Raw genomic sequence first — 54,311 nt, 5'->3', positions numbered from 1 at the left:
CGCCCCAGAAGGTCGCCAGACGCAGTGCGGTCGGGTACACGTCATTGGTGCTCTGCCCCATGTTCACGTGCTCGTTCGGGTGCAGGTGCTGATACTCGCCCTTGGCGTGACCCATGATCTCCAGCGCGCGGTTGGCGATCACTTCGTTGGCGTTCATGTTGGTGGAGGTGCCGGCACCGCCCTGGATCACGTCGACCACGAACTGGTCGTGCAGCTTGCCGGCACGGATTTCCTCGCACGCCAGCACGATGGCATCCTTGTGCTTGCCGTCCAGCAGACCCAGCTGGTGGTTGGCCAGCGCGGCAGCCTGCTTGATCACCGCCAGTGCGCGGATCAGGTCGCCGTAGCTGGCGATGGTCTGGCCGGTAATCGGGAAGTTCTCGATGGCGCGCAGGGTATGCACACCCCAGTAAACGTGGGCCGGGACCTCGCGGTCGCCAAGCAGATCGTGGTCAAGACGGGTCGACATGGTGTGGTTCTTGTGTGAGGAAGGATGGCCGCCACTGTAGCGCCGCCATGACAGCCCCGACCAATTCCGAATGGCGATGGGATGATGCAGGATTTGCATGATCATCCATCGTGCCGGCAACACACACCCAAAAGACAATAAAATGCGGCCAACCTTGCCACAAAGGTTGGCCGCAATAGCGGATTGCACCGCGCTACACCGCCGGATAGCGCGCCGCCAGCTGCTGCCACAGCGCGTCCAGCGCCGGCAGTTCGCGCCGCGCGTCGCGGTAGACGCGGATCTCCATCGGCAGCGTCCACTGCTCGCCGCCCGCGGCACACAACTGGCCGACCGCCAGCTCGCGCTGCACTGCGCTGTGCGGCAGGAAGGCGACACCGTGCCCTTCCAGCACCATCGCCTTCAGCCCCTCGGCCATGTCGGTCTCGAAGCACTGCCGCAGCGCGCACACCGCTGGCGCCCGCTCCAGGATCAGGTCGGTCATGCGCCGGAAGTAGGCATTCGGGCCGTAGCCGAGGAAAGGCAGCGGCGCGGCGCTGCTGCCGGGCAGCTGCCACTGCGGCTGGCCGTCGGGCATGGCGCGCGCGAACGGCCCCAGCGTCTCGCTACCCAAGCGCAGGCCGGGAAAGCGGCCGGCGCTCAGCTCCACCGGATGGCGCGGATGGTGGTAACACAGCAGCAGGTCGGCATTGCCCTCCACCAGCGCCACCACCGCGTCGTGCACGTTGTGCGCCAAGAGTCGCCACGACACCTCGCCCAGCGCCGCACGCTCGTCCGCCAGCCAGCGCGGCACGAAGCCGAACGACAGCGTGTGCGGCACCGCCAGCGTCAGCGTGGTGCCGTCCGCCGCGTGCAGCCCGCGCAGCAGGGTGCGGGTGCTGGACAGCTCGCCGACCAGCTGCCGCGCCTTGTCCAGCAGCAGCTCGCCGGCCGGCGTCAGCCGCGTCGGCCAGGTGGTGCGGTCGATCAGGTCGGCGCCCAGCCACTGCTCCAGCGCCTTGATGCGGCGCGAGAACGCCGGCTGCGTCAGGTGACGCAATTCGGCGGAGCGGGTAAAGCTGCCGGTCTCGGCCAATACCAGAAAGTCTTCCAGCCAGCGGGTTTCCATAGCACACCTCCTGCGATGGCTTGCAGCGTAAACGCTCTGCCGGCCGCACGCAAAAAAGGTTGGCCGCATGAGTGATCATGCGGCCAACCTTTTTCAAAACATCAACGAGCGCGGCTCAGTCGCGCTCCAGCTCCCACAGCGCCGACTGCAGCGATTCCATCCGTGCATCCAGCGCGCTGCGGGCGTCGGCCAGTGCGCGGTTGTAGATCGCCGGGCCGATGCGCGCGGCGACGAACAACAGCAGCGACTGCGCGTCGAACGCACCCAGCTCGACCCCGAACTCGTCATCCAGCTGGCGCTGCAGTGCCGGGGCCAGCTCGGCAAGCTGGGCGTGGCTGAGGAAACGTTCGTCGCGACTCATGGCAAGACTCCGGAATGACGCGCTGCCGCCGGACGGCGGCAGCGCAAAACGCGCAGTCTATCAGCCTTGCTTGGCCATTGCCGGTTGCAGCTCGACGTCACGGCCCTGCGGCTCGATATCGTCATCGTCGTCCAGTTGCGGCAGGGCGGCGGTCAGCTGCTTCTCGGTCTTGGCGACCACGCTGGCGGCGATGGCGTTACCCAGCACGTTGGTGGCGGAACGGCCCATGTCCAGGAAGTGGTCGACGCCCAGCAGCAGCAGCAGGCCGGCTTCCGGAATGTTGAACTGCGCCAGGGTGGCGGCAATCACCACCAGCGAGGCGCGCGGCACACCGGCCATGCCCTTGGACGTCACCATCAGGATCAGCAGCATGGTGATTTCCTGCGACAGCGTCAGGTCGATACCGTAGGCCTGGGCGATGAAGATGGTCGCGAAGGTGCAGTACATCATCGAGCCGTCGAGGTTGAACGAGTAGCCCATCGGCAGCACGAAGCTGGCAATGCGGTCGGAGCAGCCGAAGCGCTTCAGGCGATCCAGGGTTTTCGGATAGGCGGCCTCGGAGCTGGCAGTGGAGAACGCCAGCAGCGCCGGCTCGCGCACCGCGCGCAGCAGCTCGATGACACGGCCTTTCAGGAAGATCGCGCCCATGGCCAGCAGCGCCAGCCACAGCAGGCCCAGCGACATGTAGAACTGCGCCATGAAGCTGCCGTAGGTGGACAGGATGCCGAGGCCTTCCTTGGCCACCATGCCGGCGATGGCGGCAAATACCGCGAACGGTGCGAAGTTCATCACGTAGCCGGTGACCTTCAGCATGATGTGTGCCACGGCGTCGATGGCGTCGATCAGACCCTTGGCCTTGTCGCCGATGGCGGCGGCACCGGTGCCGAAGAACAGCGAGAACACCACGATGGCGAGGATCTCGTTCTTGGCCATCGCGTCGAACACGCTCTTCGGAATCAGGTGGCTGATGAAGTCCTTCAGCGTCAGCGCGCCCTTCTCGATGCCGGAGCTGGCGGTAATGTCCGGCAGCGGCAGGCTGAGGCCGACACCCGGCTTCAGCAGGTTGACCATCACCAGGCCCAGCATCAGCGATACCAGCGATGCGGTCACGAACCAGCCCATCGCCTTGGCGCCGATGCGGCCAACGGTAGCGGAGTCGCCCATGCGTGCAATGCCGACCACCAGGGTGGAGAACACCAGCGGCGCAATGATCATCTTGATCAGACGCAGGAAGATGTCGGTCAGAACGGACAGATTGTCGGCAAAGGATTTGATGGCTTCCGGGCTGCCGGCCATCTCGCGCCAGGCATAACCGGTGATGATGCCCAGAACCATTGCGGCCAGGATCATCGTTGTCAGTCGATTGAGTTTCACGGGGACTCCATGCATATGAGGGTCAATAACACTTTCGTGGTTCCGGCCAGGCCGGCGTACGGCATCTGGCGTGCCGTTTACTATTGGCAGCCCCTACAGCACAGACCGTGCCAGCCCGCATCACGGGCAAACCCTTGATTTACAAGGCATACACACGTCATGAAAAGCCGTACACTCGGCAAATCGAACAGCCACCCAAACGGCATCCGGATTTCCGAACACCCTACCCCCGCCGCGCGGCCATAGAAAAACCGCCCGTCATGGCCAGCATGACGGGCGGTGTGGGGCGTGGCCGCTTCAGTCGCCGCTGGCGGCCTGCGCCACCCAGTCGGCGGTATGCGCCGCCGCCTTGAATTCGTGCACCACCTGTTGCAGCTCGGCAAAGGCACGCGGCGCGTCCAGTGCGGCGCAGGCGTCGCGCAAGACCGCCAGGTGGCCGGCCAGCTCCGCCGGCGGCAGGTGGTATTCCTGCGCGCGCATGATGCGCGGATGGTCGGTGGCCAACACGCCGTCACCGATCAGCAGCTCCTCGTACAGCTTCTCGCCCGGACGCAGGCCGGTGCAGCGGATCTCGATGTCGCCGTGCGGATGGTAGTCGTCGCGCACCTCCAGCCCGGACAGGTGGATCATGCGCCGCGCCAGATCCATGATCTTCACCGGCTCGCCCATGTCCAGCACGAACACGTCGCCGCCCTCGCCCATCGCGCCGGCCTGGATCACCAGCTGCGCCGCCTCGGGGATGGTCATGAAGTAGCGAGTGATGTCCGGATGGGTCAGCGTCACCGGCCCGCCTGCGGCGATCTGCTGCTTGAACAGCGGCACCACCGAGCCGGAGCTGCCCAGCACGTTGCCGAAGCGCACCATCACGAAACGGGTGCGGCTGCCGGCGGCGTGGCGCGCCTGCAGTGTCAGCTCGGCCAGACGCTTGCTGGCGCCCATCACGTTGGTTGGCCGCACGGCTTTATCAGTGGAAATCAGCACGAAGGTGGCGACGCCGGCCTCCTGTGCCGCCTGCGCGCAGCTGTCGGTGCCGAAGGCGTTGTTGACGATGCCGGCCACCGGATTGTGCTCCACCATCGGCACATGTTTATAAGCCGCCGCGTGGTACACCGTCTCCACCGCGAACGCCTGCAGCACCGAGCCCAGCCGCGCGCCATCGGTGACGCTGCCCAGCACCGGCGTGCGCGCCACCGCCGGCGCCAGCCGCGCCAGCTCCTGGTCGATCGCGTACAGCGCGTATTCACTCAGCTCGAACAGCACGATGCGCGCCGGACGGTTCTTCACGATCTGGCGGCACAGTTCGGAACCGATGGAGCCACCGGCGCCGGTGACCATCACCACCTTGCCGCGGATATTGGCGGCCAGCAGCTCCGGCTGCGGCGGCACCTGGTCGCGGCCGAGCACGTCGTCGATCTCCACCTCGCGCAGTTCTTCCACCCGCACCTCGCCGGACACCAGATCGGCCATCCCCGGCAGGCGCTTGATCGGCACGTGCAGGGTTTCCAGCTGTTCCAGGATCTGGCGGTGGCGGCCGCGGCTGGCCGACGGCATCGCCAGCAGGATGGCCTCGGCCTCGGTGTCCTTCAGCAACTGCGGCAGGGTCAGCGGATCATGCACCGTCAGGCCGCGGAAGGTGCGGCGCCACAGCTGCGGGTTGTCATCGACAAAGGCCAGCGGCCGGTATTCGCGGCCCTCGTGCAGCGCCGCCATCAGCTGCAGCCCGGCACGGCCGGCGCCGTAGATGATCACCGGCCGCCGCGGCGCGTCCAGCGCGTCGATGCGACGCACGATGCCGCGCAGGAAAAAGCGGCTGCCGCCGATATAGGCCATCGCGAACACCCAGAAGATCACGATGGCGGTACGCGGAAACGGCGCGATGCCGGCCATCAGGATCACCGCCATCAGCAGCAGCACCGACAGCGACACGCCGACGAACACGGTGTACACGATGCGATCGTCGAGGAATTTCAGCACCGCGCGATACAGCCCCAGCTTGATGAAGATCGGCAGCACCCACAGCGGCGGCACCGCGAAAATCCACAGGTACGGATCCAGCTTCGGGTCCCAGTTGCCACCCAGGCGCAGCAGCACCGCGCTCCACAGCGCCAGCGGCAGCAGCAACGCATCCAGCAGCATCAACAGCGCCATCTTGTGGTGGCGCGAGAAGGACAGCAGTTTTTCCAGCATGTTGTTCCCAAGGTTGGCCGCAGACAGGGCCGAAAGCCTAGCGCGACACGATCTTCAGCAAGGTGGCAAGGATGATCTGCACATCGCCCCACAGCGTGTAGCTGCGCGCGTATTGCAGGTAGTAATCCAGCTTCTGCGGCAGGATCGATTCGATATACATCTTTTCCGCATCCGCCGCTTTGCCGAGCAGCTCGTTCTCGTCGATCATGCGGATCGACGCCCAGTCGGTAATGCCGGGGCGTACCGACAGCACGACCTCCTTCACCCGCGCCGGATAAAGCGCCACATACTTCGGCACCTCCGGGCGCGGGCCGACCAGGCTCATGTCGCCGAACAGCACGTCCAGCAGCTGCGGCAGCTCGTCCAGCTTGGTCTTGCGCAGCAGGCGACCGGCGCGGGTGACGCGGGCGTCGGCGCCCACCGTCAGCTGGCCGGCGGCTTCGGCATTGATCTGCATGGTGCGGAACTTGTGGATGCGGAACAGCTGGCCGCCGCGCCCTACCCGCACCTGGCGGAAGAACACCGGCCCCGGCGAATCCAGCTTCACCCACAGCGCGATCAGCAGCAGCAGCGGCCAGATCAGCCACAGCCCGGCCAGCACCGCGATCAGGTCGAACAGGCGCTTCAGCAGCGGCGAACCGTGTGTGGCGGCCAGGGTTGGCCGCAGGTTATCAGGCAGCTCGCTCATCACTGGCCCAGCAGCTGGCGCACGGCGGCAATGACACGGCTCTGGTCGTCGTCGCTCATGCGGGTATACAGCGGCAGCGTCACCTCGGCTTCGAACGCCGCATCGGCCACCGGAAAGTCCTCGCGCTTCAGGCCGTAGCCGTCGCGCCATACCGGCTGGCGGTGCAACGGAATGAAGTGCACCGAGCAGCCGATACCCAGCTCGGCCATGCGCACGATGAAATCGTCGCGGCTGATGCCGGCTTCCGGCTTGAGGCGCACCGGGTACAAATGCCAGGCGTGCGTGCTGCCGGCATCCACCGGCCGCGCCGGCAGGATCAGCGGCAGGTCGGCCAGCTCGCGGTCAAAGCGTGCGGCCAACGTTTCGCGCTTCTGCAGGAAGGCGTTGATCTTCTTCAGCTGGTGGATGCCCATCGCCGCGGCGGTGTCCGGCATGTTGTACTTGTAACCGGGCGCGACCACCTCGTAGTACCAGGCCGGGGTCTTGGAGGTGTAGCGGTCGAAGGCATCACGGCTGATGCCGTGCAGGCGCATCACCTTGCAGCGCGCAATGATGTCCTTGTTCTTGGACACCACCATGCCGCCTTCGCCGGTGGTCATGGTCTTGTTGGCGTAGAAGCTGAACACGGTGACATCGGAATCCAGCGTGCCGATCAGCTTGCCCTTGTAGCGGGTGGGCATCGCGTGGGCGGCGTCTTCGACGATCTTCAGCTTATGCTCGCGGGCGATGGCGATGATGGCGTCCATGTCGCAGGCGAGACCGGCAAAGTGCACCGGCATGATGGCGCGGGTCTTCGGCGTAATGGCGGCGCGGATCGCTTCCGGACGGATGTTGAAGGTCACCGGATCGACATCCACGATCACCGGATGCGCGCCCAGATAGCGCACCACCTCGGCGGTGGCGGTAAAGGTGTAGCTGGGCACGATCACCTCGTCGCCCTCGCCCACCCCCACCGCTTCCAGCGCCAGGTGCAGACCGGCGGTGGCGGAGTTGACGGCGATGGCTTCCACGCCGTCACCGATGAACGCCGCAAAATCCGCCTCGAATTGCTTGGTCTTGGGGCCGGTAGTCACCCAGCCGGAGCGCAGCGCATCGACCACTTCGTTGATTTCGTCTTCGCCGATGTCCGGCAGGGCGAAGGGGAGGAATTTTTGTTCAGTCATGATTTTCACTCTAAAATGATTTAGCGAGACTTACAGCTTTCTCCACCAATACATTCAGTCTTTTACCTATCTCGTCCCTCTCAAAATCAGTCGGCTTATAGACAACAAAGACTAATTCTGGCGGACGAACACCAGAGAAATACTCATCTAATGCAGTATGTAATTCACTCTGCAAAACAGAAAAATCGTTTAACAACTCATCTACTTCTTTACTTTTAAGCAGTAAGCCAGCTTTAGCATCAAATGATGCCCCCTTCATTTTCAACTTGGCCGAATCTAGCGCCTCCCACCTTTTGCCATAATCGGCTTTAGGCATGGGCACTGTATTAGCATCAGCAGGCATCTCTGAAGCCAACAAAGAAGGGTACCTAACATCATTAAACCGCTCTTGATATTCGTAGACACTCCTAATTAATTTGCCTGCCAATTCATGCTGTTTTGTACCTATCAATTGCTTTTTCCATGTTTGCAATCCCATATAAGCAACCACTACAGCACCTAGCCCCGCAAGCGAACCGATCAATGAAGTAACCAGCCCGATAATTTCTTTTGTTGTTTCCCAGTGAATACTCTGGATAGCCAAACATAACTCCACGCTTTATCCATCCTTGATCCAATGCAACTTATGTTCAATGTTGGCCGCAACGTCTGCGACGCGCCCATCCCGTCAGCCGCTCGCCGGACAAACCGTTCTCGCCAAGGGTAAACGCCGCCGCATGTCCGAGCGCAGCGAGTTCGGCGGCGCCTTGGCGCGGGCGGGCTTGGCCGGGGTTTCGCGCGGCGTCGGGTCGCCTTTTCTTTGCTTACTTTCTTTTGGCGAAGCAAAAGAAAGTGAGCCGCCGCCGCGCGGAAAGCGGCACTTCAAACAACGCCGCGCAGCGGCACATCAAACAAAACCCCCACTGCGGCCAACCTTGCCGGGTTACGCTGCGCTAAGCCGACCTACCTTAAAACCTGAAACCTTGGCCGCGTCACTTCAATTTGTCCGCCAGCCGCTTGCCGATCTTCTGCGTCGGCAACTCGACAAAGCGGTTGATCGCCACCGCCATATACCAGGTCGCTGCCAGCGCGATGGCCACCATCAGCCACCACGGGGTGCCGTATTGTGCCAGCGCGAACAGGATGGCGTAACCGGCGACCGAGTGGCAGACGTACCAGGCGTAGCTGACGCCGGCGACGCGCACCAGCAGCGGCGCGGCCACCAGCCGTGGCCACAGCGCGCCGGCGATGAACAGCGCGATGCCGATGCCGTAGCTGGCGTACAGCTCGGCGCTGTGCCAGTTGGTCACCCACACGAACAGGCCCAGCATGGCGAGGAAGTGCAGCACGGTTTCCCATTTGCCGGCCTGCCCGGTCTGGTAGAAGTACAGCCAGCAACCGGCAAACATCAGCGGGAAGTAGCAGACGATGGTCTGGAAAGGGTTGGGCGCGGCATAGCGGCACAGCCAGCCGATCAGCGGCAGCAGCAGCCAGATCGCCCACTTGATGCGCCGGCCGGTGAGCGCGAATGCCGTGCCGAGCATCGCGTAGAACCACAGCTCCACTTTCAGCGTCCACATCACCGGATCGATGTTTCGCCCGCCCAGCCAGTCCTGAAACGCGATGCTGGCGTGGCCCAGCACGTCGGTGCGGGTCACGTCGAATTCGCCGCCCGGCAGCCAGGACGCCAGCCACAGCGCGGCAACGCTCAGCGCCAGCCCGGCCCAGTAGGTGGGATAGATGCGGAACAGCCGCGATACCGCGAAGCGTGCCGCGCCCATGCGGGTGAGCGACAGCGGGATCAGCAGGCCGGAGATCAGCAGGAACAGCCCCACCCCCACCGCGCCGAGGTTGAACGGCAGCACGAAGGCGGCGTCGTGGTAACCGCTGAGCGGTGGCAGATGCATCACCTCGGCGATGCGGTCGCGGCGCTGCCAGAAGATCTGCGTGTAATGGAACAGCACCACGGCCAGCATGGCCAGGCCGCGCAGGCCGTCGGCAAAGTCGAAGCGGATGTGTTGCTGTTGCTGGCTCATGCTGTTCCCGTTGTCGAAAGGTTGGCCGCAGGCCAGTTAGCGCATGGCCTGCAGGAAGCGTCTGGCCAGCACCGCGTAATCATGCTTGGCCAGCACGTAAGCCTTGCCGGCGGCGCCCATGCGGCCGCGCTGGTTCGGCGTCAGCGCCGCCAACCGTTGCAGGCCGTCGGCAATCGCTGCCGGGTCTTCCGCACCGACACTGATACCGGCGCCGGCATCCAGCACCATGTCGTTGCCGGCTTCCACCGAGTGCAGCACCGGCTTGGCCGCCATCAGGTAGTCGAACAGCTTGTTGGGGTTGATGCCGAAGCGGTAGATCGGCAAGCGTCGCCAGCCGATGTACAGCGCATCGCACTCGGCGAGGAAGGCCGGCACCGCGCGCTTGGCAATCGATGGCAGGAACGTGACATTCTGCAGCCCCAGCGCCTGTGCCTGCGCCACCAGCGCCGCCTTGTCCGGGCCGTCGCCGACCAGCACGATGTGCACGCCGCTCTCCGGCGGCAGCTGGCTGGCCGCCTGCAGTAGGAAGTCCAGCGCGTTGGCGAGGCCGTGGCCGCCGGCGTAGCCGACGATGAAACGCTTGTCGGCCTTCAGCTCGGCCAGCCGCATGCGATGCTCGGCCGGCAGCGGTTCGCTGGCACCCTGCCACTCGGCGACATCGACGCCGTTGGGAATCACCACGTATTTTTCCGGCGCCATGCCGTGCTCAAGCATGTAGTCCTTCGCGCACGGCAGCATCGACACCACGGTGTCCGCCTTGCGGTAGCCGAAGTCTTCCGCCCACTGCAGCAGGCGGATGAACGGATGCTTCGGGCTCATGCCGCCCACTTCCACCGGCGTCAGCGGCCACAGGTCGTGCACCTCGTACACCAGCTTCGCCCCGGTCTTGCCGGCGATGAAGGCCGCCGGCACGGTGTCCAGCGGGTAGGTGGAGGAAGCAATCACCACGTCCGGTCGCCACTGTTTGAAATAGCGCCCGGACAGGCCCATCACCCGGGCCAGGAAGCGGAAGATGTTGATCACCCGCTTCAGGCCGTTGCCCTCGTACTTCGGCGTCTTGCACCAGGTGTAGCGGATGCCGTCGATGTCCTCGTCGGCGTAGTTGGCCGCAAGCGTCGGATTGTGCTGGCGCAGGTGCGAGTAGTCCGCGGCCAGCATGTGCACCTCGTGGCCGGCCTTCACCCATTCGCGGGCCAGGTAGTAGGGGCGGAATTCCATGCCGTGCCGCGGGCTGCCGGCGTAGTGATTGATGTAGAGAATGCGCACGTTATCGGGTCGGGTTCGGTTAAGGGGTCAGCGAGATCAGTCCGGCGGCGATGTTGATCATCAGCGCCAGCACCGTGGTATTGAAGGCAAACGACAGCAGGCAATGCAGGGTGCCGATGCGGCGCATCGCGCGCGAGCTGAGCGCGACATCCGCAGTCTGCGCCGAAGTGCCGATCACCACGGAAAAGTAGAAAAAGTCGCCGTAATCCGGGATTTCCTGGCCGGGGAAATCCAGCCCCGGCGGCTCGCGGCGATGACGCGCCAGAAAATAGCTGTGCGCATAGTGCAGCGCGAACATGGTCTGCGTGAACAGCCACGAGGTGACGATGGTCAGCCCGCCCAGCGCGATATGGCCGAGGCGCTGCATCCCGACCGCCTGTCGCGCCAGCGACAGCTCGACCACGATAGCCAGCAGGCACACCAGCGCCGACAGCCCCACCAGCAACAGCAGCACGCGCCGGCCCTCGTCCTGCACCAGCGCATGGCGACGGATCTTGTCGCCGTCGCTCTGCCGCATCATGTGCAGCGCCAGCAGCAGATAGAGGCCGGCACCGCCATTCCAGCCGACCAGGAAGGTGCTCAGCGGCGGCAGCGGGCTGAAGCGCGGCGCCAGCCACGCCAGCAGCACGCCGAACAGGATGGCGATCAGCAGGCGCGGATGGGCGCGCACGAGGCGCAGCGGCAAGCCGCTGCGGGGGCGCATCATCGCCGGCTCCGTGCAGGCAGACGGTTCACGGTTCCAGCCCGGCGCCGCGCTGCATGCGCTTCCAGTCGTTACGGGCAAACCACACCCCCAGGATCGACCAGATCATGCCGTCGCTCATCAGCCGCTCCGAGGTCGGGATCGCACCGCTGTAGGCCCAGTTCATGCCCACCATCAGGCAGGCCAGCGCCATGCCCTTGCTGGCGAGGCCATAGGCGAACAAAAAGCGCAGCTGGCCGCCGGCGGCGACGCGGCGCCAGCGCGCGTAGTCGTTGTCGCGCAGCTTCGCGAACCAGGCGTTGCTGCGCAGCTGCCAGATCGCGTACACCATCGCCACCACCAGGTGGGTGGCGACATTGCCCAGCGTCAGCGGCATGTCGTACAGCCCCCAGTGCAGCAGGGTAAACAGCAGGCCCAGCGGCAGCGACACCAGCAGCAGGGTTTGCGGGGCGGTTTGCCAGTTCATGTCGTCTCCTTCATGTCGTCACCTGCAGCTGGCGGTACAGCGCCAGCAGTTTGTCGGCCTCGGCGGCCCAGCTGTATTTGGCCAGCACCGCACGCTTGCCGGCCTCGCCCATGGCCTGCGCGCGCGCGTCGTCGGCCAGCAGCGTGGCGATGGCGTCGGCGATGGCGCGCGGGTCCTGCGGATCGACCAGCAGGCCGCAGCCGGCGTCCTCGACGATGCCGCGCCACAGCGGGAAATCGCTGGCGATCACCGGCATGCCGGCGGCCATGTATTCGAACAGCTTGATCGGCAGCGACTCGACGTAGCTCGGCGTCGGCAGCAGCGTCACCAGTCCGATCTTGCTGGCGGCCAGCACCTCGGCCACGCCGGCGCGATCGAGCACGCCCAGATCGTTGACGCGCGACCAGCCGGCCTCGCGCTGCAAGGCGGCCTTCAGGTCCGGCTCGCTCCAGATGCCGGCGAGGTTCAGCCGCGTGTCGGAATCCGGCAGCGCGGCGATGATCGGCTCGATGCCGCGGGTACGACTGATACCGCCGAGGTAGCACACCTCGTTGCGGCGGCTGGCCCACGGCGTGTCGCGCACCAGCTCGGCCAGGATCGGGTAATTGCAGACATCGACGCTGCGGCGCGCGCCGGCGCGCGCAAAGCGTTCGCGGATCACCGGCGTGGCGGCGACGATGGCGTCGAAGCGGCGCGCGGCGTAGTCCTCCAGCGTCTCCACCCCGCGCGACACCCACGGCCGCGCCATGCCGGGAATCCAGTGCTTGGCCAACACCTGGCGCGGCACGTCCTCGTGCACGTCATAGACGATGCGGATACCGGCCTGCTGCAGGCGCAGCGCGGCAGGGATCAGCTCCGGGTCGTGGAAATGTGCGACATCCGGCATCAGCTGCAGCGCTTTTTCATACACCCGCTTGACGGTGCCGGTCATGCGCGACAGACGGCCGCCGGTTTTGGCGCCGACGTCGTGCAGGCGTACGTCGCGGTTGATCTCGTCACCCAGCCCGTCGGCGACGATCAGATGTACCTCGTGGCCGGCCGCGGCCAGCGAGGCGCACTCCTTGACGAAGATGCGGATGTCGTGGCGCGGGTGGGCGCTGGTGAGATGGGCGATTTTCATCGACGGTTTCCTTCCGGCAACGCCAGCAAATCACGGTAGATGTCGGCAAAACGTTGCATATTGTGTTGGTGCAGGCCTTTTTCGGCCACCAGCCGGCGATTGAGCGCCACCGCCTCCGCCAGTTGCGCGTCGTCGGCCGCGCGCAGCAGCTGGGCCTTCATGGCATCGCCCAGCCGGCCCACGTCCTCGACGATGGCGCCGTTGACGCCGTCCAGCACCCATTCCAGGTTGGCCGGCAGGTTGGACAGCAGCGGCAGGCAGCCGTGACCCATCGCCTCCAGCAAGCTGATGCTGGTGGCGTCGCTCTGCGGCACGCTGACGAACACGCGCGCGTCACGGTACAGCCCGGCCAGCACCTCCGGCGCGACGAAGCCGGTGAACTTCACGCGGCCAAGGCCGAGGTGTGCGGCCAACGTTTTGAGGCTTTCTGTCTCCTCACCGCTGGCGGCCACCGTCAGCGTCCAGCCGGCAAAGCGGGCGTCGGCCTCCACCTCGGCCCAGGCGCGCACGATGCTGTCGATACGGTATAGCGGTTTGTGCAGGCGGCAGGACAATACCTGCAGCGGTTTGGCGGCGATGTCCGGCGCCGGCGGCAGCGCGTCCATGCCGAAATTGAGCACGTCCATGCGGCGGATCGGCGCCAGCTCGCGGCACACCGCCGCCATGTTGAGCGAATCGCTGGTCACCGCGCTGGCGGCGGCAAGGTTGGCCGCAACCAGCTGTTTCATGAAGCGGTTCTGGCGCGGCAGCAGCAGCACGTCCGAACCCCAGCAGGTCAGCAGCCACGGCAGCTTGCGCCCGGCCAGCGCGCGGCGTGCGTGCCACGCCACGCTGTTGGCCTGGTGCACATGCACGATATCCGGTTGCAGTGCGGCGATCAGGCCGGCGATCTTGCCGGCGGTGGCCAGCGCCCTGAGGCTGAAATCCACCTGCAGCACGCGGCCAAGGTTGGCCGCATGGTAGCGCTCAGGCAGCTCGCCGCTGGTGACGAGGTGGATTTCGTCCACGTGCGGCGCGATGCCGGCGAGGTAGCGGAAGGTGTGGACCGAGGCGGAGCCGATCAGCAGCAGTTTCATGGCGTGTCCTTGTACTAGCGCAGCAGCTCGGCCAGCGCCTGCGTCAGCCGCGCCAGCTTGCGCTCCAGCTGCGCGTCGGCCTTGAGCGCGATGTTCATCGGCAGGTTGAGCACGCTGGCGGCCAGCCGCTCGCCGTGCGGGGCGCTGCCGGCGACGTAGCCGTGGCGGAAAGAGCCGGCGGGGTGGATCACGTCGTCGAACCACACCCCGATGTTCAGGCCGCTGGCGGCGGACAGCCGGCGCGCCAGCGCCGCCTTGTCGGCCACCGCGCCCGGCAGCGCGAACGGGTAGCGCACCCAGTGGGTACCGACCGGCGCCGGCCACTGCTGCACGCCGGGCAACTTGGCCAGCGCACGCCGGTAGCGCTCGGCCAGCTGCTGCTTGTGCGCGATGACGGCCGCCAGCGTCGGCAGCTGGCGACGCAGCAGCACCGCCGACAGCAGCGGCATCGCGCGTGCAGGATGCGGCTCGCCATCGCGGACCTCGCCGTCGCCGGAGCGGTAAACCATGCCCAGCCGCCGCACCGCGGCCATGGCGAAGCGCCCCAGCAGCGGCCAGCGCGCCGACAGCAGGTGCGCCTTCAGCGTGGCCGCCAGTCGCCACTCGTCGCCGCAGGGCAGCTCCGGCAGCGCGGCGGGCGGCAGCTCGCTACCGGCCGGCAGCAGCGCCATGCCGCCGATGCCGCCGGTGAGGTTTTTCGAGTACTCGAAGCTGAAAAAGGTGCCGTCGTGGTAGGTGCCCAGCCACTGCCCGTCGCACTTGGACGCAAAGCCGTGCGCGGCGTCGTCGACAAAGCGCACGTGGCGCTGTTTTTCGCGCAGCCAGGTCGGTACCTCGCAGGCGATGCCGAAGTTGTGCGGCACCACCACCACGCGGGTGCGCGGCGTGATGGCGGCGTCCAGCGCCAGCCAGTCGAAGTTGAGGCTGTCGCTGCCGACATCGACGAAACGCAGCGTGGCGCCGGTCGGCGGTACCTGGTTGGGCACCACCACGCAGGTGAACGCCGGCACGATGACCTCGTCGCCCGGTTCTACGCCATGCAACTGCAACAGCGCGGCAAAGGCGGCACGGCCGCTGTCGAACAGCACGATGCGGCCAACCTCGACCTCGAACAGCTGCGCCAGCTCGATGCGCAGCGCGGCGCGGTGATGGCGGCGGCCGGCGAGCATGGCCGGGAAGGCGGACAGGTACTGCCAGATGCTCAGCGAATTGGCGGTCAGCATAGCGCCCTCACCTTCCGCGCCGGCTGGCCGGCGTACAGCCAGCCCGGGGCCAGCTCGCCCTTGACCACGCTGCCGGCGGCGACCACCACGTTGTCGCCGATACGGGCGCCGGGCAGCACGATGACGCCGGCGCCGATGAACACGTTGTCGCCGATGTGGATGTCGGCGTCGGTGTGGCAGTCGACGAACGCCGTCGCCGTCACGTCGGCGGGGATCGCGTTGCTGTGGCAGAACAGCATGCAGCGCGGGCCGATGGCGACGCGCGCGCCGATCTGCAGCCGGTTGCCGCCGATCAGGCAGTAGAAATGTGGCGCGATGTGGCTGTGCGCGCCGAGTTCGAAGCGGCCGGCGCCGTGGGTCAGCACCTCGCCGCCCCAGTACAGCCGCGCGTGCTCGCCCAGCTGCAAGGCCGCCGGCGCCACGCTGACCGAGGGGTTGACCCGCGCCGAAGCGGCGAGGCGGGCTCCGCGCCACACCAGCCACTGGCGCCACAGCAACAACAGCACACGCTTAAACATCGGACCTTTCCCGCAGCCGCAGCAGGCGGAATACCCACGCCAGATAGGCCGCAAAATAGAGCGTCATCACCACCGCCATCACGCGAAACGCCAGCATGGCGTCGCGTCCGGCGGCATACACCGCGGCAAACACCGCCAGATTGACGATGACGCCGCACAACACGAACAGGAAGGACGCGCGCTGGCGGCCGATCACCATCGGCACCATGAAGGCCGGGCCGACGATGAAGGCGGCGGCGAAGTACGGCGCCAGGTTGGCCGCAATCTCGCCGGCGGCCAACCACGGCGCGCCGAACAGCAGCGCGAACAGTGGTCCGCCCCACAGCGCCAGCACGCCGAACGGCACCACCGACAGCGCCGCCAGCACCAGCACCGCGCGCTTGAGCAGGCCGGACAGCGCACGGCCGGAGGCGGCCGCCTCGGCCAGATCGCGGAACACCACCTGCGCCACCGCCTGCCCCACCAGCGCCGCCGGCAGTTTCAGTACGCGCAGCACCAGCGCGTACTGGCCGACGATGGCGGCGCCGGACAGTGCCGACAGCATGGCCAGCATCAAGGAATCCTGGAACGCCACCACGAAGGCGTGCGGCGTGTTCACCAGCGGGAATTCGCGGTAACGCCGCGCCTCGGCCAGCAGCGCAGTGCGATCGTGGCCGCGCAGCCACGGCAGGCGCGCCGCAACATCGGCACGCGCCAGCGTCAGCAGCGCGACGGCCTGCCCGGCCAGCTGCGACAGGATCAGCCCGCCGGCGGCAAGGCCGGACCAGCCAGCCGCCAGCTGCAGCAGCGACACGCCCAGCGACTGCACCACCCGCCCCTGCGCGTTGGCCGCATAGCGGCGCTGGCGGTTGTTCCACGCCGTCCATGCCGCCACGCCTCCGGCCAGCCACACGCCCAGCGGCAGCAGCGGCAGCCACGGCGCCAGCTGCGGCGCGCCGAGCAGACCGGCGATGGCGTCGTGCCATGGCCAGAACAGCGGCAGCGTCAGCAACAGCAGGCCGGTATTGATCGCCAGCGCCAGCAGCATCAGCCGCGCTGCTTCCGGCTCGGACTTGGGCAGCACCACCGCCATGTCGTAACGCGCGGTCGCAATCACCGCCAGGTTGGACAGCCAGGCGACAAACACCGCCAGCACGCCGAAATCGGCCGGCGTGTACAAGCGCGTCAACAGTGGCGCGAACAGCAGCGGCAGCGCCTGCGCCAGCGCGGCGCCGCTGGCCAGCGTCGCCACGTTGCGCATGAAGCCGCCTGCGGCCAACCTTTGACGCAGCGCGTCCAATTAGCCCAGTGCCTTCTTCACCGCGGCGACGATGGCGTCCTGGGTGGCGTCATCGAGGAACGGGTGCATCGGCAGGCTCATCACGCGGCGACCGGCGGCCTCGGCCAGCGGGAAGCTGCCCTCGCCCTGGCCCAGATCGGCAAACGCCGGCTGCAAGTGCAGCGGAATCGGGTAATGCACCGCGGTCGGGATACCCAGCTCCTGCAGTGCCTTTTGCACCGCGTCGCGGTTATCCACCTCGATGGTGTACTGCGCGTAAACGTGGCTGTTGCCGGCGGCCAGCACCGGCACGCGCGCGACATCCTTCAGCAATTCGCTGTAACGCGCGCCGATGCGGGCGCGGGCCACCACTTCGTCCTGGAAGCTCGGCAATTTCGCCAGCAGCACGGCGGCCTGGATAGTATCCAGCCGGCCGTTGAGACCGATCACCGGGTGGTGGTAACGGCGGTCCTGGCCGTGCACGCGGATTTCGCGCATTTTCTTGGCCAGTTCGTCGTCGTTGGTGAACACCGCACCACCGTCACCGTAGCAACCCAGCGGCTTGGACGGGAAGAAACTGGTGGTGCCGATGGTGCACAGGTTGCCGGAGCGCTTGCCGTGCTGGCTGGCGCCAAAGCTCTGCGCGCCGTCCTCGATCACCGGCAGGCCGTGTTTTTCCGCAATCGCGTTGATGGCGTCGAAGTCCGCACACTGGCCGTACAGGCTCACCGGCATGATGGCGCGGGTGCGCGGCGTGATGGCCGCTTCCAGCTTGGCCGGATCGAGGTTGTAGCTGAGCGGATCGATGTCGACGAACACCGGCTTGGCGCCGAGCAAGGCAATCATCTCGCCGGTGGCGATGAAGGTGAACGGGGTGGTGATCACCTCGTCACCGGCCTTCACGCCCAGCGCCATCAGCGCAATCAGCAGCGCCTTGGTGCCGTCGCAGACGCCGATGGCGTGGCGGGCGCCGGTGTAGGCGGCGAGCTGCTCTTCCAGCTGTTTCACCTCCGGCCCCATGATGTACTGGCCGTGATCCAGCACCGCGTGGATGCGGGCGTCGATGTCGGCTTTCAGGTGCTGGTACTGCGCTTTCAGATCGATGAACTGGATGGACATGGTGTCACTCTCAACAGGGTCAAAGCGGCGTGCAGTGGTTGCCGCCGATGTCGTAACGTTGGCCGCAGGCGTCGCAGTCGTGCTCGCCGATGCTGTCCGCCAGCCGCTCGCCGCACTGGCACATCCAGCCGATGCGCTTGGCCGGGGTGCCGACCATCAGCGCGTACGGCAGCACGTCGCGGGTCACCACCGCACCGGCGCCGATGAACGCGTACTCGCCGACGGTGTGGCCGCAGACCACGGTGGCGTTGGCGCCGATAGTGGCACCGCGTTTCACCACCGTGCGGCGGTATTCGTTCTTGCGGCTGACGTGGCTGCGCGGGTTGTTGACGTTGGTGAACACCATCGACGGGCCGCAGAACACGTCGTCTTCCAGCGTCACCGCGTCGTAGATCGACACGTTGTTCTGCACCTTGACGTTGTCGCCGATGATCACGTCGTTGCCGACGAACACATTCTGGCCGAAGGAGCAGCGCGCACCGATGCGCGCCTGGCTGCAGATGTGCACCCAGTGCCAGACGCGGGTGTCGGCGCCGATCTGCGCGCCGTCGTCGACGATGGCGGTGGAATGAACGGTATAGGCGGCCATGTCAGTACTCCAGCGGCAGGCTGACGCGACGGCCGTCGCGCGCCGACAGGTAGATGCCGACCAGCAGCTCCAGCGACTTCAGGCCTTCGCGTCCGTCGGTTTCCGGCTCGGCGGTGCCCTGCATCACGTTGATCACGTTGTCGTAGTACAGCGGGTGGCCGAAGCCGTACACGCTGGTGGTGGCGTAGCTGGCGGCCTTGATGTCGTCGTCCATCGCGTGCGGCTCGGCGAATTCCCAGTGCTGGATCTCGTTGACGGCCATGCCGCCGATGCGCACGGTGCCCTTCTCGCCGAGGATGGTGATGGAGCCTTCCAGGTTTTTCGGGTAGGTGAGCATGGTCACGTTCATGCTGCCCAGTGCGCCGGAGCGCCACTTCAGGCTGACCACGCCGCTGTCTTCCACCTCGATGTCGCGTTCCATGGTCGCGGTGTAGGCCTGCATGCTCTCCACCGGGCCGATGATCCAGTCCAGCAGGTCGACATAGTGGCTGGCCTGGTTCATGAACGCGCCACCGTCGTATTCCCAGGTGCCACGCCACTCGGCCTGGTCGTAGTAGGACTGCGGCCGGGTCCAGAACACGTTGACGTTGACCATGTAGATGCGGCCGAAACGCTTTTCCTTCACCGCGCGCTTGAGCAACTGCAAAGTGGCGTTGCGGCGGTTCTGCTTGACCACGAACAGGCGCTTGCCGGCCTGGTCGGCGGCCTTCACCATCGCCACGCCGTCCTGCCAGCGCGTGGCCATCGGTTTCTCGGTCATCACGTGAAAGCCGGCGGCGAAACAGTCCATCGCCTGCTGCGGATGCAGGCCGGATGGTGTGGTCAGAATGATGACGTCGGCGTTGCTGCTGGCCAGCAGCTCGCGCAAGCTGGCATGGCCGCGGGCGCCGGTACGCGCCACCGCGGCGGCCAGTGCCGCCGGATCGGTGTCACACACGTCCACCAGCTCGGCGCGGTCGGCGTGCTGCTCCAGCGCGCCGAAGTGGTTGTTGGCAATGCGGCCGCAGCCGATCAGCGCGAAGCGGATCTTGCGGTCGGTGATGGTTTCGTAAGCAATCATTAATCAGTCCTTTTCCCGCTGCGGCGCGCTGCCGCAGGCTTTGCCCGCCGCGCAGGCCGCGGGCCCAAAATAGACAAGGGCCGCACGCGGCGGCCGGATCCGTGGCGCGCAGGCGCTCAGATCAGTAAACGGTTGTTGCTGTGCAGATTGGCCTCTTTCAGCCGCTTCACGAATTCGCCGAACTCCAGGCCGAAACGGCCTTCCAGTTCGTCGGCCTTCTTCGCCAGCGCATCCCAGCCGGTCAGGCCCGGCGGCTGCTTGAACGCCATCACCGCCATATTGCCGTGGGTGGCGGCCGGCAGCTCGATGACGCAGCCACCGAAGGCGGCCAGCAAGCGTTCGAGGAAGCTGTGATAGCGCTTGTCGCCGCTCCACCAGTTGGTGACGAAGATGCCGTTGGCGGTCAGCGCGCGCTTGCAGTCCTCGAAGAACTCTTCGGTGGTCAGGTCGGCGACAATCTGCTGGCCGTCGAAACCGTCGACCATGATCACGTCGGTGGATTCGCGGAACATCTTGATGTAGTCGGCGCCGTCGGCCTCGACGATCTCGAAGAAGTCGCCCTCCGGCGGCAGCTGGAAGAACACCCGCGCCACGGCGACCACTTGCGGGTTGATCTCCACCGCCACGCTGATCGCATCCGGCAGATATTCGTCGATGAAGCGCGCCAGCGAACCGCCACCGAGGCCGATCTGCACGATATGGCGCGGGTCGTCGTTCCACAGCAGGAAGGCCATCATCGCGCGGGTGTAGGTCAGCACCAGGTCGGCCGGATCGTCGAGATCCATCGAGCTCTGGATGGTGGCCGAGCCCAGATGCAGCGAGCGGATATTGCCTTCTTCGGAAATATCCACGTCCGGCAACGCATCCTGGCTATTGCGCACGCGGCGGCGGAACGGGTGTTGCGCTTTACCCGCCACAGCTGTCTCCCTTGGGACGCGAGTCCAGAATGCTGATGGTGCGGCGCGGCGTTGCGGCCAACGTTGCGGCGTCGTCATCGTCCGCGCTCGCCAGCGCGACCGGATCACGGAATTCTTCCTTGTCGAAGGCGGTATCGCCGCCCTCGAACGGGCTGTCGCCAGTCTTGAGGCCGGCAAAGTCGAACAGCTTGCTGTCGGCCAGGTGCGACGGGACGACATTCTGCAGCGCACGGAACATGCTCTCGACGCGGCCGGGGAAACGCTTGTCCCAGTCGTTGACCATCTCCTTCACCACCTGGCGCTGCAGGTTGGGCTGCGAGCCGCACAGATTGCACGGGATGATCGGGAATTCGCGCAGCTGCGCGTAGCGTTCCAGGTCCTTCTCGCGGCAGTAGGCCAGCGGGCGGATCACCATGTGGCGGCCGTCGTCGGACACCAGCTTCGGCGGCATCGCCTTCAGCTTGCCGCCGTAGAACATGTTCAGGAACAGCGTGTGCAGCATGTCGTCGCGGTGGTGGCCGAGCGCGATCTTGGTCGCGCCCAGCTCGTCGGCGACGCGGTACAGGATGCCGCGGCGCAGGCGCGAGCACAGGCTGCAGGTGGTCTTGCCTTCCGGGATCAGGCGCTTGACGATGCTGTAGGTGTCTTCCTCGATGATGCGGTACTCGACACCGATCGATTCCAGGTACTGCGGCAGCACGTGCTCCGGGAAGCCCGGCTGTTTCTGGTCGAGGTTGACCGCCACGATGCTGAAGCTGATCGGCGCCGACTTCTGCAGCCCGAGCAGGATATCCAGCAGCGCGTAGCTGTCCTTGCCGCCAGACAGGCAGACCATCACGCGGTCGCCCTCTTCGATCATGTTGAAGTCGTTGATGGCGTCGCCAACGTGGTGGCGCAGGCGTTTGGTGAGTTTGTTGCCTTCGAACTGGGCCTTTTTGGCCTTGTCGTCGGCAAGTTGCAGCGTGTCGGACATGGAGGACGGCTAAGAAATTGAAAAACAGGCGATTTTAACGTCAAACGCCTGTCCGTTGCCACACAATCCGCCCTTGTTCGCGTGCTCAGTCGGCCAGCCATGCCCCCTGTTGCCGCAGCGCCTGATACTCGTCGCGACTGAGACGCAGGCGGCAGCCGACGCCGGCGCTGTCCGGGTACACGTCCGGCTTGCAGGTTTCCACCAGCACGCCGGTGACGGCAGGATGGCCGAAGGCGATGTCGACCACCTTGCCGAGCAGGTATTCCTGGGTCTCGAACACGCGGTCTTTCACCAGCGCCAGCGTCTGCAGCCGCAGGTAGTCGTAGTCCAGTACCAGCGCGATGTCGTCGCGCGGCGGCACCATGCGCGCCACCTGCAGCACGATGTTGAGCTGCATGCGCTGACGCACGCCGCGCTCGAAGTCATGGATGCCGATGAAGCAGTCGAACACAAAGTCGCGCAGAAAGATTTCGGCCAGCATCACGCCTCCACCGCAAACATCACGTCGCGCGCCAGCGGCAGCAGGTGCTGGCCGTCGTCCACGGTCAGCACCTGGCCGGTGATCTGCACCGCCTCGGCCAGAAAGTGCACCGCCTCCGCCACCGATTGCGGGCGGGTGCCCTCGCCCAGCGCCGTCATGCGGTGCGCGCGGGCGAAGTTGTCCGCCGTCTGCTCGCCGCTGAGCAGGGTCAGCCCCGGCGCCACGCCGTTGACGCGCAGGTAGGGCGCCGCCGCCATCGCCTGCAGGCGGATGCTTTCCTTCAGCGCCAGCTTGGACAGGGTGTAGGAGTAATAGTCCGGATTGAGGTTGAACAGCTTCTGGTCGAGGATGTTGACCACGCTGCCGCGCGCATCCTGCTGCCGCAGCCACTGGCCGAAGGCCGCCGCCAGCATCAGCGGCGCGCGGAAGTTCACCGCCAGCTGGCGGTCGAACGCCGCCGGCGACAGCTCGAAGAAGCCGTCCTCCTCGAACAGCGCGGCGCTGTTGACCACGCAGTCGAGACGGCCGCAATCGGCCACCACCCGCGCGATCAGGCCGGCAAAGTCGGCGTCCGCCGCCAGCAGGTCCAGCCCGTAGCTGCGCGCCTGCGGCAGGCGCGCGACAAGGTTGGCCGCATCGGCTGCCGAGTGGTGATAGTGCACGCATACCTGCCAGCCTTCTGCGGCAAACCGTTCCGCCATCGCCTGCCCCAGGCGTTTGGCGCCACCGGTGATCAACACGACTTTCATCTGCCCTCCTGCCATTCCTGTCCCGCCGCTCGCGCCCCTGCCGGCACCACACGCGCGGCGCGGCGCAAAAGCTGCATGATATATACTCGCCGGCAATTTCACTGACAAATCTTAGCCGCCATGAGCCTGCCAGCACCCTCTGCCGACGCCCTCGCCACCAGCCACGCACTCAGCCAGCGCATCGCCACCGACATCGCCGCGGCCGACGGCTGGATCTCCTTCGCCCACTTCATGCAGCAGGCGCTGTACGCGCCCGGTCTCGGCTACTACGCCGCCGGCAGCCGCAAGTTCGGCGCCGACGGCGACTTCGTCACCGCGCCGGAACTGACGCCGCTGTTCGCGCAGACGCTGGCGCGCCAGCTGGCCGAGCTGCTGCCGCAGACTGCCGGCAACATCATGGAGTTCGGCGCCGGCACCGGCCGCCTCGCCGCCGACCTGCTGCTGGCGCTGGACGCGCTCGGCTGTGCGCCGGCGCAGTACTTCATCGTCGACCTGTCGCCCGATCTGGTCGAACGCCAGCGCGACACCATCGCCCGCCTCGCCCCTGCACTGCTGCCGCGCGTGCAATGGCTGCCGGCGCTGCCGGAAACCTTCGACGGCATCATGATCGGCAACGAGGTGCTGGACGCGATGCCGTGCGAGCTGGTCGTGCGCCAGCAGGACGGCCGCCTGCAGCAGCGCGGTGTCACCATCCGCGACGGCGCCTTCTGCTTCGACGATCGCGACTTCGATGACGCCACGCTGGCCGCGCTGGCCGCCGAGCTGGTGCCGGACATCCCCGGCTACGTCACCGAGATCAGCCTCGCCAACCGCGCCTTCATCCGCACCCTGGCCGGCGTGCTGACGCGCGGCGCGCTGCTGATGATCGACTACGGCCACAATGCAGGCGAGTACTACCACCCGGAACGCAGCATGGGCACCCTGCTCGGCCACTACCGCCACCACACCCTCCATGACCCGTTCTACCTGCCCGGCCTGATGGACCTGACCACGCACGTGGACTTCAGCGCCGTGGCGCAAAGCGGCCTCGACGCCGGCCTCGACCTGATCGGCTACACCAGCCAGGCGCAGTTCCTGATCAACGCCGGCATCACCGAGCTGCTGTCGTATCTGGATGCGGCCAACGTCAAGGACTACCTGCCGGTGGCCAAGGCAGCGCAGCGCCTGCTGTCGCCGCAGGAAATGGGCGAAACCTTCAAGGTGATCGGTTTTGGCAAACAGGTCGCCATCGACTGGGTCGGCTTTGGCAGCGGCGACCGCTGCTACACCCTGTAAGCCGCGGCGCAAAAAATAGTTGACACCCGGAAATCCGCTGCGTATAGTCAGCGGCCTTGGTGCCTAGGCATCGAGATGTGGCGAATTAGCTCAGTCGGTTAGAGCGACGGAATCATAATCCGCAGGTCCGGGGTTCGAGTCCCTGATTCGCCACCACAGTTTAGCGAGACGGTGTGCAAACACAGCCTCACGGCGAATTAGCTCAGTCGGTTAGAGCGACGGAATCATAATCCGCAGGTCCGGGGTTCGAGTCCCTGATTCGCCACCAATCGAAAAGCCAGCAGAAATGCTGGCTTTTTCCATTTCCGCGCCGGCGCCCGCCCGGCCCGCGACATCCCCAAGCTCTGCCTGCCGTGTTAAAATCGGCGCAAGCTATTCATTTGCCAGCAAAAACCGTTCGCAAGCCCGTGGTCGCTTGCTTTGGCGGCCCCTGCTGGCATTTCTCATTTACAGCGTGGCCAGCATGAAAAAGGTTTACATCAAGACGTTCGGTTGCCAGATGAACGAGTACGACTCCGACAAAATGGTCGACGTGCTCGGCAGCAGCGAAGGCATGATCAAGACGGAAAACCCGGAAGACGCCGACGTGATCCTGTTCAACACCTGCAGCGTGCGCGAGAAGGCGCAGGAAAAGGTGTTCTCCGACCTCGGCCGCATCCGCCCGCTGAAAGAAGCCAATCCCAACCTGATCATCGGCGTCGGCGGCTGTGTCGCGTCGCAGGAAGGCGACACCATCGTCAAGCGCGCACCGTACGTGGACGTGGTGTTCGGGCCGCAGACGCTGCACCGCCTGCCGGAGCTGATCAAGAGCCGCCAGCAAAGCGGCAGCGCCCAGGTCGACATCTCCTTCCCCGAAATCGAGAAGTTCGACCATATCCCGGCGGCCAAGGTCGACGGTGCCGCGGCGATGGTGTCGGTGATGGAAGGCTGCTCCAAGTACTGCTCGTTCTGCGTGGTGCCCTACACCCGCGGCGAGGAGGTATCGCGCCCGTTCGACGACGTGCTGACCGAGATCGCCGGCCTGGCGGCGCAGGGGGTGAAGGAAATCACCCTGCTGGGCCAGAACGTCAACGCCTACCGCGGCCTGATGGCCGACGGCGAGATCGCCGATTTCGCGCTACTGCTGGAGTACGTGCACGAGATCCCCGGCATCGAGCGCATGCGCTTCACCACCAGCCATCCGCGCGAATTCAGCCAGCGCATCATCGACTGCTACGCGCGCCTGCCGAAACTGGTCTCGCATATCCACCTGCCGGTACAGAGCGGCAGCGACCGCACGCTGATGGCGATGAAGCGCGGCTACACCGCGCTGGAATACAAGTCCATCATCCGCAAGCTGCGCGCCATCCGCCCCGACCTGTGCCTGTCGTCGGACTTCATCGTCGGCTTCCCCGGCGAAACCGAGGCCGATTTCGAGCAGACGTTGAAGCTGGTGAAAGACATGGCCTTCGATTTCAGCTATGTGTTCATCTACAGCCCGCGTCCGGGCACGCCTGCGGCCAACCTTGCCGACGATACCCCGCACAGCGAGAAGGTGCGTCGCCTGGAAGCGCTGAACGAGGTGATCGAGGCCGAAGGCTTCCGCATCAACCAGGGCATGGTCGGCACCGTGCAGCGCGTGCTGGTGCAGAACATCTCGAAGAAGGACCCGTCGATGCTGGCCGGGCGCACCGCCAACAACCGCGTGGTCAACTTCGTCGGCCATCCGCGCCTGATCAACCAGCTGGTCGACGTGGTGATTACCGAAGCCAACCCGCACTCGCTGGGCGGCGAGGCACTGACCGCCGAGACCGCCTGAACGGTAACGACCCGGCAGTGCTTGCCGGGTTGGCCGCTCGCCGAGGAGCCACCCATGTATATTGTTTCGCTGCACTACGCCGCCGCGCTGGAAGCCATCGACGCGCTGATTCCCGAGCACGTGCGCTGGCTGGAAGCCGCCTACGCCGACGGACTGTTCCTCGCCTCCGGCCGCAAGGTGCCGCGCAGCGGCGGCATCATCCTCGCACGCGCCATGCCGCGCGCCGAGCTGGAGCAGCGCCTGGCACAGGACCCGTTTTCCCGTCATGGCGTCGCCGACTACAGCATTACCGAATTCGTCCCGAGCATGACCAGCCCGGCACTGGCTTGCCTGCAGGAGAACTGAATCATGCGCACCCCCGCCCTGCTGTTACTCTGCCCGCTGCTGCTGGCCGCCTGTGCCAGCCTGCAACCGGCCGATCCGGCCACCATGGACTGCGCGGCGCTGACGCAGGCGCTTGCACAAACGCGGCAGCAGTTGCAGGATGAACGACAGGCGCCACGCAGCCCGGTGCAGCTCAATATCGGGCTCGGCGGCGCCATCGGCAGCCACGGCAGCGCCGGTATCGGTTTCGGCGTGCCGCTGGGCACCGCGCAACCGGACCCGCAGCGCATCGCCGGGCTTGAACGCAGGCTGCTGCAATTGCAGCAGTTACACCAGCAACGGCAATGTCCGCCCCTGACGACCACCAGTCCATGACCGAACAACACAGCAGCCACAGCTTTACCCCTGTCGACAACGAACGCCTGGCCCGCCTGTGCGGCGCGCTGGACGAAAACCTGAAACAGATCGAAACCGGGCTGGATGTCACCATCCAGCGCCGCGGCGAACAGTTCAGCCTGCGCGGCGAGCAGGCCGGCCGCGCGCTGGCCCTGCTGCAGCGCTTCTATGCGCTGGCGGAAAAGCGCGAGCTGTCGATCCAGGACATTCAGCTGGGACTGGTCGAGGCCCGGCAGCACAACCCGCAGGGCGAGGCGGACGACACCCCGACCCTGCACACCCGCCGCCGCGACCTGAAGGGCCGCACCCCGCGCCAGAGCCGCTACATCAAGGCCATCTTCAGCCACGACATCACCTTCGGCATCGGCCCGGCCGGTACCGGCAAGACTTATCTCGCCGTCGCCTGTGCGGTGGATGCGATGGAGCGCGACGCGGTGAAACGCATCGTGCTGGTGCGCCCGGCGGTGGAAGCCGGTGAAAAGCTGGGCTTTTTGCCCGGCGACCTGGCGCAGAAGGTCGACCCCTACCTGCGCCCGCTGTACGACGCACTGTATGACCTGATGGGTTTCGACAAGGTCGCCAAGCTGTTCGAGAAGAACCTGATCGAGATCGCGCCGCTGGCCTATATGCGTGGCCGCACGCTGAACAACGCCTTCATCATCCTCGACGAGGCACAGAACACCACGCCGGAACAGATGAAGATGTTCCTCACCCGCATCGGCTTCGGCTCGCGCGCGGTGATCACCGGCGACGTGACCCAGATCGACCTCGCCCGCCACCAGAAGAGCGGCCTGGTCGAGGTCGAGCGCATCCTGAGCCAGGTGCGCGGCATCCATTTCCACCATTTCCAGAGCGACGACGTGGTGCGCCACCCGCTGGTGCAGAAGATCGTCGACGCCTACGACCGTTACCAGATCCAAGAAGATGAAAACCGCTAAACGCAATCAAGTGCTGCAAAGGTTGGCCGCAAGGCTGGACCTGACCCTCGAAGACCGGCTGGAAGCCGAACAGCCGCTGCCGGCAGGAAAACAGTGGCGCCGCTGGTGCCAGGCCGCTCTGCAGCGCGACGTGCGCAAGGCGCAGGTCTCGCTGCTGGTGGTCGACGAGGCCGAAGGCCGCGCGCTGAACCGCGACTACCGCGGCAAGGACTACGCGACCAACGTACTGAGCTTCGCGCTGAACGAGGGCGACACCGTCGCCGGCATGCCGCTGTTCGGCGACCTGGTGTTCTGTGCGCCGGTGGTGGCGCGCGAGGCCGCCGAGCAGGGCAAGAGCCTGGACGCGCACTACGCCCACCTCGTGGTGCACGGCATGCTGCACCTGCAGGGCTTCGACCACGAGGCCGACGACGAGGCCGAGGCGATGGAAGCGCTTGAAACCGTCATCCTCGGCAAGTTAGGCTATGCCGATCCTTACGCCGCAGAGAAATCCTGACCCGACACCATGGACGATTCCAGTAAACCCGCGCCCAACTGGTTCGAGCGCCTGCTCAACCGCTTTACCCACGAACCGGAAGACCGCGAAGAGCTGGTTTCCCAGCTGCATGCCGCCTTCGAGCGCAATGTGCTGGATGCCGAAGCGCTGTCGATGATCGAAGGCGTGCTGTCCTTCTCCGAGCGCACCGTGCGCGAGGTGATGGTGCAGCGCAGCCAGATGGACGTGATCCGCCTGTCCGAGCCGATGGAAAAGCTGCTGGCGCACGTGATCGAAGCCGGCCATTCGCGCTTCCCGGTGATCGGCGAGGACAAGGACGACGTGCAGGGCATCCTGCTGAGCAAGGACCTGCTGCGCTACTTCCTGACGCCCAACGATTTCGACCTGCAGAAGACGCTGCGCCCGGTGGTGTTCGTGCCGGAGAGCAAGCGCCTCGACGGCCTCTTGCGCGAGTTCCGCGCCACCAAGACGCACATGGCGATCGTGGTCGACGAATACGGCGGCGTGTCCGGGCTGATCACCATCGAGGACGTGCTGGAAGTGATCGTCGGCGACATCGACGACGAGCACGACCTGATCGAATCGGAAGACGACATCGTGCCGGTGCGCGGCGAACGCTACCGTGTGCTGGCCACCACCAGCATCGACGACTTCAACGACTTCTTCGAATGCGCGCTGCCGGACGACGAGGTCGACACCATCGGCGGCCTGGTCACCGCCAATCTCGGCTACGTGCCGGTACGCGGCGAAGGCCTGCAGCTGCAGGACTGGCATTTCACCGTGATCCGCGCCGACAGCCGCCGGCTGCAGGCGCTGCTGGTCGAGCGTCGTCCGCAGGCAGCACGCTAGATGCGCACCCTCGGCTATCCACTGCTGGCGCTGTCGGCCGGCGCCGCCACCGTGTTCGCCTTCGCCCCCTACCGCCTGTTCCTGCTAATGCCGCTGTTGCTGGCGCTGCTGCTGGAGCTGGTGCAACGTTGGCCGCAACGCGCCTTCCTGCTCGGCTACACCTGGGCGCTGGCCGCCTATACCAGCAATTTCTACTGGATCTACATCAGCCTGCACGACATCGGTGGCATGCCGGCGCCGATGGCCGGCGCCATGACCTTGCTGCTACCGGCCTGGCTCGCGCTGTTCCCGGCACTGGCCGTGTGGCTGGCCTGCCGCATCGGCACCAACAGCGCCAGCCGCTGGCTGCTGCTGTTCCCGGCACTGTGGACGCTGGGCGAGTGGCTGCGCAGCTGGATGCTGACCGGCTTCCCGTGGGGCGCCATCGGCTACAGCCAGATCACCGAAAGCCCGCTCGCCGGCCTGGCCGCCGTCACTGGCATCCACGGCGTGACCTATGCCGTGGCGCTGTCCGCCGCCATCCTCGTGCTGCTGCCGCGCTGGCGCCGCCTGCCGCAGCTGGCGCTGCTGGGTCTGGTCACCGCGCTGTGGGGCGGCGGGGCGTGGTTGCAGCAACAGCAGTGGACCCAAGCCAGCGGCAAGCCGCTGGCGGTGTCGCTGCTGCAGGGCAATATCCCGCAATCGCTGAAATGGGATCCGGCCACCTTCGAGCTGACGCTGAGCACCTACTACCGCATGGTGGCCAGCGCGCCGCCGTCCGACCTGCTGCTGCTGCCGGAAACCGCGCTGCCGGTGTTCCTCGACGACCTCCCCTCCGGCTACCTGACCATGATCAACGGTGACGCCAGCCGCCGCCAGGCGACGCTGATCACCGGCATTCCGCGCCGCACCGATGACGGCAGCGGCTATCTCAATGCCGTGGTGGCGCTGAACGATCCGGCACAGCCCTACTACGCCAAGAACCACCTGGTGCCGTTCGGCGAGTTCATCCCGCTGCCGGCGGTGACCGGCTGGATCTACCGCTTCATGGACATGCCGCTGTCCGGCTTCAGCCGCGGCGGCGACAGCCAGGCCCCGCTGGCGGTGGCCGACCAGCGCATCGCCTTCAACATCTGCTACGAGGACGGTTTCGGCGAGGAGCTGATCGGCCCCGCCGCCGGTGCCACCATGCTTGCCAACGTCAGCAACCTGGCCTGGTTCGGCAGCAGCAACGCGATGAGCCAGCAGCTGCAGCTATCGCAGGCGCGGGTACTGGAAACCGGGCGCCCGATGCTGCGCGCCACCAATACCGGCATGACCGCGGTGATCGATGCCAGCGGCGAGGTGCAGACCGTGGCGGCGCCGGACACGCGGCAGACGCTGACGGCACGGGTACAGGGCCGCAGCGGGCTGACGCCGTACATGCGCTACGGCAATGCGCCGGTATTGTGGGGCTGCCTGGCGCTGCTGCTGGCCGGCATCGCGCTGCACGGCTGGCAGCGTTACCGCCGCCAGTTACCGGCCGCGGCATGAACAAAGCCCGACGCACTGCGTCGGGCTTTTTTATTGCACACAAGGTTGGCCGCAAGCCTGCGGCCAACCTTGTCGTTTCGTCACACGTGGAAGCGCGACACCATCTGCCGCAGATTGCCGGTCAGGCCGTGCAACTCGCCGATGGCACCGGAGGTGTGACCAGCGGCCTCGGCGTTCTGTGCCGCCGCCTGCGCGATCTGCTCGACGTGGCGGGTGATCTCCTCGCTGGCGTGACCCTGCTCCGACAGCGCCTGCGAAATGTCATTCACCACCGCCACCACGCCGCCGGCGCTGTCACGGATCTGGCGGATCGACTCGCCGCCCTTCTCCGCCAGCGCCAGCCCGGATTTCACCCGCTCCACCGCCTCCTCCATATTGCTGCGCGATGCCTCGGAGCCGTTCTGGATCTCGCGGATCATCACCGCGATCTCCTGCGTCGCCTGGCCGGTGCGCTCCGACAGCTTGCGTACCTCGTCGGCGACCACGGCAAAGCCGCGGCCCAGCTCACCGGCCCGCGCCGCCTCGATCGCCGCGTTCAGTGCCAGCAGGTTGGTCTGGTCGGCGATGTCCTTGATCACCTGCATGATGGTGGAGATGGTCTGCGTCTTGCTGACCAGGTCGCCAATGGTCAGCGCCGCCTGATCCACCGATTCGTTGATGCGGTGCATCTCGTCCACCGCGCGCGAGATCACCTCGCCGCCGCTGTGCGACAGCTGGCCGGAGCTGGCCGATACCGCGTGCGCGTGGCTGGCCAGTTCGGAAATCTGCTTGATGCTGGCGGTCAGCTCCTCGATCGAGGCCGCCATGTCGCTGGCGGCGCGGCTTTGCTGCTCGGAACCGGTGGCCACCGCGGTGGCACTACCGGAAATATTGCCAGCCATGCCGGTCAGGCTGTGGCTGCTGTCGGCGATACCGCCGACCAGTTCGCGCAGGTGCTGCTGCATGTCGGCCACCGCCGCCAGCAGGCTGTCCTTGTCGCTGGCCGCCACCGGCACCGCGACATTGAGCTGGCCCTGGGCGATCTGGCGCACCACGTCGCGCGTCAGCGCCGGCTCGCCGCCCAGCTGCTGCATCACGCTGCGACGGGTCAGGTAGCCGATCACCACCACCAGCAACACCGCGGCAAAGATCTCGGCGAACAGCATCAGCGCCATATTGCGCAATGCCAGTGCCACGTCGTCCAGATAGATGCCGGTACCGACTACCCAACCCCACTTGCCGCTGGTGACAAGGTAGGACAGTTTCGGCTGCGGCTGGTCAAATCCCGGCTTGTCCCACACGTAGGACACGAAATTGCGGCCATTGCCATCGCGTACTGCCCGCTCGAACAGCTCACCCAGGTTGACGCCGGTCGGGTCCTTGATGGTCTTCAGATTGGTGCCGGCCAGCTGCGGCTTGGCACCGTGTGCCACCCACACCCAGGCAGGATCAAAGGCAAAGAAATACTCGCGCTCGTCGTAGCGCATGCCGTTGAGCACGGCGATCGCCTGCCGCTTGGCGTCGACCTCGGACAGCTTGCCGCTGGCGGCCATATCCTCGTAGCCCTTGACCACGGTGACCGCGCTCTCTACCAGGTTACGCACCCTGGCCTGACGGTCGGCGTACAGCGAGGCGCGCTCGAAATAGAGCGTGATACCGCCGATGACACAGAGCAATACTGCTACCAGTACCACCTGCAATTGCAAACGACGCCTCAATGACATAGTCCCGTTACTGCTCATCGCTACTCTCCTTGTCGTTTTATCTCGCCATTTATGTTGACGTGATTATTTATTATCACTTTACGTAAATCACCGCTATATAAATTGCCTTTTTTAAAGCATTTAACCAGAAAAAACCAGGCTTGGGCCGGACAAAACAGTGATCGAGGGTAATCCCTCTTCATGAGCTGGGTCACCCCATCACCGACAGCAACAAGCTGGTGGCCAGTCTTGCCGGGCAGCACGCGGAAGTGGTTTGCAGAGGGAGAAAGAAGAACACGCCATTCCAGACACACGAGCACGGGTCACCGAACGGCGATAGCATACAGAGGTGGAGATCTGGGCATGGACGTGACGGCGCACCATGCGAGGCCAGCCGTCCGAACAGACAAGCGGCGATAAACAAGGCCAAAATACCCGCGGACAAGCGTGCCATGGACATCCGGCGAAAAAAGACAATAAAAAAGCCGGCTTGCGCCGGCTTTTTTACGTTGAAACTGCTTATTCAGCGGCTTCTACTGCAACTGCTTCTTCTGCACGATCCACCAGTTCAACCAGTGCCATCGGAGCGTTGTCGCCCTGACGGAAGCCGTACTTCAGAATACGCACATAGCCACCGTTGCGGTTAGCAAAACGTGGGCCGAGTTCGTCAAACAGTTTTACAACCATTTCACGATCACGAGTGCGGTCAAAAGCCAGACGACGGTTGGCCAGCGATGGCTTCTTACCCAGGGTAATCAGCGGCTCGGCAACACGGCGCAGTTCTTTGGCCTTTGGCAGAGTAGTCACGATTACTTCGTGACGCAGCAACGAGTTAGCCATGTTGCGAAGCATCGCAAGACGGTGGCTGCTCGTACGGTTCAATTTACGATTACTGTTACGATGACGCATTTTAGTGTCCTTTTATCCCGACTTACGGCTTCTCGAGACCAGCCGGTGGCCAGTTCTCAAGTTTCATGCCAAGGGTCAGGCCTTTAGAAGCGAGAACTTCCTTGATCTCATTCAGAGACTTGCGACCAAGGTTCGGAGTCTTCAGCAGCTCGGTTTCCGTACGCTGAATGAGATCACCGATGTAGTAAATGTTCTCTGCCTTCAGACAGTTGGCGGAACGTACCGTAAGTTCGAGATCGTCAACCGGACGCAGCAAGATCGGATCGATCGGCGGCGCCTTTTCAACGATTTCCTCGACTGCGGTGCCTTGCAAGTCTGCAAAAATCGACAGCTGATCAACCAGGATGCGGGCAGCGATACGCACTGCTTCTTCCGGCTCGATCACGCCATTGGTCTCGATGTCCAGCACCAGACGGTCAAGGTCTGTGCGCTGCTCCACACGGGCGCTTTCAACATTGAAGCTGCAGCGGTTTACCGGGGAGAACGAAGCATCAAGCTGGATGGTGCCGATGGTACGGTTGTCATCATGGCTGATACGGGCGGAAACAGGCTGGTAGCCACGGCCCTTTTCAACTTTGACTTCCATATCAATCTTGCCGCCAACCGACAGGTTGCAGATGACGTGATCAGGGTTGATCACCTCAACATCGTGCGGCAATTCCAGATCACCAGCCAGGACAGGGCCTTCGCCTTCCTTTTTCAGGGAAAGAATGACACTGTCACGACCATGCAGTTTGAGTACTACACCCTTCAGGTTCAGAAGAATGTCAACGACATCCTCCCGAACACCGTCAAGAGCGGAATACTCATGCAAAACGCCAGCAATAGTAACTTCGGTCGGTGCGTAACCAGGCATCGACGAGAGCAGGATCCGGCGCAGGGCGTTACCCAGAGTATGGGCATAACCACGCTCGAACGGCTCCATCGACACACGGGCGTGTGTAGCCGAAACCGGCTGCACATCGATCAAACGCGGTTTCAGAAATTCCGAAGCGCTGTTTTGCATAGTCATTCCTTAAGAGCTAGCGATTACTTGGAGTAATATTCCACAACGAGCTGCTCGTTGATATCGCTAGACAGCTCGGAACGCTCAGGAGCAGTCTTGAAGACACCTTCCATCTTCTTGCTGTCAACAGCAACCCATGCAGGGAAGCCGATTTGCTCAGCCAGCGCCAAGCCTTCCTGAATACGCACTTGCTTCTTGGACTTTTCGCGAATAGCAACAACGTCGCCTGCTTTCACCTGGAAAGAAGGAATATTCACAATCTGACCATTCACAGTGATTGCCTTGTGGCTAACCAGCTGACGTGCTTCAGCACGGGTAGAACCAAAGCCCATGCGATAAACAACGTTGTCCAGACGGGCTTCAAGGATCTTCAGCAGGTTTTCACCGGTGGAGCCTTGACGACGAGCTGCTTCAGCAAAGTATTTACGGAATTGACGTTCCATAATGCCGTAAATACGACGAACTTTCTGCTTTTCACGCAGCTGCACACCATAGTCAGACAGACGGCCTTTTTTCGCGCCGTGCTGACCTGGAGGGGTATCAAGCTTACACTTGGAATCAAGTGCGCGACGGGCACTCTTCAGGAAGAGATCAGTCCCTTCGCGACGAGCAAGCTTACATTTTGGGCCAATATAACGTGCCATGTTCTCAGACTCTCCGGATTAGATACGACGTTTCTTGGGAGGGCGACATCCGTTGTGTGGTACCGGAGTCACGTCGGAGATGCTGGTAACTTTGAAGCCAAGGGCGTTCAGGGCACGCACGGAGGATTCACGACCAGGGCCAGGGCCCTTGATACGAACCTCAAGGTTCTTTACACCATATTCTTGGGCAACTTTACCAGCGTGCTCTGCAGCTACCTGAGCTGCAAACGGTGTACTTTTACGCGAGCCTTTAAAACCAGCACCGCCGGAGGTAGCCCAAGACAAAGCATTCCCTTGACGGTCAGTGATGGTGATGATGGTGTTATTAAAGGAAGCGTGAACGTGGACGATGCCATCGCTTACGCTTTTGCGTACCTTTTTGCGTACACGCACTGCTGTGTTTGCTTTAGCCATTATCTATGTTCCTTATTACTTCTTGCCGGCGATCGGCTTGCGCGGACCCTTACGGGTACGTGCATTCGTGCGGGTGCGCTGACCACGGCAAGGCAGACCGCGACGATGGCGGAAACCGCGATAAGAACCCATGTCCATCAAACGCTTGATGCTCATGGTGATTTCGCGACGCAGGTCACCTTCAACGGTGAACTTGCTGACTTCTACACGCAGAGATTCCATCTCGGCTTCGGTCAAATCCTTGAACTTCGAAGAAGGATTAACACTTGCGGAAGCGCAGATGAGCTTCGCACGAGTAGAACCGATGCCATAGATAGCCTGCAGGCCGATAACGGCATGCGCATGATTGGGGATGTTTACCCCTGCAATACGGGCCATTCTCTTTCCTTAAGCTTTACGAGCTTGAAAAGGTTGCGATTGTAACATACGAAAACCCGGCTAACAAATGTTAGCCTTGTTTTTGTTTGTGACGCGGATCAGTGCAGATCACTCGTACCACACGATTGCGGCGAATGATTTTGCAGTTACGGCAAATTTTCTTTACCGAAGGTTGTACACGCATTTCAGTTCCTTTCTATCTGAAAAGAGCAAGTGCGACTACTTCGCACGGAACACAATACGGGCACGGGACAAATCATAAGGTGTCATTTCGACTGTCACCTTATCTCCCGGCAGGATGCGGATGTAGTGCATCCGCATCTTTCCGGAAATATACCCGAGCACAATGTGTCCATTCTCGAGCTTGACCCTGAAAGTTGCGCTAGGCAAATTTTCCAGGATCTCGCCCTGCATCTGGATGGTATCTTCTTTAGCCATAAAACTGCTACCGTGACCGTCAGCGACCGGATGCGCCCTTGAAGTTGGCCTTCTTGAGCAATCCGTCATACTGGTGAGACAACACATAGGACTGAACCTGCGCCATGAAGTCCATTGTCACGACAACAATGATCAGCAGCGAAGTCCCGCCAAAGTAGAACGGTACATTCCACTTCAGGATCAGGAATTCCGGCAGCAAGCAAACCAGTGTGATGTAGATCGCACCAATAAGTGTTAGACGGAGAATGATTTTCTCAATATAACGCGACGTCTGCTCACCCGGACGGATGCCCGGAATGAACGCACCGCTTTTCTTCAGGTTATCTGCCGTTTCCTTGGGATTGAACACAAGGGCGGTGTAGAAGTAACAGAAGAAAACGATAGCAGCAGCATAGAGCAGAACATACAGCGGCTGACCAGGATGCAGCTTGTCTGCAACAGACTTCAGCACACCCAAGCCTTCGGTATTACCAAACCAGCCCAGTACGGTCGCCGGGAAAAGAATGATGCTGGATGCAAAAATCGGCGGGATGACCCCGGCCATATTCAGCTTCAGCGGCAGATGCGTCGACTGACCCTGCATCACACGGTTGCCAACCTGTCGTTTGGCGTAGTTGACCAGCACTTTACGTTGGCCGCGTTCAACGAACACCACCAGGTAAGTGACAGCAATCACACCTGCAAACAAGGCAATCGCCAGCAGGATCGACAAGGAGCCCTGGCTGGCCAGGGTCAGAGTCTTACCGATCGATCCGGGGATGCCAGCGGCGATACCCGAACAGATGATCAACGAAATACCATTTCCCAAACCACGTTCGGTAATCTGCTCGCCCAGCCACATGAGGAACATGGTGCCGGTGACCAGAGTCACCACTGTCGTTACATAAAACTCGGTCTGACCACTCAGTACCAGCTCCGGTTGCTTGAACAGCATGACAGCAATACCGAAACTCTGGAACGTAGCCAAAAAGAGCGTTGCATAACGCGTGTACTGAGTGATCTTGCGACGGCCAGCATCACCCTCCTTCTTCAACTGCTTCAGCGTTGGAACAATTTCTGAAGCAAGTTGAAGAATGATGGAGGCGGAGATGTACGGCATGATGCCCAGGGCAAACACCGAAAATCTCGACAGGGCACCGCCCGAAAACATGTTGAACATGTCAAGCAGGCCCGTCTGTGACGACTGGAACAACTTCGCTAGTTCTACCGGATTGATACCAGGCACCGGAACGTGGGCACCGATGCGGTAAACAATCAGCGCGCCGATCAAAAAGAAAATCCGCTGCTTGAGGTCACCAAACTTACTGGCATTACCAACTAGAGAAGCATTCGCCACGAGCTTTACCTTATTCTACGAAGCTACCACCAGCGGCTTCGATTGCAGCCTTGGCACCAGCGGTGGCAGCGATGCCACGCAGTTTAAGAGCACGCTCAACCTTGCCGGACAGGATGACTTTTGCACCCAGAGCTTGCGTCGGCACGATGCCGGCTTGCTTCAGGGACAACAGGTCGATCTCGTCAACCGGCATCAGCGCCAGTTCGGACAAGCGAACTTCGGCTACATCGCCAGCAGTCAGGGACTTGAAGCCACGCTTCGGCAGGCGACGTTGCAAAGGCATTTGACCGCCTTCGAAACCAACCTTGTGGAAGCCACCAGCACGGCTCTTCTGACCTTTGTGACCACGGCCAGCAGTCTTACCCAGACCGCTACCGATACCACGACCCACGCGACGCTTCGCGTGTTTGGCACCGGCTGCAGGCTTAATAGTATTCAGCAGCATATTAACCCTCGCTCTTAACCAGGTAGCTGATCTTGTTGATCATGCCACGGTTAGCAGGAGTATCAATCACTTCAACGACTTGGTTGATCTTCTTCAGACCCAGACCATTCGCGCAAGCTTTATGAGACTCGATGCGACCAATCAGACTCTTAACCAGAGTCACACGGATTTTTTTAACATCACTCATGATCCGCTCCCAGAATCTGAGCAACGGTCAGGCCACGTTTCGCAGCGATCTGCGAAGGAGTTGCCATTTTGCTCAAACCGTCAATCGTGGCGCGAACCACGTTGTACGGGTTGGTCGAGCCATGGATCTTGGCAGTAACGTTGTGTACGCCCAGTGCTTCGAATACAGCGCGCATAGGACCACCAGCTTTAACACCGGCACCCTCTTTAGCTGGCTGCATGAACACAGTGGTCGCACCGTGCTTGCCGACAACCGCATGATGGATGGTGCCGTTTTTCAGCGGAACCTTGATCATGTTGCGGCGAGCCTGCTCCATACCTTTTTGCACGGCAACCGGCACTTCTTTCGAACGCCCTTTGCCCATGCCAATACCACCGTCAGCATCGCCAACTACGGTCAGAGCCGAGAAGGCCATGATACGACCGCCCTTCACCACTTTGGTGACGCGGTTTACGCCGATCATCTTCTCGATCAGACCATCGCCACGATCTTCGATCTCGTGCTTAGCCATTCTTAACTCCGATTAGAATACAAGACCGTTTTCACGGGCTGCGTCAGCCAGGGCTTTGATACGGCCATGGTATTTGAAACCCGAACGATCGAAAGCAACTTGGTTGATACCAGCAGCCTTAGCTTTTTCAGCAATGTTCTTGCCAACAACCGCAGCAGCAGCGGTGTTGCCGCCATTGCTCAGGTCGGCACGCACGGCGGACTCCAGGGAGGAGGCGCTAGCCAGAACAACATTACCGGTTGCGTCAATTACTTGAGCATAGATATGGCTGTTAGTGCGATGAACGCACAGACGAGCCACCTTGAGCTCCGCAATACGGGCACGGGTTTTACGTGCGCGGCGGAGTCGAGTCTGTTTCTTGTCCATTTCAGGGCCTCAATTACTTCTTCTTGGTTTCTTTCAGAACCACAACCTCGTCGCTATAACGAACGCCCTTGCCCTTGTAAGGCTCTGGGGAACGGTAAGCACGAATCTCGGCTGCGACCTGGCCAACCAACTGCTTGTTGGCACCCTTGATCAAAATCTCGGTCTGAGTCGGAGTTTCACACTTGATGCCAGCTGGCATGGCGTGAACAACCGGGTGCGAGAAACCAAGGGACAGGTTGAGTGCTTCACCCTGGGCTTGAGCGCGGTAACCCACACCCACCAGGTTCAGCTTCTTCTCGAAACCCTTGCTAACACCAATGACCATGTTGTTCAGCAGAGCACGCAGGGTTCCGGACATGGAACGTGCGAACTTGCTGTCGTTCTTGGCGGCAAATTCGAGCTGGTTATCAACCAGCTTGACTTCAACATCAGCACACAGTGCTGTGCTCAAAGAGCCGAGAGCGCCTTTTACAGTCACTTCTTCAGCACCGAATTTCACTTCTACGCCAGCAGGGATGACTACCGGGTTTTTTGCTACGCGAGACATTCAACCCTCCGATTAGGCTACGACGCAGAGCAGTTCGCCGCCGATACCGGCTGCACGTGCTTTACGATCAGTCATCACACCACTTGAAGTCGAAACGATAGCGACGCCAAGACCGTTCATTACTTTAGGGATCTCGTTGGAGCCCTTGTAAACGCGCAGACCTGGGCGCGAAACGCGCTCGATCTTCTCGATTACCGGACGACCAACGTAGTACTTCAATTCGATTTCCAGAACCGGCTTTTTATCAGCATCGGTAACAGAAAAAGTCTCGATATAACCCTCTTCCTTCAACACCTGAGCAATGGCCACCTTCAGCTTGGAAGAAGGCATTGCAACAACGGCTTTAGCAGCACGTTGGGCGTTGCGGATACGAGTCAACATATCGGAGATAGGATCTTGCATGCTCATTCTGTATCTCCTATTACCAGCTGGCTTTAGTCACGCCCGGGATCTCGCCTTTCATAGCGAGTTCGCGCAGCTTGTTACGTGCCAGACCGAATTTACGGAATACACCGCGAGGGCGACCAGTCAGTGCGCAGCGACGACGCTGACGAACCGGGCTAGCATTACGCGGCAGGGTCTGCAGTTGCAGACGAGCAGCAAAACGCTCTTCTTCGGACAGGTTCTGGTTATTGATGGTAGCGAGGAGCGCTTCACGCTTGCCGGCGTACTTAGCCACGAGCTTAGCGCGCTTCTCTTCACGATTAATCAAAGCTAGAGTTGCCATGTGCTTAGCCCTTGAACGGGAATTTGAACGCAGCCAGCAAAGCGCGGGCTTCCTCATCGGTCTTTGCAGTGGTGGTGATGGTGATGTTCATACCACGCAAAGCGTCGATTTTGTCGTATTCGATTTCCGGGAAAATGATCTGCTCTTTAACGCCCATGTTGTAGTTACCACGGCCGTCGAAAGACTTGGCAGAAACGCCACGGAAGTCGCGTACGCGAGGCAGCGAGATCGTTACCAGACGATCCAGGAACTCGTACATGCGTTCACGACGCAGGGTCACTTTGCAACCAACCGGGTAGTGATCACGGATCTTGAAGCCCGCGATCGACTTACGTGCGGTAGTCACAACTGGCTTCTGACCGGCAATCTTTTCCAGGTCGGAAACAGCGTGATCCATAACTTTCTTGTCAGCTACAGCCTCGCCCACGCCCATGTTGAGAGTGATTTTCTCAATGCGCGGAACTTCCATCAGGGACTTGTAACCGAACTGTTTTACCAGCTCTGGTACAACAGTGTTTTTGTAAAAATCGTACAGACGTGCCATCTTCACCCCTTACGCGCCGATAACTTCGCCGGTGGATTTGAAGATACGCACCTTGCGGCCGTCCTCAAGCACCTTGAAGCCTACACGGTCAGCTTTCTGGCTGGCCGCATTGAAAATAGCGACGTTAGATACATCAATCGGCATAGTCTTTTCAACGATGCCACCAGCGACACCACGTACCGGATTAGGCTTCTGGTGTTTTTTCGCCAGGTTGATGCCTTCCACTACGACTTTGCCTTCCAGGACACGCAGAACGGAACCGCGCTTGCCCTTGTCTTTACCGGTGATTACTACGACTTCATCACCTTTACGAATTTTGCGCATCTGTGGTCTCCTTACAGCACTTCTGGCGCGAGCGAAACGATCTTCATGAAACGCTCGGTACGAAGCTCACGAGTCACCGGCCCGAAAATACGGGTACCGATAGGCTCCAGCTTGTTGTTCAGAAGAACTGCAGCGTTGCCATCAAACTTGATGAGCGAACCGTCAGGACGGCGAACGCCCTTGGCAGTACGCACGACAACAGCGTTGTAAACATCACCTTTTTTCACGCGACCGCGAGGTGCTGCATCCTTGATGCTCACCTTGATGATGTCGCCCACGCCAGCGTAGCGACGCTTGGAGCCGCCCAACACCTTGATGCACATAACGGAACGCGCACCAGTGTTGTCTGCAACATCCAAAATGGACTGCATTTGAATCATTTGATTACCTTTCTATCCAACTTAATTCCGTCACTTTCCTTCACCCTGAGAAAGATGAAAGAAACGCCACCTAAAGTAAGGTGGCGTATCCAACGGCCAGTCTTGGACCCCGTAAGGGATGACTTCGGCTGAACACCGAATCACACATTATACAGAGGGGCAAGCCCCTCTGCAAGCATCACACACAGATTAAACTGCGCGCTCTACCAGTGAGGTCACAACCCAAGTTTTCGTCCGGGAGAGTGGACGAGTTTCGCTGATCACAACGACGTCGCCAGTTTTGTACTGGTTGGTCTCGTCATGAGCGTGAAACTTTTTGGAGCGACGAACAATTTTACCGTAGATAGGGTGCTTAACTTTGCGCTCTACCAGAACAGTAACGGTCTTGTTCATCTTATCGCTGACTACTTTGCCGACCAGCGTGCGGACTACTTTAGTTTCGCTCATCTCAGGCAGCCTTTTCTTTCAGAACAGTGCGGGTACGGGCGATATCGCGGCGCACCTTTTTCAGCTCACTATTCTTGGCGAGCTGTTGAGTTGCGTGCTGCATGCGCAGTGCAAATTGCGCCTTCAGCAAACCAAGCAACTCAGCCTTCAGCTCATCAACACTTTTCGCTCTCAGTTCGGATGCTTTCATTGCTGACCCACCTGTTTAATTACAAACACTGTCGGAATAGGCAACTTGGCAGCTGCAAGACGGAAGGCTTCGCGTGCCAGTTCTTCGGCAACACCGTCCATCTCGTACAACATTTTGCCTGGCTGGATTTCGGCCACGAAGTATTCCGGACTACCCTTACCCCCACCCATACGAACTTCGGCTGGCTTGGAAGTGATTGGCTTGTCTGGGAACACACGGATCCAGATACGACCGCCACGCTTGATGTGACGAGTCATAGCACGACGAGCAGCTTCGATTTGACGGGCAGTCAGACGACCACGACCGATTGCTTTCAAACCAAAATCGCCGAAGCTAACTTTGTTGCCGCGGGTCGCGATACCAGTATTGCGACCTTTCTGCTGTTTACGGTATTTCAGTCTAGTTGGCTGCAGCATTTCGAGCTCCTGCCTTTCTGGATTTCTTCTCTGGTGCTACAGGGGCAGCCTGGACTTGACCTGGCTTGATATCGCCCTTGTATACCCATACCTTGATGCCGATAACACCGTAGGTGGTGTGAGCTTCAGAAGTAGCGTAGTCAACATCTGCACGCAGAGTGTGCAGAGGCACGCGGCCTTCGCGGTACCATTCGCTACGAGCGATATCGATACCGTTCAGACGACCCGAGCTCATGATCTTGATGCCCTGAGCCCCCATGCGCATTGCATTTTGCATGGAACGCTTCATGGCACGACGGAACATCACGCGCTTTTCCAGCTGCGATGCGATACCGTCAGCGATGATCTGAGCATCGATCTCTGGCTTGCGAACTTCTTCGATATTGACGTGCACAGGCACACCAAGACGACGCTGCAGTTCTTTCTTCAGAACTTCAATGTCTTCGCCTTTTTTACCGATAACAACACCTGGACGGGCGCTGTGGATGGTAATACGTGCGGACTTGGCTGGACGCTCGATAACAACACGACCTACCGAAGCGTGCGCCAGGCGCTTCTTCAGGAACTCGCGTACTTCGATGTCTTGCTTCAGCTGGCCGGCAAAATCATGCGAATTTGCAAACCATTTGGAAGACCAGTTTTTAGTCACTGCGAGACGGAAACCCGTCGGATGAATCTTCTGACCCATAGCTTACCCCTTAGTTGCCAACACTGAGCGTGATATGGCAGGTCTGCTTCTCAATGCGGTTACCGCGGCCTTTGGCACGGGCGGAGAAACGCTTGAGGCTAGGACCCTTATCAACGTAGATGGAAGTCACCTTGAGGGTGTCGATATCAGCGCCTTCGTTATGCTCAGCATTGGCGATAGCGGACTCAAGCACCTTCTTGATGAGCGCGGCACCCTTTTTCGGGCTGAAGGTCAGGATATTCAGTGCCTGGCCGACGGCTTGGCCGCGGATCAGGTCTGCAACCAGACGGCATTTTTGTGCCGACAGGCGTGCATTATTAAGTTGTGCAGAAACTCTCATCGCATCACCTTATTTCTTCTTGGCCTTCTTGTCAGCCGCGTGGCCTTTGAAGGTACGAGTCAGCGAGAATTCACCGAGCTTGTGGCCAACCATGTTTTCGGAAACATACACCGGAACGTGCGTACGACCGTTATGAACCGCAATGGTCAGACCGATGAAGTCAGGCAAAATCGTCGAACGGCGCGACCAAGTCTTGATTGGACGCTTGTCGCTCGTTGCACGTACCGCATCCACTTTTTTCAGCAGGTGCAGGTCAACGAACGGGCCTTTTTTAAGCGAACGTGCCATAGCTCAATTACCCTTTATTCGAGAAGCGACGACGTACAATCATGTTGTCAGTGCGCTTGTTACGACGTGTACGGAAGCCCTTAGTCGGGGTACCCCACGGACTAACAGGAACACGACCTTCACCTGTACGGCCTTCACCACCACCGTGTGGGTGGTCAACCGGGTTCATGGCAGTACCGCGAACAGTTGGGCGGATACCGCGCCAACGGTTTGCACCGGCCTTACCAATCTTGCGCAGGCTATGCTCTTCGTTGCCCACTTCGCCAACGGTGGCGCGGCAGTCAACGTGTACACGACGGATCTCGCCAGAGCGCAGACGCAGCTGAGCGTAGATGCCTTCACGAGCCAGCAGCATGGCGGAGCAGCCGGCGGAACGTGCGATTTGCGCGCCTTTGCCTGGTTGCAGCTCGATGCAGTGGATAGTGGTACCAACCGGGATGTTGCGGATTGGCAGGGCATTACCAGCTTTGATCGGAGCTTCGGAGCCGGACATCAGCTCAGCACCAACCTTTACGCCGCGTGGGGCAATGATGTAGCGACGCTCACCATCCGCGTAGCACAGCAGCGCGATGTTGGCTGTACGGTTTGGATCGTATTCGATACGCTCAACCTTGGCCGGAACCGCGTCTTTGTTACGACGGAAATCGATGATGCGATACTGTTTCTTGTGACCACCACCCATGTGACGGGTAGTGATGTGGCCGTTGTTGTTACGGCCACCGGTCGAGTTTTTCTTCTCAACCAGTGCGGCGTGCGGGCGGCCTTTGTACAGGTCAGGGTTTACTACCTTGACAACAGCACGGCGACCAGCAGACGTCGGTTTTACTTTTACCAGAGCCATAGTCTATCTCCTTATTCCGCAGCAACAGGGGTAGCGGTCAGGTCGATTTCTTGACCTTGGGCAAGGCTCACGTAAGCCTTTTTCCAGTCTTTGCGCTTGCCGACGAAACGGCCGAAACGCTTGGACTTGCCCTTAACATTCAGCGTGGAAACGCCATCAACCTTGACGTTGAACAGCAGTTCAACGGCAGCCTTGATTTCAGGCTTGGTTGCGTTGGCAACCACGCGGAATACCACCTGCTGGTTTTTCTCGGCAACCATGGTGCTCTTTTCAGAAACAACCGGCGCCAAAATTACTTGCAGCAAACGTTCCTGATTCATGCCCATTGCTCCTCGAGTTGCTTGATGGCATCACGGGTGATAACAACCTTCTTGAAACGAACAAGGCTGAACGGATCAGCTTGTTGAGCTTCAATCACCAGGACGTTTGGCAAGTTGCGGGAAGACAGATACAGGTTCTCGTCGAGCTCGCCAGTGATGAACAGAGCACGATCCAGACCCAGGGATTTCACCTTGGCGGCGAATTCCTTTGTCTTTGGCGTTTCAACTGTCAGGCTGTCCACGACGATCAGACGCTCGTCACGTACCAGCTGCGACAGGATCGTAGCCATACCGGCACGGTATTGCTTACGGTTAACCTTGTGCGTGAAGTTTTCGTCAGGCGAATTCGGGAACGCACGACCACCACCACGCCACAGTGGCGAGGAAGTCATACCGGCGCGAGCGCGACCGGTGCCTTTTTGGCGGAATGGCTTCTTGGTGGAGTGTTTAACTTCAGCACGAGTCAACTGCGCACGGTTACCACTGCGCGCATTTGCCAAGAATGCAGTTACTACCTGATGCACCAGCGCTTCGTTGTAGTCACGGGCGAAGAGTGCTTCAGAGGCTTGCAGGGCTTCAACTTGCTGGCCCTGGGCGTTGATCACTTTCAATTCCATCATGCACCTGCCTTCACGCTAGGACGCACCACTACATCACCGTTCTTGGCACCAGGTACAGCACCCTTAACCAGAAGCAGTTGACGCTCCACATCAACACGGACAACTTCCAGGCACTGGATAGTGCTCTTGACGTTACCGTACTGACCAGCCATACGCTTACCCGGGAAAACGCGACCCGGATCTTGCGCCTGACCGATGGAACCGGCGGAGTTGTGAGAAACAGAGTTACCGTGCGAAGCGCGGTTGGAACTGAAGTTGTGACGCTTGATGGCGCCGGAGAAGCCTTTACCTTTCGAGGTACCAGTTACGTCGACCAATTGGCCAACCTGGAAAATCTCGACGGAGATGGCATCACCAACGTTCAGCGATGCCAGAGCCTCTGCGGACAGAGGGAACTCGCGCATAACGCGAGCGGCATCAACGCCAGCTTTGGCAAAGTGACCGGCCTGAGCCTTGGTTACACGATTTGCCTTGCGAACACCTGCTGCAACCTGAACGGCAGTGTAGCCATCAGTTTCAGCAGTCTTTACTTGCGATACGCGGTTTGCGGACATATCCAGCACAGTTACCGGGATGGTTGCACCATCTTCAGCAAAAATGCGGGTCATGCCGACTTTGCGACCGACCAGACCTAAAGTCATGTTTATTTCCTTTACAGGCGCCGATTACGATTGACCGGCTTACTCAAAAGAAAAGCGGACTCACCACAATGGTGAGTCCGCTAATGTAACAATAAAATTCAATAACCGCAAGCACTTAGCTCACAGCGCATGAAATAGTGCTGTTACTGTAGCTTGATTTCTACATCCACACCGGCTGGCAGGTCCAGCTTCATCAGCGCATCGACAGTCTTGTCGGTCGGATCAACGATGTCCATCAGACGCAGGTGCGTACGGATTTCCAGCTGATCACGGGACGACTTGTTCACGTGCGGGGAACGCAGGATGTTGAAACGCTCGATTTTGGTCGGCAGCGGAACCGGGCCCTTGACAACGGCACCAGTGCGCTTGGCAGTTTCAACGATTTCCTGTGCGGAGCGGTCGATCAGGTTGTAATCGAAAGCTTTCAGACGGATACGGATTTTTTGGCTTTGCATATCGTTCTCGGCTTCCGATTAGGCGATGATTTTGGCAACAACGCCAGCACCAACGGTGCGACCACCTTCACGGATGGCGAAACGCAGACCTTCTTCCATCGCGATCGGAGCAATCAGCTCAACCTTGATTTCCACGTTGTCGCCTGGCATAACCATTTCCACGCCTTCTGGCAGGCTAACCGCACCAGTCACGTCAGTCGTACGGAAGTAGAACTGTGGACGGTAGTTAGCAAAGAATGGAGTGTGACGACCACCTTCTTCTTTGGACAGAACGTACACCGAACCGGTGAAGGTGGTGTGCGGCTTGATCGAGCCCGGCTTAACCAGAACCTGACCACGCTCAACGTCTTCACGCTTGGTACCACGCAGCAGCACGCCTACGTTGTCGCCAGCCTGACCTTGGTCCAGCAGCTTGCGGAACATTTCCACGCCGGTGCAAGTAGTCTTGGCAGTAGCCTTCAGGCCAACGATTTCCAGTTCTTCACCAACTTTAACGATACCGCGCTCTACACGACCGGTCACAACAGTACCACGGCCGGAGATCGAGAATACGTCTTCGATTGGCAGCAGGAACGGCTTGTCAACAGCACGCTCCGGAGTCGGGATGTAGCTGTCCAGTGCGTCGGCCAGACGGAAGATTGCTGGCTCGCCGTATTCGGACTGGTCGCCTTCCAGCGCCAGACGAGCGGAACCGGTGATGATCGGAGTGTCATCGCCTGGGAAGTCGTAGGACGACAGCAGGTCACGCACTTCCATTTCAACCAGTTCCAGCAGCTCAGCGTCGTCAACCAGGTCAGCCTTGTTCAGGAAGACGATGATGTACGGAACGCCAACCTGACGGGACAGCAGGATGTGTTCGCGAGTCTGCGGCATTGGGCCGTCAGCTGCGGAGCAAACCAGGATCGCGCCGTCCATCTGCGCAGCACCGGTAATCATGTTCTTCACGTAGTCAGCGTGACCTGGGCAGTCAACGTGAGCGTAGTGACGAGTTTCGGTCTCGTACTCTACGTGAGCAGTGTTAATGGTGATACCACGTGCTTTTTCTTCTGGCGCGCTGTCGATCTGCGAGTAATCTTTCGCTTCACCGCCGAATTTCTTCGACAGAATGGTGGTGATCGCTGCAGTCAGAGTGGTTTTACCGTGGTCAACGTGACCGATGGTACCAACGTTTACGTGCGGCTTGGTCCGCGCAAACTTTTCTTTTGCCATTTTGCAAAATTCCTAAAATAAAGAACAAACAGTTACAAGGTTGGCCGCATGCGGCCAACCTTGCGCGCCAAATTACTTACGAGCAGTCATCACTGCGTCGGCAACATGCTTAGGAGCTTCAGAGTAGTGCTTGAACTCCATCGAGTAGGTTGCACGACCCTGGGTTGCGGAACGCAGGTCAGTGGAGTAACCGAACATCTCGGCCAGCGGAACTTCGGCCTTGATCTTCTTTCCACCCAGACCATCATCGTCCATACCCTGAACGATACCGCGACGACGGTTCAGGTCACCCATCACGTCACCCATGTACTCTTCCGGAGTCTCGACTTCCACGGCCATCATCGGCTCGAGGATGCAAGGACCGGCGCGACGCATGGCTTCCTTGAAGGCGATGGAACCGGCCAGTTCAAAGGCGATCTGCGACGAGTCGACATCGTGGTAGGAACCGAAAGTCAGACGCACAGTTACGTCGACTACCGGGAAGCCCGCCAGAATACCGTTATTCAGCGAGTTACGGATACCCTTGTCAACCGAAGGAATGAATTCGCGAGGAATCACACCACCCTTGATCTCGTCGATGAACTTGTAGCCTTCGCCTTCGCCGGACGGCTCCAGAGTGATCGTACAATCACCGTACTGACCCTTACCACCGGACTGCTTGGCATGCTTACCTTGCACGTCAGTAACGGTCTTGGTGATGGTTTCGCGGTAGGCAACCTGCGGCGCGCCAACGTTGGCTTCCACACCAAATTCGCGCTTCATGCGGTCAACCAGAATCTCCAGGTGCAGTTCACCCATACCGGAAATGATGGTCTGACCGGATTCTTCGTCGGTACGCACGCGGAACGACGGGTCTTCCTTGGCCAGGCGGTTCAGGGCAACGCCCATCTTCTCTTGGTCAGCCTTGGTTTTTGGCTCAACGGCAACGTGAATCACCGGTTCCGGGAATTCCATGCGTTCCAGGATCAGAGGAGCATCGAGGGCGCACAGGGTTTCACCGGTAGTCACTTCCTTCAGACCGATACCGGCAGCGATGTCGCCGGCACGAACTTCAGTGATTTCCTTACGGTCGTTGGCGTGCATCTGCACGATACGGCCCATACGCTCTTTCTTGCCCTTGACCGAGTTCAGCACGGTGTCACCGGAGTTAACCACACCGGAGTACACACGGAAGAACGTCAGCTGACCAACGTACGGGTCGTTCATCAGCTTGAACGCCAGCGCAGAGAATGGGGCAGTGTCGGAAGCTTCGCGAGTGGTTGGAGTACCGTCGTCCAGTTCACCCGGAACCGGTGGCACGTCCAGCGGGCTAGGCAGCAGCTCAACAACCGCGTCCAGCATGCGCTGAACACCCTTGTTCTTGAACGCGGAACCGCACAGCATCGGCTGGATTTCGCAACGCAGGGTACGCTGACGCAGGCCGTGAACGATTTCTTCTTCGCTCAGCGCTTCGCCTTCCAGGTACTTGTTCATGGTGTCTTCGTCGACTTCCGCCGCCGCTTCAACCATCTTCTCGCGCCACTCTTCAGCAACCGCTACCAGATCAGCCGGGATGTCGCCGTATTCGAACTTCATACCCTGGGAAGCTTCGTCCCAGATGATGGCTTTCATCTTCAGCAGGTCGACCACACCGGTAAAGCCTTCTTCGGCACCGATAGGCACCACGATAGGCACCGGATTGCCGCGCAGACGGGTTTTCACCTGTTCTACGGCACGGAAGAAGTTGGCACCCTGACGGTCCATCTTGTTCACGAAGGCAATGCGTGGCACTTTGTACTTGTTGGCCTGGCGCCATACAGTCTCGGACTGAGGCTGTACACCACCCACCGCGCAGTAAACCATTACCGCACCGTCCAGAACACGCATGGAACGCTCTACCTCAATGGTAAAGTCCACGTGACCCGGGGTGTCGATGATGTTGAAGTGGTGCTCCGGGAACTGGAGAGCCATGCCCTTCCAGTAGGTGGTAGTCGCAGCCGAGGTAATGGTGATACCGCGTTCCTGCTCCTGCTCCATCCAGTCCATGGTGGCCGCGCCATCATGCACTTCACCGATTTTGTGGTTCACACCGGTATAGAACAGAATACGTTCTGTAGTGGTGGTTTTACCCGCATCAATATGCGCCGAGATACCGATGTTACGGTACCGTTCAATAGGAGTTTTTCTAGCCACGGCCAGAATCCTTTCGCAGGATGAGTATTAGAAGCGGAAGTGGGAGAATGCTTTGTTGGCTTCAGCCATACGATGCACTTCATCGCGCTTCTTCATGGCGCCGCCGCGGCCTTCAGCCGCATCCATCAGCTCGCCAGCCAGACGCAGATCCATGGACTTCTCGCCACGTTTGCGTGCGGCATCGCGCAACCAGCGCATTGCCAGGGCCATACGGCGGGATGGACGTACTTCAACAGGAACTTGATAGTTTGCACCACCAACGCGACGGCTCTTAACTTCAACAACCGGCTTGGCGTTAGTCAGTGCAGTATTGAATACTTCAAGAGCGTTCTTGCCGCTCTTCTTCTCGATTTGCTCGAGGGCGCCGTAGATGATGCGTTCGGCAACCGACTTCTTGCCGTCGATCATCACAACGTTCATGAACTTGGACAGATCCTGGCTACCAAACTTCGGATCCGGCAGGACATCGCGCTTCGGGACTTCTCTGCGTCTTGGCATTTCAATTCCTTCAATCTATTCAGTTGAGCTTCATGCTCGCGACTACTCAATGGAGCAGCCACTTACTCGACAGCAAATGCTGCCGCTGACGACCCAAGTAACAATTACTTAGGACGCTTGGCACCGTACTTGGAACGAGCCTGCTTACGGTCTTTAACGCCAGCAGTATCCAGGGAGCCGCGAACGGTGTGGTAACGCACACCTGGCAAGTCTTTTACACGACCGCCACGGATCAGCACGACCGAGTGTTCTTGCAGGTTGTGGCCTTCACCGCCGATGTACGAAATCACTTCGAAACCGTTGGTCAGACGAACCTTGCATACTTTACGCAGAGCGGAGTTCGGCTTCTTAGGGGTAGTGGTGTAAACACGGGTGCATACGCCACGTTTCTGCGGGCAGGCCTCCAGTGCTGGCACCTTGCTCTTCGAAACAACCGGGGCACGGCCTTTACGAACGAGTTGGTTAATGGTTGGCATTACTATCAGTTCCTAATTGAATCTTTCGGCGGCACCATACCACCGAGAAGATCGTGGATTATATTTTGGTCAACTGCCAGCGTCAATAAAATAACGCTGCACACCCAATGTTAACCATTGAATGTGCAGCGTTTTTTGCAAAACCGGCTAATTACAGCTGGTTGTCGCTAACTTCGATCTCGGATTCCAGTGCCGACGATTCGGTCGTCGCGTCACCGTTCTCGCTCAGGCGACGACGGTTGCGATGGTAGGCCAGACCGGTACCGGCAGGAATCAGGCGACCCACGATCACGTTTTCCTTCAGGCCGCGCAGATCATCCTTCTTGCCCATGATCGCCGCTTCGGTCAGTACACGAGTGGTTTCCTGGAACGAGGCTGCGGAGATGAAGGAATCCGTCGACAGCGATGCCTTGGTGATACCCAGCAGTACGTTGTCGTACTGGGCCGGCATCTTGCCATCGGCAATCATGTTGTCGTTGGTTTCCAGCACTTCGGCACGCTCGACCTGCTCACCGATGATGAAATCGGTATCGCCGTTGTCGGTGATGATTACGCGACGCAGCATCTGGCGAACGATCACCTCGATGTGCTTGTCGTTAATCTTCACGCCCTGCAGACGGTAAACTTCCTGCACTTCCTGGCTGATGTAGCGCGCCAGTGCCTCGATACCCTGCAGACGCAGGATGTCGTGCGGATCCACCGGACCGTCAACAATCACTTCACCGCGGTTCACGACTTGACCATCGTGCACCAGTACGTGCTTGTCTTTCGGGATCAGGCTTTCGTGTGCGTAGCCGTCCAGATCGGTGATGATCAGGCGTTGCTTGCCCTTGGTGTCCTTACCGAAGGAAACGGTACCGGTCACCTCGGCCAGCATGCCGGCATCTTTCGGCGAACGGGCTTCGAACAGCTCGGCCACACGCGGCAGACCACCGGTAATGTCACGGGTCTTGGACGATTCCTGAGGAATACGCGCCAGCACCTCACCCTTGCCCACTTCCTGACCGTCGCGCACGGTAATGATCGCGCCAACCTGGAAGGTGATCGATACCGAAGCATCGGAACCGGCCAGTTTCACTTCATTACCGTTGTCGTCCAGCAGTTTCACCAGCGGACGCAGCATCTTCGACTGTGCGGTTGCACGACGCTTGGAGTCGATCACCACCAGGGTCGACAGGCCGGTGACTTCGTCGGTCTGCTTGGCTACGGTGGCGCCCTCTTCCACGTTCTCGAACTTCACGCGACCAGCGTACTCGGTGATGATCGGACGAGTGTGCGGGTCCCACGTTGCCAGCACTGCACCGGCCTTGATGGTCAGACCGTCGGTCACCATCAGGGTGGCGCCGTACGGCACCTTGTGACGCTCGCGCTCGCGGCCAACGTCGTCGTGGATCACCACTTCGCCGGAACGAGTGATCACAATCAGCTCGCCCTTGCTATTGGCCACGTAACGCATCTGGCTGTTGAAGCGTACGGTACCGTTGGACTTACCTTCTACCTGGCTGGCAGCGGCATTTCGCGACGCCGCACCACCGATGTGGAAGGTACGCATGGTCAGCTGGGTACCCGGCTCACCAATCGACTGGGCCGCGATCACGCCGACTGCCTCACCGGCGTTGACGCGCTTGCCGCGCGCCAGGTCGCGACCGTAGCACTGTGCGCACAGACCGTAGCGGGTGTCGCAAGTGATGGCGGTACGAACCTTGACTTCGTCGATGCCGAGGCTGTCGATCAGCTCGATCAGGCTTTCATCCAGCAGGGTGCCGGCTTCGATCACTGTCTCGTTGCTGGACGGATCCACCACGTCGGTCGCTGTTACGCGGCCCAGGATACGGTCGCGCAGCGGTTCGATCACGTCACCGCCCTGTACCACAGCCTTCATCGCGAAACCGTTGCTGGTGCCGCAATCGTCCTCGATCACCACCAGATCCTGGGTCACGTCGACCAGACGACGGGTCAGGTAACCGGAGTTCGCGGTCTTCAGTGCGGTATCAGCCAGACCCTTACGGGCACCGTGCGTCGAAATGAAGTACTGCAGAACCGTCAGGCCTTCGCGGAAGTTGGCGGTAATCGGCGTTTCGATAATCGAGCCGTCCGGTTTCGCCATCAGGCCACGCATACCGGCCAGCTGCTTGATCTGTGCCGCGGAACCACGGGCACCGGAGTCGGCCATCATGTAAATCGAGTTGAACGATTCCTGATCGACTTCCTTGCCTTCGCGGTCGATGACTTTCTGCGTGGACAGACCGTCCATCATCGCCTTGGCGATCTTGTCGCCGGTGCGACCCCAGATGTCGACTACCTTGTTGTAGCGTTCGCCCTGGGTCACCAGACCCTGACGATACTGCTCTTCGATCTCTTTGACTTCCTTGTTGGCTTCGCCCAGCAGTTCGGTCTTCTTCACCGGGATCAGCATGTCGTCGACGCAAATCGAGATGCCGCCACGGGTGGAGTAGGCAAAACCGGTGTACATCAGCTGGTCGGCAAAGATCACGGTGTCGCGGATGCCGCAACGACGGAACGAGCCGTTGATCAGGCGCGAGATTTCCTTCTTCTTCAGCGCCTTGTTGATGTACTCGAACGGCAGACCCTTAGGCAGGATCTCCGACAGGATGGCGCGGCCAACGGTGGTGTCGTAGCGCTTGATCACCGGCTGGAACTCGCCCTGCTCGTCCTTGACCCATTCCTTCAGGCGCACGGTGATACGGGTAGCCAGTTCAACCTGACGCGTCTCGTAGGCACGATGCACTTCGGAGGTGTCGGCGAAGACCATGCCTTCGTTCTTGCCGTTTACCTTGTCGCGGGTCATGTAGTACAGACCCAGCACGATATCCTGCGACGGCACGATGATCGGCTCGCCGTTGGCTGGCGACAGCACGTTGTTGGTGGCCAGCATCAGGGTGCGGGCTTCCATCTGCGCCTCCAGCGACAGCGGCACGTGGACGGCCATCTGGTCACCGTCGAAGTCGGCGTTGAATGCCGCGCAGACCAGCGGATGCAGCTGAATGGCCTTGCCTTCGATCAGCAGCGGTTCGAACGCCTGGATACCCAGACGGTGCAGCGTTGGTGCACGGTTCAGCAGGACCGGATGTTCGCGGATCACGTCTTCCAGGATGTCCCATACTTCCGGCACTTCCTGCTCGACCAGCTTCTTGGCCGCCTTGATGGTGGAAGCCAGGCCCAGCACTTCCAGCTTGTGGAAGATGAACGGTTTGAACAGTTCCAGCGCCATTTTCTTCGGCAGACCGCACTGGTGCAGACGCAGGGTCGGGCCCACGGTAATCACGGAACGACCGGAGTAGTCGACGCGCTTACCCAGCAAGTTCTGACGGAAACGACCGCCCTTGCCCTTGATCATGTCGGCCAGCGACTTCAGTGGACGCTTGTTGGCACCGGTCATCGCC

General features: G+C 61.3%; 67 protein-coding genes and 2 tRNA genes (2 of these 69 cut by a window edge). 10 read left to right on the top strand and 59 right to left on the bottom strand.

Translation table 11 applies throughout. The features are described from left to right. The 24 genes from aspA to PQU96_RS10320 form a co-directional block, all read right to left on the bottom strand. Window positions 1–469: the 5' portion of an aspartate ammonia-lyase gene (gene aspA, locus PQU96_RS10435; RefSeq protein WP_272772258.1), read on the bottom strand. The gene continues 935 nt to the left of window position 1, outside the view; 469 of the gene's 1,404 nt are visible here — the first part of the coding sequence; its start codon is at window positions 467–469; its stop codon lies beyond the left edge, outside the window. A gap of 193 nt (window positions 470–662) precedes the next feature. Next, window positions 663–1,574: a LysR substrate-binding domain-containing protein gene (locus PQU96_RS10430; protein WP_272772257.1), complete on the bottom strand. Its 912-nt coding sequence runs from the start codon at window positions 1,572–1,574 to the stop codon at window positions 663–665. Window positions 1,575–1,689: 115 nt separating this feature from the next. Next, a complete protein-coding gene (locus PQU96_RS10425) occupies window positions 1,690–1,935 on the bottom strand; it encodes a DUF2164 domain-containing protein (RefSeq protein ID WP_272772256.1) in 246 nt (81 codons plus the stop codon). A 60-nt stretch (window positions 1,936–1,995) separates the two neighbouring features. After that, window positions 1,996–3,309 (bottom strand): dicarboxylate/amino acid:cation symporter, encoded by a 1,314-nt coding sequence (locus PQU96_RS10420; protein ID WP_272772255.1) that lies wholly within the window; start codon window positions 3,307–3,309, stop codon window positions 1,996–1,998. 297 nt (window positions 3,310–3,606) lie between these two features. Beyond that, entirely contained in the window at window positions 3,607–5,496 is a 1,890-nt protein-coding gene (locus PQU96_RS10415; RefSeq protein ID WP_272772253.1) for a polysaccharide biosynthesis protein, read from the bottom strand. A gap of 37 nt (window positions 5,497–5,533) precedes the next feature. Beyond that, a complete protein-coding gene (locus PQU96_RS10410; protein WP_272772252.1) occupies window positions 5,534–6,184 on the bottom strand; it encodes a sugar transferase in 651 nt (216 codons plus the stop codon). Then, the gene (locus tag PQU96_RS10405; protein WP_272772251.1) at window positions 6,184–7,347 is read right to left on the bottom strand and encodes a DegT/DnrJ/EryC1/StrS family aminotransferase; all 1,164 of its coding nucleotides are present in this window, start codon (window positions 7,345–7,347) and stop codon (window positions 6,184–6,186) included. The genes PQU96_RS10410 and PQU96_RS10405 overlap by 1 nt, the downstream gene beginning before the upstream one ends. Window positions 7,348–7,357: 10 nt before the next feature. Continuing rightward, on the bottom strand, window positions 7,358–7,930 hold the full coding sequence (locus PQU96_RS10400; RefSeq protein WP_272772249.1) for a hypothetical protein: 573 nt from the start codon (window positions 7,928–7,930) through the stop codon (window positions 7,358–7,360). A 388-nt stretch (window positions 7,931–8,318) separates the two neighbouring features. Continuing rightward, on the bottom strand, window positions 8,319–9,362 hold the full coding sequence (locus tag PQU96_RS10395; protein ID WP_272772248.1) for an acyltransferase family protein: 1,044 nt from the start codon (window positions 9,360–9,362) through the stop codon (window positions 8,319–8,321). Window positions 9,363–9,398: 36 nt separating this feature from the next. Continuing rightward, window positions 9,399–10,628, bottom strand: a complete 1,230-nt coding sequence (locus PQU96_RS10390) for a glycosyltransferase family 4 protein (RefSeq protein WP_272772246.1) — start codon at window positions 10,626–10,628, stop codon at window positions 9,399–9,401. A 19-nt stretch (window positions 10,629–10,647) separates the two neighbouring features. Further along, complete coding sequence (locus PQU96_RS10385) at window positions 10,648–11,334, bottom strand: DUF1345 domain-containing protein (RefSeq protein ID WP_272772245.1); 687 nt, start codon at window positions 11,332–11,334, stop codon at window positions 10,648–10,650. Window positions 11,335–11,359: 25 nt separating this feature from the next. After that, a complete protein-coding gene (locus tag PQU96_RS10380) occupies window positions 11,360–11,797 on the bottom strand; it encodes a hypothetical protein (RefSeq protein WP_047967663.1) in 438 nt (145 codons plus the stop codon). Between the two features lie 10 nt (window positions 11,798–11,807). Further along, window positions 11,808–12,917 carry a glycosyltransferase family 4 protein gene (locus PQU96_RS10375; RefSeq protein ID WP_272772244.1) on the bottom strand — a complete coding sequence of 370 codons (1,110 nt, stop codon included), beginning with the start codon at window positions 12,915–12,917 and terminating at the stop codon, window positions 11,808–11,810. Beyond that, the gene (locus PQU96_RS10370) at window positions 12,914–13,993 is read right to left on the bottom strand and encodes a glycosyltransferase family 4 protein (protein WP_272772243.1); all 1,080 of its coding nucleotides are present in this window, start codon (window positions 13,991–13,993) and stop codon (window positions 12,914–12,916) included. The genes PQU96_RS10375 and PQU96_RS10370 overlap by 4 nt, the downstream gene beginning before the upstream one ends. A gap of 14 nt (window positions 13,994–14,007) precedes the next feature. Continuing rightward, window positions 14,008–15,216 (bottom strand): DegT/DnrJ/EryC1/StrS family aminotransferase, encoded by a 1,209-nt coding sequence (locus PQU96_RS10365; RefSeq protein ID WP_272772242.1) that lies wholly within the window; start codon window positions 15,214–15,216, stop codon window positions 14,008–14,010. Beyond that, window positions 15,210–15,734, bottom strand: a complete 525-nt coding sequence (locus PQU96_RS10360; protein WP_272772240.1) for an acyltransferase — start codon at window positions 15,732–15,734, stop codon at window positions 15,210–15,212. The genes PQU96_RS10365 and PQU96_RS10360 overlap by 7 nt, the downstream gene beginning before the upstream one ends. Then, window positions 15,727–17,013, bottom strand: coding sequence for a lipopolysaccharide biosynthesis protein (locus PQU96_RS10355; protein WP_272772239.1), 1,287 nt, complete (start codon window positions 17,011–17,013; stop codon window positions 15,727–15,729). The genes PQU96_RS10360 and PQU96_RS10355 overlap by 8 nt, the downstream gene beginning before the upstream one ends. Continuing rightward, the gene (locus PQU96_RS10350) at window positions 17,014–18,111 is read right to left on the bottom strand and encodes a DegT/DnrJ/EryC1/StrS family aminotransferase (protein ID WP_272772238.1); all 1,098 of its coding nucleotides are present in this window, start codon (window positions 18,109–18,111) and stop codon (window positions 17,014–17,016) included. It abuts the gene before it with no gap. A gap of 19 nt (window positions 18,112–18,130) precedes the next feature. Beyond that, window positions 18,131–18,700, bottom strand: coding sequence for an acyltransferase (locus PQU96_RS10345; RefSeq protein ID WP_272772237.1), 570 nt, complete (start codon window positions 18,698–18,700; stop codon window positions 18,131–18,133). 1 nt (window position 18,701) lies between these two features. Continuing rightward, window positions 18,702–19,760 carry a Gfo/Idh/MocA family protein gene (locus tag PQU96_RS10340; RefSeq protein ID WP_272772236.1) on the bottom strand — a complete coding sequence of 353 codons (1,059 nt, stop codon included), beginning with the start codon at window positions 19,758–19,760 and terminating at the stop codon, window positions 18,702–18,704. 116 nt (window positions 19,761–19,876) lie between these two features. Continuing rightward, window positions 19,877–20,677, bottom strand: coding sequence for a polyamine aminopropyltransferase (locus PQU96_RS10335; RefSeq protein WP_272772234.1), 801 nt, complete (start codon window positions 20,675–20,677; stop codon window positions 19,877–19,879). Then, complete coding sequence (ttcA, locus tag PQU96_RS10330) at window positions 20,667–21,650, bottom strand: tRNA 2-thiocytidine(32) synthetase TtcA (protein ID WP_272772233.1); 984 nt, start codon at window positions 21,648–21,650, stop codon at window positions 20,667–20,669. The genes PQU96_RS10335 and ttcA overlap by 11 nt, the downstream gene beginning before the upstream one ends. An 85-nt stretch (window positions 21,651–21,735) precedes the next feature. Beyond that, complete coding sequence (locus tag PQU96_RS10325; RefSeq protein WP_272769656.1) at window positions 21,736–22,131, bottom strand: dihydroneopterin aldolase; 396 nt, start codon at window positions 22,129–22,131, stop codon at window positions 21,736–21,738. Beyond that, window positions 22,131–22,880, bottom strand: a complete 750-nt coding sequence (locus PQU96_RS10320; protein ID WP_272772232.1) for an SDR family oxidoreductase — start codon at window positions 22,878–22,880, stop codon at window positions 22,131–22,133. The genes PQU96_RS10325 and PQU96_RS10320 overlap by 1 nt, the downstream gene beginning before the upstream one ends. A gap of 120 nt (window positions 22,881–23,000) precedes the next feature. Here PQU96_RS10320 and PQU96_RS10315 point away from each other — a divergent pair, with 120 nt between their 5' ends. From PQU96_RS10315 to lnt, 10 genes are all read left to right on the top strand, one after another. Further along, window positions 23,001–24,155: a class I SAM-dependent methyltransferase gene (locus tag PQU96_RS10315; protein WP_272772231.1), complete on the top strand. Its 1,155-nt coding sequence runs from the start codon at window positions 23,001–23,003 to the stop codon at window positions 24,153–24,155. A 79-nt stretch (window positions 24,156–24,234) separates the two neighbouring features. Further along, a tRNA-Met gene (locus tag PQU96_RS10310) sits at window positions 24,235–24,311 on the top strand. A gap of 35 nt (window positions 24,312–24,346) precedes the next feature. Continuing rightward, a tRNA-Met gene (locus PQU96_RS10305) sits at window positions 24,347–24,423 on the top strand. 195 nt (window positions 24,424–24,618) lie between these two features. Next, the gene (gene miaB, locus PQU96_RS10300) at window positions 24,619–25,953 is read left to right on the top strand and encodes a tRNA (N6-isopentenyl adenosine(37)-C2)-methylthiotransferase MiaB (protein WP_272772230.1); all 1,335 of its coding nucleotides are present in this window, start codon (window positions 24,619–24,621) and stop codon (window positions 25,951–25,953) included. 54 nt (window positions 25,954–26,007) lie between these two features. Next, window positions 26,008–26,298, top strand: a complete 291-nt coding sequence (locus PQU96_RS10295; RefSeq protein WP_272772229.1) for a YciI family protein — start codon at window positions 26,008–26,010, stop codon at window positions 26,296–26,298. Window positions 26,299–26,301: 3 nt separating this feature from the next. After that, a complete protein-coding gene (locus PQU96_RS10290; protein ID WP_272772228.1) occupies window positions 26,302–26,652 on the top strand; it encodes a hypothetical protein in 351 nt (116 codons plus the stop codon). Continuing rightward, on the top strand, window positions 26,622–27,611 hold the full coding sequence (locus tag PQU96_RS10285) for a PhoH family protein (protein WP_373316288.1): 990 nt from the start codon (window positions 26,622–26,624) through the stop codon (window positions 27,609–27,611). The genes PQU96_RS10290 and PQU96_RS10285 overlap by 31 nt, the downstream gene beginning before the upstream one ends. Continuing rightward, window positions 27,598–28,107 (top strand): rRNA maturation RNase YbeY, encoded by a 510-nt coding sequence (gene ybeY, locus PQU96_RS10280; protein ID WP_272772227.1) that lies wholly within the window; start codon window positions 27,598–27,600, stop codon window positions 28,105–28,107. Before PQU96_RS10285 ends, ybeY begins: the two co-directional genes overlap by 14 nt. 9 nt (window positions 28,108–28,116) lie before the next feature. Beyond that, window positions 28,117–28,956 (top strand): CorC family transporter, encoded by an 840-nt coding sequence (locus PQU96_RS10275; protein WP_272772225.1) that lies wholly within the window; start codon window positions 28,117–28,119, stop codon window positions 28,954–28,956. Continuing rightward, window positions 28,957–30,468 (top strand): apolipoprotein N-acyltransferase, encoded by a 1,512-nt coding sequence (lnt, locus tag PQU96_RS10270; RefSeq protein WP_272772224.1) that lies wholly within the window; start codon window positions 28,957–28,959, stop codon window positions 30,466–30,468. It abuts the gene before it with no gap. A gap of 80 nt (window positions 30,469–30,548) precedes the next feature. On the opposite strand, the gene PQU96_RS10265 is transcribed toward lnt, so the two are convergent. The 35 genes from PQU96_RS10265 to rpoC form a co-directional block, all read right to left on the bottom strand. Next, the gene (locus tag PQU96_RS10265) at window positions 30,549–32,171 is read right to left on the bottom strand and encodes a methyl-accepting chemotaxis protein (protein WP_272772223.1); all 1,623 of its coding nucleotides are present in this window, start codon (window positions 32,169–32,171) and stop codon (window positions 30,549–30,551) included. A 498-nt stretch (window positions 32,172–32,669) separates the two neighbouring features. Further along, the gene (gene rplQ, locus PQU96_RS10260; protein WP_047967686.1) at window positions 32,670–33,059 is read right to left on the bottom strand and encodes a 50S ribosomal protein L17; all 390 of its coding nucleotides are present in this window, start codon (window positions 33,057–33,059) and stop codon (window positions 32,670–32,672) included. 22 nt (window positions 33,060–33,081) lie between these two features. Further along, window positions 33,082–34,065 (bottom strand): DNA-directed RNA polymerase subunit alpha, encoded by a 984-nt coding sequence (locus PQU96_RS10255; RefSeq protein ID WP_120809396.1) that lies wholly within the window; start codon window positions 34,063–34,065, stop codon window positions 33,082–33,084. 23 nt (window positions 34,066–34,088) lie between these two features. Continuing rightward, on the bottom strand, window positions 34,089–34,709 hold the full coding sequence (gene rpsD / locus PQU96_RS10250; protein ID WP_189354308.1) for a 30S ribosomal protein S4: 621 nt from the start codon (window positions 34,707–34,709) through the stop codon (window positions 34,089–34,091). Window positions 34,710–34,727: 18 nt separating this feature from the next. Then, entirely contained in the window at window positions 34,728–35,123 is a 396-nt protein-coding gene (gene rpsK / locus PQU96_RS10245) for a 30S ribosomal protein S11 (protein ID WP_017507353.1), read from the bottom strand. Window positions 35,124–35,138: 15 nt separating this feature from the next. Beyond that, window positions 35,139–35,501 carry a 30S ribosomal protein S13 gene (gene rpsM, locus PQU96_RS10240; protein WP_272772222.1) on the bottom strand — a complete coding sequence of 121 codons (363 nt, stop codon included), beginning with the start codon at window positions 35,499–35,501 and terminating at the stop codon, window positions 35,139–35,141. Between the two features lie 70 nt (window positions 35,502–35,571). Next, window positions 35,572–35,685 (bottom strand): 50S ribosomal protein L36, encoded by a 114-nt coding sequence (gene rpmJ, locus PQU96_RS10235; RefSeq protein WP_011137711.1) that lies wholly within the window; start codon window positions 35,683–35,685, stop codon window positions 35,572–35,574. A 35-nt stretch (window positions 35,686–35,720) separates the two neighbouring features. Next, entirely contained in the window at window positions 35,721–35,939 is a 219-nt protein-coding gene (gene infA, locus PQU96_RS10230) for a translation initiation factor IF-1 (protein WP_189375503.1), read from the bottom strand. A gap of 19 nt (window positions 35,940–35,958) precedes the next feature. Then, the gene (secY, locus tag PQU96_RS10225; RefSeq protein WP_272766799.1) at window positions 35,959–37,275 is read right to left on the bottom strand and encodes a preprotein translocase subunit SecY; all 1,317 of its coding nucleotides are present in this window, start codon (window positions 37,273–37,275) and stop codon (window positions 35,959–35,961) included. A gap of 10 nt (window positions 37,276–37,285) precedes the next feature. Then, the gene (rplO, locus tag PQU96_RS10220) at window positions 37,286–37,720 is read right to left on the bottom strand and encodes a 50S ribosomal protein L15 (RefSeq protein WP_047967692.1); all 435 of its coding nucleotides are present in this window, start codon (window positions 37,718–37,720) and stop codon (window positions 37,286–37,288) included. Window position 37,721: 1 nt separating this feature from the next. Then, a complete protein-coding gene (gene rpmD, locus PQU96_RS10215; protein ID WP_047967693.1) occupies window positions 37,722–37,907 on the bottom strand; it encodes a 50S ribosomal protein L30 in 186 nt (61 codons plus the stop codon). Further along, window positions 37,900–38,418, bottom strand: coding sequence for a 30S ribosomal protein S5 (rpsE, locus tag PQU96_RS10210; RefSeq protein WP_047967694.1), 519 nt, complete (start codon window positions 38,416–38,418; stop codon window positions 37,900–37,902). The genes rpmD and rpsE overlap by 8 nt, the downstream gene beginning before the upstream one ends. A gap of 12 nt (window positions 38,419–38,430) precedes the next feature. Further along, on the bottom strand, window positions 38,431–38,784 hold the full coding sequence (gene rplR / locus PQU96_RS10205) for a 50S ribosomal protein L18 (protein WP_047967695.1): 354 nt from the start codon (window positions 38,782–38,784) through the stop codon (window positions 38,431–38,433). Between the two features lie 13 nt (window positions 38,785–38,797). Beyond that, a complete protein-coding gene (rplF, locus tag PQU96_RS10200; protein WP_272772221.1) occupies window positions 38,798–39,331 on the bottom strand; it encodes a 50S ribosomal protein L6 in 534 nt (177 codons plus the stop codon). Between the two features lie 12 nt (window positions 39,332–39,343). Beyond that, window positions 39,344–39,739 carry a 30S ribosomal protein S8 gene (rpsH, locus tag PQU96_RS10195; RefSeq protein ID WP_047967697.1) on the bottom strand — a complete coding sequence of 132 codons (396 nt, stop codon included), beginning with the start codon at window positions 39,737–39,739 and terminating at the stop codon, window positions 39,344–39,346. Between the two features lie 13 nt (window positions 39,740–39,752). Then, entirely contained in the window at window positions 39,753–40,058 is a 306-nt protein-coding gene (gene rpsN / locus PQU96_RS10190; RefSeq protein ID WP_189354322.1) for a 30S ribosomal protein S14, read from the bottom strand. Between the two features lie 4 nt (window positions 40,059–40,062). Next, window positions 40,063–40,602, bottom strand: a complete 540-nt coding sequence (rplE, locus tag PQU96_RS10185) for a 50S ribosomal protein L5 (RefSeq protein WP_047967711.1) — start codon at window positions 40,600–40,602, stop codon at window positions 40,063–40,065. Between the two features lie 9 nt (window positions 40,603–40,611). Then, on the bottom strand, window positions 40,612–40,926 hold the full coding sequence (gene rplX / locus PQU96_RS10180; protein ID WP_189375509.1) for a 50S ribosomal protein L24: 315 nt from the start codon (window positions 40,924–40,926) through the stop codon (window positions 40,612–40,614). Between the two features lie 11 nt (window positions 40,927–40,937). Then, window positions 40,938–41,306 carry a 50S ribosomal protein L14 gene (rplN, locus tag PQU96_RS10175; protein ID WP_047967699.1) on the bottom strand — a complete coding sequence of 123 codons (369 nt, stop codon included), beginning with the start codon at window positions 41,304–41,306 and terminating at the stop codon, window positions 40,938–40,940. A gap of 189 nt (window positions 41,307–41,495) precedes the next feature. Then, entirely contained in the window at window positions 41,496–41,753 is a 258-nt protein-coding gene (gene rpsQ, locus PQU96_RS10170) for a 30S ribosomal protein S17 (protein ID WP_189375511.1), read from the bottom strand. 1 nt (window position 41,754) lies between these two features. After that, on the bottom strand, window positions 41,755–41,943 hold the full coding sequence (rpmC, locus tag PQU96_RS10165) for a 50S ribosomal protein L29 (RefSeq protein ID WP_047967701.1): 189 nt from the start codon (window positions 41,941–41,943) through the stop codon (window positions 41,755–41,757). Beyond that, window positions 41,940–42,359: a 50S ribosomal protein L16 gene (rplP, locus tag PQU96_RS10160; protein ID WP_047967702.1), complete on the bottom strand. Its 420-nt coding sequence runs from the start codon at window positions 42,357–42,359 to the stop codon at window positions 41,940–41,942. Before rplP ends, rpmC begins: the two co-directional genes overlap by 4 nt. Next, a complete protein-coding gene (gene rpsC / locus PQU96_RS10155; protein ID WP_047967703.1) occupies window positions 42,343–43,047 on the bottom strand; it encodes a 30S ribosomal protein S3 in 705 nt (234 codons plus the stop codon). Before rpsC ends, rplP begins: the two co-directional genes overlap by 17 nt. 10 nt (window positions 43,048–43,057) lie before the next feature. Further along, window positions 43,058–43,387 (bottom strand): 50S ribosomal protein L22, encoded by a 330-nt coding sequence (gene rplV / locus PQU96_RS10150; protein WP_047967704.1) that lies wholly within the window; start codon window positions 43,385–43,387, stop codon window positions 43,058–43,060. Between the two features lie 9 nt (window positions 43,388–43,396). Beyond that, window positions 43,397–43,675, bottom strand: coding sequence for a 30S ribosomal protein S19 (gene rpsS, locus PQU96_RS10145; RefSeq protein ID WP_047967705.1), 279 nt, complete (start codon window positions 43,673–43,675; stop codon window positions 43,397–43,399). Window positions 43,676–43,682: 7 nt separating this feature from the next. Beyond that, window positions 43,683–44,516, bottom strand: coding sequence for a 50S ribosomal protein L2 (rplB, locus tag PQU96_RS10140; protein WP_082133789.1), 834 nt, complete (start codon window positions 44,514–44,516; stop codon window positions 43,683–43,685). Between the two features lie 11 nt (window positions 44,517–44,527). Further along, on the bottom strand, window positions 44,528–44,836 hold the full coding sequence (gene rplW, locus PQU96_RS10135; RefSeq protein ID WP_047967712.1) for a 50S ribosomal protein L23: 309 nt from the start codon (window positions 44,834–44,836) through the stop codon (window positions 44,528–44,530). After that, entirely contained in the window at window positions 44,833–45,453 is a 621-nt protein-coding gene (gene rplD / locus PQU96_RS10130) for a 50S ribosomal protein L4 (protein WP_047967713.1), read from the bottom strand. Before rplD ends, rplW begins: the two co-directional genes overlap by 4 nt. After that, window positions 45,453–46,097, bottom strand: a complete 645-nt coding sequence (gene rplC, locus PQU96_RS10125) for a 50S ribosomal protein L3 (protein WP_047967707.1) — start codon at window positions 46,095–46,097, stop codon at window positions 45,453–45,455. Before rplC ends, rplD begins: the two co-directional genes overlap by 1 nt. A gap of 143 nt (window positions 46,098–46,240) precedes the next feature. Beyond that, on the bottom strand, window positions 46,241–46,552 hold the full coding sequence (gene rpsJ, locus PQU96_RS10120) for a 30S ribosomal protein S10 (protein ID WP_047967708.1): 312 nt from the start codon (window positions 46,550–46,552) through the stop codon (window positions 46,241–46,243). An 18-nt stretch (window positions 46,553–46,570) separates the two neighbouring features. Continuing rightward, complete coding sequence (tuf, locus tag PQU96_RS10115) at window positions 46,571–47,761, bottom strand: elongation factor Tu (protein WP_272772214.1); 1,191 nt, start codon at window positions 47,759–47,761, stop codon at window positions 46,571–46,573. Between the two features lie 72 nt (window positions 47,762–47,833). After that, the gene (gene fusA / locus PQU96_RS10110; protein WP_272772219.1) at window positions 47,834–49,933 is read right to left on the bottom strand and encodes an elongation factor G; all 2,100 of its coding nucleotides are present in this window, start codon (window positions 49,931–49,933) and stop codon (window positions 47,834–47,836) included. Window positions 49,934–49,960: 27 nt separating this feature from the next. Continuing rightward, window positions 49,961–50,431: a 30S ribosomal protein S7 gene (gene rpsG / locus PQU96_RS10105; protein WP_047968368.1), complete on the bottom strand. Its 471-nt coding sequence runs from the start codon at window positions 50,429–50,431 to the stop codon at window positions 49,961–49,963. A 104-nt stretch (window positions 50,432–50,535) separates the two neighbouring features. After that, the gene (gene rpsL / locus PQU96_RS10100) at window positions 50,536–50,907 is read right to left on the bottom strand and encodes a 30S ribosomal protein S12 (protein WP_047968369.1); all 372 of its coding nucleotides are present in this window, start codon (window positions 50,905–50,907) and stop codon (window positions 50,536–50,538) included. A 151-nt stretch (window positions 50,908–51,058) separates the two neighbouring features. Further along, window positions 51,059–54,311: the 3' portion of a DNA-directed RNA polymerase subunit beta' gene (gene rpoC / locus PQU96_RS10095; protein WP_272772218.1), read on the bottom strand. It continues 941 nt past the right edge of the window; 3,253 of the gene's 4,194 nt are visible here — the last part of the coding sequence; its start codon lies beyond the right edge, outside the window; the stop codon is at window positions 51,059–51,061.

This window comes from Vogesella margarita (assembly GCF_028548475.1).
Classification (GTDB): domain Bacteria; phylum Pseudomonadota; class Gammaproteobacteria; order Burkholderiales; family Chromobacteriaceae; genus Vogesella; species Vogesella margarita.
Note: the sequence above shows the minus strand (reverse complement) of the source record. Positions and strands in the feature narration are given on the sequence as shown.

What these genes read in the sequence shown, in the direction of transcription:
- PQU96_RS10430 (WP_272772257.1), bottom strand. Translation starts at nt 1,574, where the DNA reads ATGGAAACCCGCTGGCTGGAAGACTTTCTGGTATTGGCCGAGACCGGC.
- PQU96_RS10425 (WP_272772256.1), bottom strand. Translation starts at nt 1,935, where the DNA reads ATGAGTCGCGACGAACGTTTCCTCAGCCACGCCCAGCTTGCCGAGCTG.
- PQU96_RS10415 (WP_272772253.1), bottom strand. Translation starts at nt 5,496, where the DNA reads ATGCTGGAAAAACTGCTGTCCTTCTCGCGCCACCACAAGATGGCGCTG.
- PQU96_RS10410 (WP_272772252.1), bottom strand. Translation starts at nt 6,184, where the DNA reads ATGAGCGAGCTGCCTGATAACCTGCGGCCAACCCTGGCCGCCACACAC.
- PQU96_RS10405 (WP_272772251.1), bottom strand. Translation starts at nt 7,347, where the DNA reads ATGACTGAACAAAAATTCCTCCCCTTCGCCCTGCCGGACATCGGCGAA.
- PQU96_RS10395 (WP_272772248.1), bottom strand. Translation starts at nt 9,362, where the DNA reads ATGAGCCAGCAACAGCAACACATCCGCTTCGACTTTGCCGACGGCCTG.
- PQU96_RS10385 (WP_272772245.1), bottom strand. Translation starts at nt 11,334, where the DNA reads ATGATGCGCCCCCGCAGCGGCTTGCCGCTGCGCCTCGTGCGCGCCCAT.
- PQU96_RS10380 (WP_047967663.1), bottom strand. Translation starts at nt 11,797, where the DNA reads ATGAACTGGCAAACCGCCCCGCAAACCCTGCTGCTGGTGTCGCTGCCG.
- PQU96_RS10375 (WP_272772244.1), bottom strand. Translation starts at nt 12,917, where the DNA reads ATGAAAATCGCCCATCTCACCAGCGCCCACCCGCGCCACGACATCCGC.
- PQU96_RS10370 (WP_272772243.1), bottom strand. Translation starts at nt 13,993, where the DNA reads ATGAAACTGCTGCTGATCGGCTCCGCCTCGGTCCACACCTTCCGCTAC.
- PQU96_RS10365 (WP_272772242.1), bottom strand. Translation starts at nt 15,216, where the DNA reads ATGCTGACCGCCAATTCGCTGAGCATCTGGCAGTACCTGTCCGCCTTC.
- PQU96_RS10360 (WP_272772240.1), bottom strand. Translation starts at nt 15,734, where the DNA reads ATGTTTAAGCGTGTGCTGTTGTTGCTGTGGCGCCAGTGGCTGGTGTGG.
- PQU96_RS10350 (WP_272772238.1), bottom strand. Translation starts at nt 18,111, where the DNA reads ATGTCCATCCAGTTCATCGATCTGAAAGCGCAGTACCAGCACCTGAAA.
- PQU96_RS10345 (WP_272772237.1), bottom strand. Translation starts at nt 18,700, where the DNA reads ATGGCCGCCTATACCGTTCATTCCACCGCCATCGTCGACGACGGCGCG.
- PQU96_RS10340 (WP_272772236.1), bottom strand. Translation starts at nt 19,760, where the DNA reads ATGATTGCTTACGAAACCATCACCGACCGCAAGATCCGCTTCGCGCTG.
- ttcA (WP_272772233.1), bottom strand. Translation starts at nt 21,650, where the DNA reads ATGTCCGACACGCTGCAACTTGCCGACGACAAGGCCAAAAAGGCCCAG.
- PQU96_RS10325 (WP_272769656.1), bottom strand. Translation starts at nt 22,131, where the DNA reads ATGCTGGCCGAAATCTTTCTGCGCGACTTTGTGTTCGACTGCTTCATC.
- PQU96_RS10320 (WP_272772232.1), bottom strand. Translation starts at nt 22,880, where the DNA reads ATGAAAGTCGTGTTGATCACCGGTGGCGCCAAACGCCTGGGGCAGGCG.
- PQU96_RS10315 (WP_272772231.1), top strand. Translation starts at nt 23,001, where the DNA reads ATGAGCCTGCCAGCACCCTCTGCCGACGCCCTCGCCACCAGCCACGCA.
- miaB (WP_272772230.1), top strand. Translation starts at nt 24,619, where the DNA reads ATGAAAAAGGTTTACATCAAGACGTTCGGTTGCCAGATGAACGAGTAC.
- PQU96_RS10295 (WP_272772229.1), top strand. Translation starts at nt 26,008, where the DNA reads ATGTATATTGTTTCGCTGCACTACGCCGCCGCGCTGGAAGCCATCGAC.
- PQU96_RS10290 (WP_272772228.1), top strand. Translation starts at nt 26,302, where the DNA reads ATGCGCACCCCCGCCCTGCTGTTACTCTGCCCGCTGCTGCTGGCCGCC.
- PQU96_RS10285 (WP_373316288.1), top strand. Translation starts at nt 26,622, where the DNA reads ATGTCCGCCCCTGACGACCACCAGTCCATGACCGAACAACACAGCAGC.
- ybeY (WP_272772227.1), top strand. Translation starts at nt 27,598, where the DNA reads ATGAAAACCGCTAAACGCAATCAAGTGCTGCAAAGGTTGGCCGCAAGG.
- PQU96_RS10275 (WP_272772225.1), top strand. Translation starts at nt 28,117, where the DNA reads ATGGACGATTCCAGTAAACCCGCGCCCAACTGGTTCGAGCGCCTGCTC.
- lnt (WP_272772224.1), top strand. Translation starts at nt 28,957, where the DNA reads ATGCGCACCCTCGGCTATCCACTGCTGGCGCTGTCGGCCGGCGCCGCC.
- PQU96_RS10265 (WP_272772223.1), bottom strand. Translation starts at nt 32,171, where the DNA reads ATGTCATTGAGGCGTCGTTTGCAATTGCAGGTGGTACTGGTAGCAGTA.
- rplQ (WP_047967686.1), bottom strand. Translation starts at nt 33,059, where the DNA reads ATGCGTCATCGTAACAGTAATCGTAAATTGAACCGTACGAGCAGCCAC.
- PQU96_RS10255 (WP_120809396.1), bottom strand. Translation starts at nt 34,065, where the DNA reads ATGCAAAACAGCGCTTCGGAATTTCTGAAACCGCGTTTGATCGATGTG.
- rpsD (WP_189354308.1), bottom strand. Translation starts at nt 34,709, where the DNA reads ATGGCACGTTATATTGGCCCAAAATGTAAGCTTGCTCGTCGCGAAGGG.
- rpsK (WP_017507353.1), bottom strand. Translation starts at nt 35,123, where the DNA reads ATGGCTAAAGCAAACACAGCAGTGCGTGTACGCAAAAAGGTACGCAAA.
- rpsM (WP_272772222.1), bottom strand. Translation starts at nt 35,501, where the DNA reads ATGGCCCGTATTGCAGGGGTAAACATCCCCAATCATGCGCATGCCGTT.
- rpmJ (WP_011137711.1), bottom strand. Translation starts at nt 35,685, where the DNA reads ATGCGTGTACAACCTTCGGTAAAGAAAATTTGCCGTAACTGCAAAATC.
- infA (WP_189375503.1), bottom strand. Translation starts at nt 35,939, where the DNA reads ATGGCTAAAGAAGATACCATCCAGATGCAGGGCGAGATCCTGGAAAAT.
- rplO (WP_047967692.1), bottom strand. Translation starts at nt 37,720, where the DNA reads ATGCTGCTGAATACTATTAAGCCTGCAGCCGGTGCCAAACACGCGAAG.
- rpmD (WP_047967693.1), bottom strand. Translation starts at nt 37,907, where the DNA reads ATGAGTGATGTTAAAAAAATCCGTGTGACTCTGGTTAAGAGTCTGATT.
- rpsE (WP_047967694.1), bottom strand. Translation starts at nt 38,418, where the DNA reads ATGGCTAAGCACGAGATCGAAGATCGTGGCGATGGTCTGATCGAGAAG.
- rplR (WP_047967695.1), bottom strand. Translation starts at nt 38,784, where the DNA reads ATGGACAAGAAACAGACTCGACTCCGCCGCGCACGTAAAACCCGTGCC.
- rplF (WP_272772221.1), bottom strand. Translation starts at nt 39,331, where the DNA reads ATGTCTCGCGTAGCAAAAAACCCGGTAGTCATCCCTGCTGGCGTAGAA.
- rpsH (WP_047967697.1), bottom strand. Translation starts at nt 39,739, where the DNA reads ATGAGCATGCAAGATCCTATCTCCGATATGTTGACTCGTATCCGCAAC.
- rpsN (WP_189354322.1), bottom strand. Translation starts at nt 40,058, where the DNA reads ATGGCAACTCTAGCTTTGATTAATCGTGAAGAGAAGCGCGCTAAGCTC.
- rplE (WP_047967711.1), bottom strand. Translation starts at nt 40,602, where the DNA reads ATGGCACGTCTGTACGATTTTTACAAAAACACTGTTGTACCAGAGCTG.
- rplX (WP_189375509.1), bottom strand. Translation starts at nt 40,926, where the DNA reads ATGCGCAAAATTCGTAAAGGTGATGAAGTCGTAGTAATCACCGGTAAA.
- rplN (WP_047967699.1), bottom strand. Translation starts at nt 41,306, where the DNA reads ATGATTCAAATGCAGTCCATTTTGGATGTTGCAGACAACACTGGTGCG.
- rpsQ (WP_189375511.1), bottom strand. Translation starts at nt 41,753, where the DNA reads ATGAGCGAAACTAAAGTAGTCCGCACGCTGGTCGGCAAAGTAGTCAGC.
- rpmC (WP_047967701.1), bottom strand. Translation starts at nt 41,943, where the DNA reads ATGAAAGCATCCGAACTGAGAGCGAAAAGTGTTGATGAGCTGAAGGCT.
- rplP (WP_047967702.1), bottom strand. Translation starts at nt 42,359, where the DNA reads ATGCTGCAGCCAACTAGACTGAAATACCGTAAACAGCAGAAAGGTCGC.
- rpsC (WP_047967703.1), bottom strand. Translation starts at nt 43,047, where the DNA reads ATGGGTCAGAAGATTCATCCGACGGGTTTCCGTCTCGCAGTGACTAAA.
- rplV (WP_047967704.1), bottom strand. Translation starts at nt 43,387, where the DNA reads ATGAGAGTTTCTGCACAACTTAATAATGCACGCCTGTCGGCACAAAAA.
- rpsS (WP_047967705.1), bottom strand. Translation starts at nt 43,675, where the DNA reads ATGGCACGTTCGCTTAAAAAAGGCCCGTTCGTTGACCTGCACCTGCTG.
- rplB (WP_082133789.1), bottom strand. Translation starts at nt 44,516, where the DNA reads ATGGCTCTGGTAAAAGTAAAACCGACGTCTGCTGGTCGCCGTGCTGTT.
- rplW (WP_047967712.1), bottom strand. Translation starts at nt 44,836, where the DNA reads ATGAATCAGGAACGTTTGCTGCAAGTAATTTTGGCGCCGGTTGTTTCT.
- rplD (WP_047967713.1), bottom strand. Translation starts at nt 45,453, where the DNA reads ATGGAATTGAAAGTGATCAACGCCCAGGGCCAGCAAGTTGAAGCCCTG.
- rplC (WP_047967707.1), bottom strand. Translation starts at nt 46,097, where the DNA reads ATGACTTTAGGTCTGGTCGGTCGCAAAGTCGGCATGACCCGCATTTTT.
- rpsJ (WP_047967708.1), bottom strand. Translation starts at nt 46,552, where the DNA reads ATGCAAAGCCAAAAAATCCGTATCCGTCTGAAAGCTTTCGATTACAAC.
- tuf (WP_272772214.1), bottom strand. Translation starts at nt 47,761, where the DNA reads ATGGCAAAAGAAAAGTTTGCGCGGACCAAGCCGCACGTAAACGTTGGT.
- rpsG (WP_047968368.1), bottom strand. Translation starts at nt 50,431, where the DNA reads ATGCCAAGACGCAGAGAAGTCCCGAAGCGCGATGTCCTGCCGGATCCG.
- rpsL (WP_047968369.1), bottom strand. Translation starts at nt 50,907, where the DNA reads ATGCCAACCATTAACCAACTCGTTCGTAAAGGCCGTGCCCCGGTTGTT.